41 protein-coding genes (2 of these 41 running past the window's edge) are annotated in these 57671 nt (G+C 71.9%); 16 read left to right on the top strand and 25 right to left on the bottom strand.

The window, feature by feature from the left end; genetic code table 11:
• Together WME76_RS45165 and WME76_RS45160 are read left to right on the top strand one after the other, a co-directional pair.
• Nucleotides 1–10 carry the 3' end of a GNAT family N-acetyltransferase gene (locus WME76_RS45165; RefSeq protein ID WP_437962405.1) on the top strand. It extends 425 nt beyond the left edge of the window, so 10 of the gene's 435 nt are visible here — the last part of the coding sequence; its start codon lies off the left edge, out of view; its stop codon occupies nt 8–10.
• Entirely contained in the window at nt 7–882 is an 876-nt protein-coding gene (locus WME76_RS45160) for an SDR family oxidoreductase (RefSeq protein WP_437962404.1), read from the top strand. The genes WME76_RS45165 and WME76_RS45160 overlap by 4 nt, the downstream gene beginning before the upstream one ends.
• A gap of 183 nt (nt 883–1065) precedes the next feature.
• Here the strand turns inward: WME76_RS45160 and WME76_RS45155 are convergent, their stop codons facing one another.
• The 7 genes from WME76_RS45155 to WME76_RS45125 all read right to left on the bottom strand — a co-directional run bounded on the left by WME76_RS45155 (nt 1066) and on the right by WME76_RS45125 (nt 12303).
• Nucleotides 1066–2370, bottom strand: coding sequence for a trypsin-like serine protease (locus WME76_RS45155; RefSeq protein ID WP_437962403.1), 1305 nt, complete (start codon nt 2368–2370; stop codon nt 1066–1068).
• 86 nt (nt 2371–2456) lie between these two features.
• Nucleotides 2457–3371 (bottom strand): ADYC domain-containing protein, encoded by a 915-nt coding sequence (locus WME76_RS45150; protein ID WP_437963022.1) that lies wholly within the window; start codon nt 3369–3371, stop codon nt 2457–2459.
• A 312-nt stretch (nt 3372–3683) separates the two neighbouring features.
• The gene (locus tag WME76_RS45145) at nt 3684–7583 is read right to left on the bottom strand and encodes an nSTAND1 domain-containing NTPase (RefSeq protein ID WP_437962402.1); all 3900 of its coding nucleotides are present in this window, start codon (nt 7581–7583) and stop codon (nt 3684–3686) included.
• Nucleotides 7580–9343: a sigma 54-interacting transcriptional regulator gene (locus WME76_RS45140; RefSeq protein WP_437962401.1), complete on the bottom strand. Its 1764-nt coding sequence runs from the start codon at nt 9341–9343 to the stop codon at nt 7580–7582. The genes WME76_RS45145 and WME76_RS45140 overlap by 4 nt, the downstream gene beginning before the upstream one ends.
• 623 nt (nt 9344–9966) lie before the next feature.
• Nucleotides 9967–10812 carry a PPK2 family polyphosphate kinase gene (locus WME76_RS45135; protein ID WP_437962400.1) on the bottom strand — a complete coding sequence of 282 codons (846 nt, stop codon included), beginning with the start codon at nt 10810–10812 and terminating at the stop codon, nt 9967–9969.
• Between the two features lie 97 nt (nt 10813–10909).
• Entirely contained in the window at nt 10910–11719 is an 810-nt protein-coding gene (gene otsB, locus WME76_RS45130; protein ID WP_437962399.1) for a trehalose-phosphatase, read from the bottom strand.
• A gap of 176 nt (nt 11720–11895) precedes the next feature.
• On the bottom strand, nt 11896–12303 hold the full coding sequence (locus tag WME76_RS45125) for a hypothetical protein (RefSeq protein WP_437962398.1): 408 nt from the start codon (nt 12301–12303) through the stop codon (nt 11896–11898).
• A gap of 278 nt (nt 12304–12581) precedes the next feature.
• On the opposite strand from WME76_RS45125, the gene WME76_RS45120 reads away from it, so the two are divergent.
• The gene (locus WME76_RS45120) at nt 12582–14075 is read left to right on the top strand and encodes an MFS transporter (RefSeq protein ID WP_437962397.1); all 1494 of its coding nucleotides are present in this window, start codon (nt 12582–12584) and stop codon (nt 14073–14075) included.
• 38 nt (nt 14076–14113) lie between these two features.
• Nucleotides 14114–15184 (top strand): ABC transporter substrate-binding protein, encoded by a 1071-nt coding sequence (locus WME76_RS45115; protein WP_437962396.1) that lies wholly within the window; start codon nt 14114–14116, stop codon nt 15182–15184.
• A gap of 7 nt (nt 15185–15191) precedes the next feature.
• Here WME76_RS45115 and WME76_RS45110 read toward each other — a convergent pair whose 3' ends face one another.
• On the bottom strand, nt 15192–16157 hold the full coding sequence (locus tag WME76_RS45110) for an STAS domain-containing protein (RefSeq protein WP_437962395.1): 966 nt from the start codon (nt 16155–16157) through the stop codon (nt 15192–15194).
• Between the two features lie 558 nt (nt 16158–16715).
• On the opposite strand from WME76_RS45110, the gene WME76_RS45105 reads away from it, so the two are divergent.
• Entirely contained in the window at nt 16716–17318 is a 603-nt protein-coding gene (locus tag WME76_RS45105) for a hypothetical protein (RefSeq protein WP_437962394.1), read from the top strand.
• Between the two features lie 123 nt (nt 17319–17441).
• Here WME76_RS45105 and WME76_RS45100 read toward each other — a convergent pair whose 3' ends face one another.
• Entirely contained in the window at nt 17442–18692 is a 1251-nt protein-coding gene (locus WME76_RS45100; protein ID WP_437962393.1) for an efflux RND transporter periplasmic adaptor subunit, read from the bottom strand.
• Nucleotides 18689–21856 carry an efflux RND transporter permease subunit gene (locus tag WME76_RS45095; RefSeq protein WP_437962392.1) on the bottom strand — a complete coding sequence of 1056 codons (3168 nt, stop codon included), beginning with the start codon at nt 21854–21856 and terminating at the stop codon, nt 18689–18691. Before WME76_RS45095 ends, WME76_RS45100 begins: the two co-directional genes overlap by 4 nt.
• A gap of 125 nt (nt 21857–21981) precedes the next feature.
• Between WME76_RS45095 and WME76_RS45090 the strand changes: the two genes are divergently transcribed.
• Both WME76_RS45090 and WME76_RS45085 read left to right on the top strand, forming a co-directional pair.
• On the top strand, nt 21982–22950 hold the full coding sequence (locus WME76_RS45090) for a LysR substrate-binding domain-containing protein (RefSeq protein WP_437962391.1): 969 nt from the start codon (nt 21982–21984) through the stop codon (nt 22948–22950).
• Between the two features lie 94 nt (nt 22951–23044).
• Nucleotides 23045–24118, top strand: a complete 1074-nt coding sequence (locus WME76_RS45085) for a hypothetical protein (RefSeq protein WP_437962390.1) — start codon at nt 23045–23047, stop codon at nt 24116–24118.
• Here WME76_RS45085 and WME76_RS45080 read toward each other — a convergent pair.
• Together WME76_RS45080 and WME76_RS45075 are read right to left on the bottom strand one after the other, a co-directional pair.
• Complete coding sequence (locus WME76_RS45080; protein ID WP_437962389.1) at nt 24069–26225, bottom strand: substrate-binding domain-containing protein; 2157 nt, start codon at nt 26223–26225, stop codon at nt 24069–24071. The two genes, WME76_RS45085 and WME76_RS45080, sit on opposite strands and share 50 nt — an antisense overlap.
• Before the next feature lie 295 nt (nt 26226–26520).
• Nucleotides 26521–27144: a hypothetical protein gene (locus tag WME76_RS45075; protein ID WP_437962388.1), complete on the bottom strand. Its 624-nt coding sequence runs from the start codon at nt 27142–27144 to the stop codon at nt 26521–26523.
• Nucleotides 27145–27442: 298 nt separating this feature from the next.
• Between WME76_RS45075 and WME76_RS45070 the strand changes: the two genes are divergently transcribed.
• On the top strand, nt 27443–29122 hold the full coding sequence (locus WME76_RS45070) for a hypothetical protein (protein ID WP_437962387.1): 1680 nt from the start codon (nt 27443–27445) through the stop codon (nt 29120–29122).
• A 318-nt stretch (nt 29123–29440) separates the two neighbouring features.
• Here WME76_RS45070 and WME76_RS45065 read toward each other — a convergent pair whose 3' ends face one another.
• Complete coding sequence (locus tag WME76_RS45065) at nt 29441–34387, bottom strand: sigma 54-interacting transcriptional regulator (RefSeq protein ID WP_437962386.1); 4947 nt, start codon at nt 34385–34387, stop codon at nt 29441–29443.
• 129 nt (nt 34388–34516) lie between these two features.
• Here WME76_RS45065 and WME76_RS45060 point away from each other — a divergent pair, with 129 nt between their 5' ends.
• The 5 genes from WME76_RS45060 to speB all read left to right on the top strand — a co-directional run bounded on the left by WME76_RS45060 (nt 34517) and on the right by speB (nt 41586).
• Nucleotides 34517–35209 carry a hypothetical protein gene (locus tag WME76_RS45060; protein ID WP_437963021.1) on the top strand — a complete coding sequence of 231 codons (693 nt, stop codon included), beginning with the start codon at nt 34517–34519 and terminating at the stop codon, nt 35207–35209.
• 101 nt (nt 35210–35310) lie between these two features.
• A complete protein-coding gene (locus WME76_RS45055; protein ID WP_437962385.1) occupies nt 35311–36144 on the top strand; it encodes a hypothetical protein in 834 nt (277 codons plus the stop codon).
• A gap of 206 nt (nt 36145–36350) precedes the next feature.
• Nucleotides 36351–38474, top strand: a complete 2124-nt coding sequence (locus tag WME76_RS45050; protein WP_437962384.1) for a substrate-binding domain-containing protein — start codon at nt 36351–36353, stop codon at nt 38472–38474.
• On the top strand, nt 38471–40591 hold the full coding sequence (locus WME76_RS45045) for a substrate-binding domain-containing protein (RefSeq protein ID WP_437962383.1): 2121 nt from the start codon (nt 38471–38473) through the stop codon (nt 40589–40591). The genes WME76_RS45050 and WME76_RS45045 overlap by 4 nt, the downstream gene beginning before the upstream one ends.
• A 17-nt stretch (nt 40592–40608) precedes the next feature.
• A complete protein-coding gene (gene speB, locus WME76_RS45040) occupies nt 40609–41586 on the top strand; it encodes an agmatinase (RefSeq protein WP_437962382.1) in 978 nt (325 codons plus the stop codon).
• Between the two features lie 241 nt (nt 41587–41827).
• Here speB and WME76_RS45035 read toward each other — a convergent pair whose 3' ends face one another.
• The 5 genes from WME76_RS45035 to nrfH form a co-directional block, all read right to left on the bottom strand.
• Nucleotides 41828–42670 (bottom strand): alpha/beta fold hydrolase, encoded by an 843-nt coding sequence (locus tag WME76_RS45035; protein ID WP_437962381.1) that lies wholly within the window; start codon nt 42668–42670, stop codon nt 41828–41830.
• A gap of 145 nt (nt 42671–42815) precedes the next feature.
• Nucleotides 42816–43784 carry a TIGR03885 family FMN-dependent LLM class oxidoreductase gene (locus WME76_RS45030; RefSeq protein WP_437962380.1) on the bottom strand — a complete coding sequence of 323 codons (969 nt, stop codon included), beginning with the start codon at nt 43782–43784 and terminating at the stop codon, nt 42816–42818.
• Nucleotides 43785–43944: 160 nt separating this feature from the next.
• The gene (locus WME76_RS45025; RefSeq protein ID WP_437962379.1) at nt 43945–45213 is read right to left on the bottom strand and encodes a M28 family peptidase; all 1269 of its coding nucleotides are present in this window, start codon (nt 45211–45213) and stop codon (nt 43945–43947) included.
• A gap of 606 nt (nt 45214–45819) precedes the next feature.
• Nucleotides 45820–47358: an ammonia-forming cytochrome c nitrite reductase subunit c552 gene (locus WME76_RS45020; RefSeq protein WP_437962378.1), complete on the bottom strand. Its 1539-nt coding sequence runs from the start codon at nt 47356–47358 to the stop codon at nt 45820–45822.
• A 30-nt stretch (nt 47359–47388) separates the two neighbouring features.
• Nucleotides 47389–47943 carry a cytochrome c nitrite reductase small subunit gene (nrfH, locus tag WME76_RS45015; RefSeq protein WP_437962377.1) on the bottom strand — a complete coding sequence of 185 codons (555 nt, stop codon included), beginning with the start codon at nt 47941–47943 and terminating at the stop codon, nt 47389–47391.
• Between the two features lie 323 nt (nt 47944–48266).
• Here nrfH and WME76_RS45010 point away from each other — a divergent pair, with 323 nt between their 5' ends.
• The gene (locus WME76_RS45010; RefSeq protein ID WP_437962376.1) at nt 48267–49511 is read left to right on the top strand and encodes an MFS transporter; all 1245 of its coding nucleotides are present in this window, start codon (nt 48267–48269) and stop codon (nt 49509–49511) included.
• A 97-nt stretch (nt 49512–49608) separates the two neighbouring features.
• On the top strand, nt 49609–50145 hold the full coding sequence (locus WME76_RS45005; protein WP_437962375.1) for a hypothetical protein: 537 nt from the start codon (nt 49609–49611) through the stop codon (nt 50143–50145).
• Between the two features lie 12 nt (nt 50146–50157).
• On the opposite strand, the gene WME76_RS45000 is transcribed toward WME76_RS45005, so the two are convergent.
• A complete protein-coding gene (locus tag WME76_RS45000) occupies nt 50158–51333 on the bottom strand; it encodes a peptide-N-glycosidase F-related protein (RefSeq protein WP_437962374.1) in 1176 nt (391 codons plus the stop codon).
• Nucleotides 51334–51413: 80 nt separating this feature from the next.
• Here WME76_RS45000 and WME76_RS44995 point away from each other — a divergent pair, with 80 nt between their 5' ends.
• Nucleotides 51414–51845 carry a VOC family protein gene (locus tag WME76_RS44995; RefSeq protein WP_437962373.1) on the top strand — a complete coding sequence of 144 codons (432 nt, stop codon included), beginning with the start codon at nt 51414–51416 and terminating at the stop codon, nt 51843–51845.
• 217 nt (nt 51846–52062) lie between these two features.
• On the opposite strand, the gene WME76_RS44990 is transcribed toward WME76_RS44995, so the two are convergent.
• The 6 genes from WME76_RS44990 to WME76_RS44965 form a co-directional block, all read right to left on the bottom strand.
• Nucleotides 52063–53166, bottom strand: a complete 1104-nt coding sequence (locus tag WME76_RS44990; RefSeq protein ID WP_437962372.1) for an alpha/beta hydrolase — start codon at nt 53164–53166, stop codon at nt 52063–52065.
• 171 nt (nt 53167–53337) lie between these two features.
• Nucleotides 53338–53988, bottom strand: coding sequence for a YIP1 family protein (locus WME76_RS44985; protein WP_437962371.1), 651 nt, complete (start codon nt 53986–53988; stop codon nt 53338–53340).
• A 2-nt stretch (nt 53989–53990) separates the two neighbouring features.
• On the bottom strand, nt 53991–54356 hold the full coding sequence (locus tag WME76_RS44980; RefSeq protein ID WP_437962370.1) for a DUF2089 domain-containing protein: 366 nt from the start codon (nt 54354–54356) through the stop codon (nt 53991–53993).
• A gap of 242 nt (nt 54357–54598) precedes the next feature.
• A complete protein-coding gene (locus WME76_RS44975; RefSeq protein WP_437962369.1) occupies nt 54599–55645 on the bottom strand; it encodes a polysaccharide lyase in 1047 nt (348 codons plus the stop codon).
• Between the two features lie 268 nt (nt 55646–55913).
• Nucleotides 55914–56801 carry a transposase gene (locus WME76_RS44970; RefSeq protein WP_437962368.1) on the bottom strand — a complete coding sequence of 296 codons (888 nt, stop codon included), beginning with the start codon at nt 56799–56801 and terminating at the stop codon, nt 55914–55916.
• Nucleotides 56802–56885: 84 nt separating this feature from the next.
• Nucleotides 56886–57671, bottom strand: partial view of a HEAT repeat domain-containing protein gene (locus WME76_RS44965; protein WP_437962367.1) — the 3' portion only. Its footprint extends 90 nt past the window's final position; 786 of the gene's 876 nt are visible here — the last part of the coding sequence; its start codon lies off the right edge, out of view; the stop codon is at nt 56886–56888.

Raw genomic sequence — 57671 nt, 5'->3', positions numbered from 1 at the left:
GAATCGATGACCGTGCAGCGGATCCTCCTCGCCGGCGCCACCGGCGCGGTCGGCCTCGAGCTCCTGCGCCTGCTCCGCGCCCGGGGGCACTTCGTGCGCACCCTCTCCCGCGCCGAGGCGAACGCCGCGCGTATCTGCGGCCTCGCCTCCGAGGTCGTCGTCGCCGACGCCGCGGAGCCGGGGGCCGTCGCCGGCGCGCTCGACGGCATCGATGTCCTCGTCTCCTGCCTCGGCGCGAATGTCTCGATGTCGCTGCGCGAGCGCAGGAGCTATCACGACGTCGACGTGGTGGCGAACACGCACCTGCTCGAGGCCGCGAAGCGGGCGGGGACAAGGCGCTTCGTCTACCTCTCGGCGCACCCGGGCCCGGGCTACGCCCACACCCGTTATCTGTCCGCGCACCTCCAGATGGAGGAGCTGATTCGCGCCTCGGGCATCGCGTTCTCGTTCGTGCGCCCCACCGGCATCTACACCGCGCTGAGCGACATGATCACGATGGCCCGCGCCGGCCTCGGCGTGGTGGTCGGCGACGGCCTGGCGAGGACCAACCCGGCGCACCCCGTCGACGTCGCGGAGGCGCTCGCCGAGGTGCTCGCTGGGGGCCCTGACGTGGTGCCCGTGGGCGGGCCCGACGTCATGACCCGCGACGAGGTGATGCGGCTCGCGTTCGACGCCGTGGGCAAGAAGGGGCAGATCGTCCATGTCCCGGCGGGGGTGTTCCGGGCGACGAGCGTGCTGCTCGCGGGGTTCCACCCGCGGCTGTCGGATCTGCTGGAGTTCGTGGCGGCCGTGACGGCGTCCGACTCGGTGGCTCCCGCGCGCGGGACGCGCCCGCTGCGCGCCTGGTTCGCGGAGGTCGCGAGCGCGAGAGGCGGCAAGTAGGCGGCATAGGGCAAGCACCCCGGCGGAGCTTGGTCAGAATCCGACATACCAGCGCGATTCAGGCGGTCGGGATCAGGGACGCTCGGCGTGGTAGACTTCATCGTGCGCCACCGCGCGTGTACCGGACGAACGCGCGATGCGCAGCGGCGGTGGCCCGGAGCCGAGCCCCGGTGAGCGCGACGCTCAGGGCGCGCCGGCGCTCGTGAGCGGGCGGTCTACTTGGGCGTTGGCTGCCGCCGTCCAGATGCCCGGCTGCGGTGTCGTCCGCTCAGCCTCGAACTCAGGCCATTCCCTGGGATCACGCAAGCCCTTTAGCCACGTCAGGGTCTCTTCGGTGAAGATCGCGTAGACGGCGCCGAAGGCGCACCTGGGCTCTGAGACGTCGAGATTGATGCTGCCAGACACGACGCCGTACACCGCGAACCCTGCGTCCGTCCGCCTTACGAGAGGGGCGCCCGAATCGCCCTTGCAAGGTTGAGCGCCGTCGAGGCCGCCGTCGAACCACGCCTGATAGTTCTCGAGCAGCGACATGTTGAAGATACCGTAGCTGTCCGTCGTGTGTGTCACATCCGTGGTAGAGTTATTTCCGTCGGATCCATTTGTCGCCGGGCTGAATTCATTGTCGATCCAGTCTATTCCATCCCTGTTGAATTCCCATGTTACCTCTTCGAAGCGTAAGTCGGTGGCTGTGTCTTCTTTCCAGTATTCAGCGAGGCAGTTGTTGAAGTTCTTCAGTGTCTTGAATGCTTTCTTAAGGAACTGGTCCCGAGTAGCGCGAAGCGCGAGACTGGCGACCTGGCCGTCAGGTTCATTTGGGGTCTTTCCGTTCCTCTGGAAGAAGTGGCCGACGGCGGTGAGGGACTCGCCTTCCGTGATCTCGTCCTCGGTGAGCGTGCGAGCCTCGAGCGGAATAGCGGGCTCGTTGGCGCCCTTCTCGAGGTACAGGATGGCGACATCGCTGCCCACGCCGTTGAACCCACCTTCGCGACTGGACGGGTCGCAGGAAGCTGCCTGCTTGCCAACTTTGAGCCGGTCGGAACGACGACGGAACCAGACCGTGTTATCGGTGTCGATGATTGCTTTCTTGCAATGACATGCGGTGAGTACCTTCTTCGTGCCGATAAGCGAGCCAGTGCAGATCGTCTTGAACTCATTGCCTACTTGCTGCTCGAGGATGCCCACCGCGGACAGCACCTCGTTGTCCTCTCGAACCGGCTTGCCCAGCTCAGGGATCCACTTGTAATCGCACTCTCCAGTCGCAGTAGCGGTGCCCTGGTCTCCCGGGTCCTCGCGCTCCGACCTATCCGAGGAGTCGGAGCTTTCCTTCGCTGATGGTTCAGCCGGCGGTGGTTCAGCGTGGTGGTCTGACGAATCGTCGTGCTCCATCCCGTCGCCCGAGCACCCGGTGGGTCCGCCAACGGCTGCCGCCAACAAGCTGACTGCGGCGAGGGGCGTCTGGTACACCTTGAAATTATGTCGAGAGGCCATGGCCATTCTCCATTCGCTTTGGTGAACTGCGGCCCTTGGGCCCTCGCTGTTCGCTATTCTTCCTCCCGTGCTGCTCGTCCAGCTCGCTATTCCCATGCGCGAGCGGTCCCCTCCGGAACATCACTTCGCCCGCTGAGGCGCAACGCCGACGAGTTGAAGAGGAGTGCTGTGCCAGGACGCACCAGCTTCTGGGCTTCCTCTGCAGAGTTGCACGTCGGAATCCTGTCACGGCATTCTTGTCTCAAGCGATCCGGCCAGCGCGGATGATGCATGCAGACCGCGCCCTTCAAGGTCCAGGCAGCTTCGAAGTACTGTCCTTCCTGCGAGCCGGGTGCCTCTATGTTCTCGCTATCCCAGACGTCGATCCATGTGTTGTCCCGGGTCGCTGAAACGCCATCTCCGCAGTAGTCGGCGATCGTCATTCTTATGCAGGCATCGTACAGCGAGGGGAGGTTCGGGTTCTGGTCGACGTACCCCGGGTGGTAGTTCCACGGGTCCACGCACTTTGCGGCGGCGGTATTGGGGCACGCAAAGCTGAACAGGCCATTCTCGTTCCTGTGAACCCCCTTCTCGTCCCAGCTGCCCGGGACCACGAGGGCTGGTTCGCCTTCGCAGAGCTGGACAAATTCGGGCTCCGCGCCCGGCTCGCTCGGCCGTGGATCCTGGACCTCCACATAATACACCGACGCGCCGGGGAGGCCCGGGTGGATCCTCGCATCGACGATCCTCGCGAAAATTGGGAGATCCATCGTGTCGTCCAGCGTGCAGTTGTCGAAGAATCCGCGGAGCTTGACGTCTGTCCATTGCTCGGCCTGTAGATCCGTATCCCCTCCGCCCTGGAGCGACAGAGCGGCCGCGTCGCGGACGAGAGCGCCTCCCTCGAGCCGCACGCCCTCGATCGGGCGATCCTGCGCGTCGTGAATCGAGCTCAGGGAAAAGTAGACATGGCCAGCGATCCTGGTCCCGTTCAGCTTCCTGCCGAGCAGTTCGGCGAACGGCACGTTCAACGGGATGCATTCCTCCCATCGCGGCGAAATTACCTCGGGAGGCTCCGGCGGCGCGGGCGACGGAATCTCCTCCGCAGTTTCGTCGGGAGGCGAGGAGGAAGGCGTAACGCACCCGGATGCGCAGACCAAGAGCGCGGACAACGCGAGAATTGCCGGCGTACACACCTTCCCCGGACGGGAGCGAACAGCGCCGCCGCCGGTAGAGCGCGAGTTGAGTTGCAGCGCTCGGTAACGAGACATCAAGCCCCCATGGATCATGTTGTGCTCTCCCCTCTGTCGGCGTGCTGGCGAGCACGCATGTCATGGCTACCGCGGCGTGGCGCAGACGCGGACCCCGGCGAACACGTCCCGGCGCGCCCGCACATCAGGCGAGCGGTTCTCCGCCCTGATGTCGCTGCTAGGCGAGAAGAAGCTCCCGCCGCGCACGACAGGTACACCTGCGCCCTCCGCGGACGAAGCCCACTCCCAGGCGTTGCCAGCCAGATCGTGGACTCCGAGCGGACTGCGGGAAGCAGGGCGTATACCAACTTCGTCGGGGCCGAAGCCGAGGAGGTTGCGGCCGTAGGTCGGCTCGTGGTTCGTCACGTCGGCATCCAGGTGCTCGCCCCAGGGGAACGTGCGGCCATCGGCGCCGCGCGCCGCCCGCTCCCATTCCCGCTCGTCACAGACGCGCGCGCCAGGGACACGGCCCGATCGGCCGAGCCAGGCGGAATAGGCGAGCGCATCGTCGAACGAGACGCCAAGCACGGGGACGCGCAGCCAATCCTGGGCGCCCCGACGGTCGCGACCCCGGTACCGGATCGGGTCTCCTGTCCGAGCGACGACTGGGGCCGCCTCCGGCCCGAACGTGAGCTGGAAGTCACCGTCCGCCAGCTCCTCGAGCGCGACGGTCATCCCGGACGCGCTCGCCCTTGGCAGCAGCTCTCGCCGTTCCTCCGGCGGCAGGGCGCGCAGGAACTCGATCCACTCGGCGAACGTGGTCTCGTTCTGCGCGATGAGGTAGGCGCCCGTCTCGACCGGGTGCAGCGGCTGGCTGAGATAATAGTTCCGCGCTTCGCCGACGCTGCCGTACAGGAAGCGTCCCGGCGGCACGTAGACGTAGCCGCGCGGGATGGCCGTCTCGGCCGGCAGGTCGAGGACCACCCGCTGCACGTCGCCGCGGCCGAGCATGAGCGGCAGCCGCACCCGAGCCCGGCCAGGCGCCGAGAAGGTGAAGATCACCGAGCCGGGGGCGATCTGCCGAGCGACGATCGGCGTCACCCCCAGCCGCTCGGCATCGCGCGGCGCGGCGTCGAGCTCGACCCGCTCCATCGAGACCTCGGCGCCCGGCGGCGACGTCTCCACCGAGAGCCGCGCAGACGCGTCCCAGCAGCCGTCTTGCCGGCGCTCGTGGAGCCTGAGCTGCCGCACGAGCTCGTCGCGCTCCGCGGCGCGCCCGTCCTGATCGGCCAGCGCGGCGCGCTCGCAGAGCGCGTCGACGAACATCTCGCGCGCATCCTGCCGATCGCCGTCCTGGAGCACGATGAGCTCGAGGCGCCCCGAGACCTCCGCATAGGCTCGCTCCACCGTGGCGCCCCGCCGGCGCGCCTGATCCCAGGCCGGCTCTGCGAGCTCGCTCTGGCCCGCGTCGAAGCGCGCGAACGCGTCGCGCCTCAACCGATCGAGCTCCGCGCGGGCGGCGCGCGCCTGCTCCAGCGCGAGCCGCGCGTCATCCACGCGCCGCGTGAGATCCCGGTGCGCGGTGAGCCGCATGCATCCGAACGTGAACCCGATGACGATCGGCACGACGAGCGCGGCCGCCCAGCGGCCGACGCGTCGCCGCCGAGCCGCGCGGCGCGACGCCGCCAGAAACGCCGTCTCACGCGCCGCGAGCGAGGCCTCCCCGATCCGGGACGCCGCCGAGAGCAGCCGCTCACCCCAGAGGGCTTCCGCGGCCCGCCCCGCGCGCTCCCATTCGGCGGCGGCCCGCTCGAGCTTCTGCCGCAGCGCGCGCCCCTCGATGTCGCGGCCGATCCACCCGCGCAGCGTGTCCCAGCCGGTGATCAGCGCCTCGTGCGCGATGCCGTAGACCGACCCCGCACCCCCCTCGGCCTGGCGGGCGACGAGCAGCCGCCCGCGCACGAGCGCTGACAGCGCGGCTGCCGCCGCTGGCGACGCGCTGGCGGCGGAGAGCAGCTCCGCCTCGGCGCGCCAGGCCCGCGCCCCCTCCGCCGTGACGAGCGCGAGCAGCATCGCCTGCGCGGCCGCGCGCTGCAGCGGCAGCAAGCGCGCGAGCACCTCGTCCGCGTGCCGCGCGAGCGCTCCGCTCACGCCGCCGATGGCGTCGAGCGCCGAGGCCGGGATCACCCTCCGCGCCGCGTCGCGGGCCTCCCAGAGCTCCTCCAGCGCGAACTGGAGCAGCGGCAGCCCGCCCTCGGCGTGCAGCGCCGCCTGCACCAGGGCCTCGACGACCGCCTCGGACTCGAACGAGACCCCCTTGGCGGCAGCGGGTCCGGTCACGGCCTCGCGCAGCCGCTCGGCGGTGAGCGGGCGCAGCAGGTAGAGCGCCCTCGAGATCGCGTCGCTGAGCCCTGGCAGCGCGGACAGCCGCGTGAGGAAGTCGCTGCGCGCGGCGGCCAGGATGCGCAGGCCGCACGCCCCGTCGGCGAGCGCGCCGAGCGCCTCGGCCGTCGCCTCCGCCTCGCCGAGCGGCGCGTACGTACAGAGCTCCTCCAGCTGATCGACGAACAGCAGCACCTCGCCGTGACGCCGCCGGAGCACCCGCGCGACCGCGCCCGGCTCGGCGCGGATGCGGGCCGCCAGCGTGGCCTCGTCCGTCGTACCGTCGTCGTCGAGCAGCGGCAGGAGCGCGGCGGCGAGGCTGTCGAGCGGATGCCGGCCTGGGGTCACGGTGGCGGTCGCGACACGGGGCCCGAGCGCGCCGTCGGCGACCGCGGGCAGCACGCCCGCGCGACAGAGCGACGACTTGCCCATCCCCGAGTCGCCGGCGACGAGGAGGAACGGCTCGGCGCGGAGCCGGTCGAGGATGGCGAGGACCTCGGCGCCGCGACCGAAAAACAGGCGCCGGTGCGCGGCCTCGAACGCGAGGAGGCCCCGGTACGGGTTGCCCTCGGGGAGGGACGCCGGGCCGGCCTCCGGGGCGGCGATCTGCTCGAGGGCCTCACGGAGCGCGTCGCCGTCGGCGAAGCGCCGGGCTGCGTCCCGGGCGAGGCAGCGATCCACGACCGCGGCGAGCCGGGGATCGACGCCGGGTGCGGCTTGCGCGAGCGGGGGCGCGTCGTTCTCGATCGTCGCCCACATGAGCGCGAGGAGCTCCGGGTTGCTGTGGGGCCGCGAGCCGGTGCAGAGCTCGTAGACAACGACGCCCAGCGCATAGACGTCCGCGCGCGGCGTCGCGGGCTCGCCGCGCCAGATCTCGGGGGCCATGTAGCCCGGCGTCCCTTCGATGCACCGGCGGCGGGTGACGAGGCCCGTGGCCGCGCGCGGCGCCGTCCGCGCTCCGCTACCCGGTGGCGCCGCGTCGGTGGCCGCCAGCGCCTGCGCCAGCGGCACGTCGGCGGTCGACTCCAGGGCCACGTCGCGGACACGCGGGGGTAGAGGCGACGCGCTCTCGTCCGCCGTGGACACGACGCCGTCCGGGTCGGCGTCTTCGCCTCCGGGGCGCCCGACGGTGCCCTCCGCCCCCAGATCCGGCACCTCCGCACGACTCGGATCGTCCTCGGGCGAGAGCTCCGCCAGCCCGAAATCGAGCACCTTCACCGTGCCCTCTTCGGAAACGACCGCGTTGGCAGGCTTGATGTCGCGATGGAGTACGCCCCGGCGGTGCGCGGCCGCAAGCCCGCGCGCGAGGTCGATCGCGATCTCCAGCGCGCGGCGAGACGGCACCGGCTTCGCGATCGCGTTGAGACTCTGCCCGCGTACGTATTCGGAGACCAGGAACGGTCGACGCTGCACCTCGCCGACACGATGAACCGCGACGACGTTGGGATGCGACAGCCGGGCGACGGCCCGCGCCTCCACGAAGAAGCGCTCGCGTGCGTCCACGGAGGGCGACTCCGCTGCGATGAACTTGATCGCCACGAGGCGATTGAGCAGCTGATCCTCGGCGAGATACACTTGGCCCATCGCCCCCTGTCCGAGGCGGCGGATGATCCGGTATTCTTCGAACGCTTCCGGTAGCGACCACTCCCCCGGTTGTCGCTTCATGGCTGGCCCCTCACCTTGCGTGGAACGATGCCGTATTGCTTGAGCTTCGAAGAGAAGGTCCGGATCGGCATGCCGAGGAGGGCCGCGGCGCGCGTCTGCACCCCGCCGGCCGCGTCGAGCGCCTCCTGGATCCGCTGGCTCTCCAGGTCCTTGATCTCCTCGGCGAGGGGCCGGAACTGCGGGAGCGCGGCCGCGGACGGCGCGGCGCTCCCGGAGATCGGCGGCGGGGCCGACGCCCGCCCCGTCATCCGCCCGGGCAGGTCCTGGGGCTCGATACTGTCGGTCGCCGTGGTGGCGCTCGCGTAGTCCATGGCGTTCTTCAGTTCGCGCACGTTCCCTTCAAACGGGTAAGCAAGGAGCGTACGCAGCGCGGCGTCGGAGAGCTGGCGCGCGGGCCGCCCGGCTCGGGCGCACGCCTGCTCGAGGAACAAGCGGGCCAGGATGGGGATCTCGCGCGGGCGATGCCGGAGCGGCGGGAGATGGACGACGCACGTGTTCAGGCGAAAGAGCAGGTCCTTGCGGAACCGGCCAGCAGCGCACTCGGCCTCGAGGTCGCGGTTGGTCGCGGCCACGATGCGGAGATCGACGTCGCGCTCCTTCACATCCCCGACGCGCGTGAACCGACGCGCCTCTAGGGCACGCAGCAGTTTGGCCTGCACCAAGAGCGAGAGCTCGCCCACTTCGTCGAGGAACAGCGTGCCGCCGTTGGCCCGCTCGAGCAGGCCGGGCTTGGGCGCCTTCGCGTCGGAGAACGCCCCTCGTTCGTGGCCGAACAGCTCGCTCTCGACGAGCGACTCGGGGATGGCCGCGCAGTTCAGCGTGACGAACGGCCGCCGCGCCCGCGCGGACCAGTGGTGGAGCGCGGCGGCGGCGTTCTCCTTGCCAGCGCCCGTCTCGCCGAGGACCAGCACGGTCAGATCGCTCTTTGCGAGGTCACCGATGAGCTTGAAGAGGCGGATCATCGCGGGATCCGCGAGGACGACGCGGGAACTCCCGATGATGTGCTCTATCGCGGTATCGGCCACCAGGGCGACCGCGCCGGCCCCGGCGACCGCGGCGGCCGCGCGCGCGCCGCAGAGGAGCGTGTCGGCGTCGCACCCGTCGATCGGATAGGCGGCGAGCCCGCCGCGCACCTCGTTCGTTACCGGCGCGAGCGCCTCGAGGAGATCGAGCGCCGCCGAGCGCGCCGCTTCGCCGCCGAGCTCGGGTAGGATTGCGACGAGCTCCGTGTCGCCATTCCACGCGAAGACGTCCATGAGCCGGAGCGCCGCCGCGGCCTTTTCCTCGACGACTGCGCGACGGGGGATGTTGCTCAGCGATACAGCCAGCACGGCCAGGGGACGCGCATAGTCGCTGGCGCGCTCGAGCTCCTCGCCGAGCCGCTGGCGAAGCCGGCCCCAGTCGACAGCGGAGCGGCTGACCACCTGGGGCTCGCGCCAGAGCGTGAGGAGGGTATCACCCACCGTGACGACCTCGCCGGAGCACAGCACGCGGGAGCCTGCAAGACGGGCGCCATTGACCAGCGTTCCGTTGTGGCTGTTCAGATCGGCGACCTGGACCTCGCCGTTGGCGATGATGATCCGCGCGTGCTGCCGAGAGACGCCGCGCGCGTCGATCCGAATGTCCGCTTCCGGCGAGCGGCCCACGATCAGGCTGCCATCCCGCGGCAGGTCGACCCGGCGCGATGATGCGCTGTCGATGACCAGGAGGTAGCGGGCAGCGCTGTCGCCTCCGACTTGGTCCGAAAGATCGAGGGTCATCGTACTCGAGGGTTTCTCGGATGGCTGGCTCACGGCGGTGCTCCATCATGGCGCGTCGTGAAGCGCAAGATCGTTCAAGGCAGCCACGCCGCACCGGAGAGACGGCCGCCAGCCGAGGATCGGCGAAGCCATTCGCGGGAGCGAACGCCGCGGCCGCATGGCGGCGGCCGCGTGACGCGGGTGGCGCTCGAGGAACGTGCCGCGCGCGCGAGCGCTCCCTTCGAGGTCCTCGGGCGGCAGCCTGGTAACGCCTGTCGAGCTGGCAGTTTCTGCCGACCCGGCCAAACCGGCCGGCAAACTCTGCCAGGGTCCTGTCCCGCCAAGCTACGTAGTACGGGCGGCCCCTCGCTTCATGAAGTGGAGACCGTGATGCCGAATTCTAGAAAGGACGGATTCGATGGGCTCTATCGGCTTGATGACGCGTGCATCGGCAGTATGCGGGGACGGCCGCTACGTGGCTATACGCCGCCCATCCATGTAACGAGGGGAGTCTCCGATCCGCAGCTTGCGGGAGGTCGTCAGAGCGGCCCGGTGCTCTGTCAAGTGGAAGGCGGTCTCGCCCGCGCGGGCCCAACGTCGGCCGCGCGCTGCCCGACGCCGCGCCTCTCCGCCTCACCAACCGCTCACCCCTTCTGCCGGACTCCCTTCGACTTTCGATACTGCTCGAGCTCCTCGCGCCCCGCCCTCCCGCTCCGATCCAGCGTCTCCAGCCACTCGTCGCGGTGCTCCCTCATCGCCTCGGCCACCGTCTCCGCGACAACGATGTTGCGGTACCACTTGGCGTCGGCCGGGACGATGACCCAGGGCGCGTGCTTGGAGGCGCAGCGCTGGAAGACGTCCTCGTACGCCTCCGTGTACTCGTCCCAGTGCTCCCGCTCCTTCCAGTCGTTCACGTTGAGCTTCCAGGCCGTCGACGGGTTCTCCTCGCGCTCCAGGAGGCGCTTCTCCTGCTCCTTCTTGCTGATGTGCAGGAAGAACTTGATCACGATGGTCCCGTGCTCGGCCAGGAGCTCCTCGAAATCGTTGATGTGGTCGTAGCGCTCGCCCCAGCGCGATTTCGGCTCCAGATCGTGCACGCGCACGACGAGCACGTCCTCGTAGTGGGAGCGGTTGAAGATCGAGAACTCCCCTGCGCGCGGCGCCTGCCGGTGGATCCGCCACAGGAAGTCGTGCTCCCGCTCCTCCTTCGTCGGAACGCCGAACGAGCTCACCGAGACGCCGCGCGGGTTGAGCGCGCCGACCACGTTCTTGATCGCGCCGTCCTTGCCGGCCGCGTCGCGGCCCTGGAGGACGATGAGCACGCTGTGCGTCCGCGCCCCCCACATGAGCTCCTGCAGCTCGAGCAGCTCCTTGCCGAGATCGTGGAGCCGCTCGGTCGACTCCTGCTTGCTCGCGTCGCGGGGCGGGTCGGTCGAGACGTCGTCCAGGCGAAACTTCGAATCGGGCTTCGTGAGTCGCGTGATGGCCATGCGCGTCAGCGTACACCATCGCTCCGCGCCCTTCGCCAGCGCGCGTCACGGGCGCGCCGGCAGAGCGCGCTCGCGGGCGAGCCCGCTCAGCGCCCGCTCACGCCGAGCGCAGCGCCGCCGCGCTGACGAGCCCGCCGCGCCGCGCCGCGACCTCCCGGAGCAGCGCACTCCACGCCTCGGGCTCATCGAGCGTCAGATCGGGCTGGACCCGCGGTACCGGCCGCTCCGACGAGGCGATGTACACGCCCACGCCCCCGTTCGCCCGGGCAGCCGCGATCGCCGGCTCGTCCGTGGTGTCGTCGCCCGCGTAGACCATCAGCGTCCCCGGCGGCAGCCGCGCCAGCATGAACGCGAGGGCGCCGCCCTTGTCGTGCGCGGCGTCCCGCGCCTCGTGGATGCTGCGCCCCTCCATGACCACGAGCCCCCTCCGCCGCGCCGCGTCCGCCCACACCTCGAGCGCGGCGAACGCCGCCGGCCGGTCCTCGGCCGCGACGAGCCGCCAGTGCAGCGCGATCGAGCAGCGCTTGCGCTGGACCCAGAACGCCGGCACCCGCCGCGCGATCTCGTCCGCGTCGCGCTCCAGCGCGTCGAGCAGCTCGACCGGCGCCTCCGCCTGGTACACCAGCGCCCCGCCCGGCGCCGCGATCTCGGCCCCGTGCTCGCCCACGAGCCAGACCGCATCGAGGGCCGCCGTGCGCGCCGCCACGTCGTGGATCGTCCTGCCCGTGACGATCGCCACGGCCGTCGCCGGCGCGCGCGAGAGCGCCTGGAGCGCCTGGAGCGCGACCGGCGCCGCGGCCGCCCCGCCCGAGACCGCGGCGATCTCGGCGATCGTCCCGTCGAAGTCGGTCGCGAGAAGCAACGACGGCGCGGCCGCCGCGCGCTCGATGAACTGGCTAACGTCCATGCTGTTCCGGATCTTACCGCGAGCCGCTTGAGGAAAGCGATTTCAAGCCGCCAGCGCTCCGGAATATTTGTGATCTGGGCTACGTCTTCAGGGCCGGCCTTCTCGGCCCTTCACGACGTCATGAAGCTCTGCGCTGGCGCTCGTGTCCTGCAAGGCGCGCCGCGCGGAGACGCGCGTCAGAAGCGGATGATGACCTCGTGAATGCGGCGCCCTTCGGTCTTGCCCTCGACGGCGCCCGACCCGTCGTCCGCAGGCGCGGCGCCGTCCGCGGGGGCGGCCTCGTCCGCGGGCGCCTTCTCGGCGGCCGGCTCGTCCTTCTTGCACTCGTACTTCACGCGCCACTCGGTCTTCTGCGTCGTGCTGGTGCTCTCCTCTTTCCGCCGCTTCGGGCCGAAGAAGTCCTTCTCGCGGCGCTCGCTGGTCTCCGACGTGGACTCCTCGCCCACCACGGTCTCGCCCTCTTCGACGATCTCGAAGCTCTCGGGGCCGCCGCAGGTCGTGGCCATCGTGGTGTTGGCCTTCTGCATGGCCACCTCGCGGTCACCGAGGATCGCGAGCTCACCGCCGACCTTGGTCCTCCTCACGACGCGCACGTCGCCGTACGGCTTCAAGCCACACCCGGCGGTCGCAGAGAGCGCGAATGACGCAATCAACACATGAATCGCGGGGAATTTCATGCCGTGGACCACTACCACCCTGGAAACGACGGGAGCAACAACAAAGCGAGCACAACCCCCCGTGCAAAGCGTGCTGCTCGCGCCGCCATGCCACGTTGCGAGGCGGCCAGTGGCCCCGGGTCCCACGCCATGGACACCGGCGCGCGCGGCAGTCTCGACCGGGCGCGATGCGGTGTGCAAGTTTCTTGCGCGAGCGTACCGGCTCGGCGCGCCGGGAGGGCCGCTTCCGCGCGCGACGCCCGCGCGGCGCGGTGGAGCCGGCGCGGCGCAGCGGTGGGGGCCTGCTCGTGCCGGAGCAGCCGATCATCACCGGCTGTTGCCAGGGCAGCAGCGCGCCCCCGGAGGCGCCGCCCTCGCGCGAAGGACGACGCGGCATGGGTGTTGCTGCGCGTGGGGCGCTGCGGCCCGCGCGCGAGGCGCCGGCGCGACAGGCCCGATCCGAGCCGGCTCCCGAGGTCCAACTGCGCTCCTTCATCGACAAGAACCGCTTTCTTCTGGTGTTCGCGGCGCTCTCCTCGGTCATGGGCATCAGCGTCGGCGTGGCCAAGGTGACCACGACGCTGTACGCGATGGACCTCGGGGCGAACGAGGCGCTCCTCGGGCTGATCGCCGGATCGCAGAGCATCGGGGTGCTGCTCATGAGCATCCCCATCGGGCTCCTCGTCGATCACTTCGGGCCCTCGCGGCTGTTCGTGCTGGGGAGCCTCGTGGCCGGGGCGCTCTACATCGCCTTGCCGGCCGTCCCTTCGCCGGTGTTCCTGCTGATCTTCACGACGGCGATCAGCTTCTTCATGCCGATGCGCTTCGTGTCGCTGAGCACCGTGTTCATGCAGCAGCTCGAGACGGTGGGCGAGGGCAAGGCCGGCTGGTACCGCGCGACCCACATGATCGGCATGTTCCTCCTCGGCCCCATGCTCGCGGCCGGCCTCACCAAGGCGATGGGCTTCCCGGGCACCTACCAGCTCATCGGGCTCTCGTTCCTGGTCACCGTGCTGATGTCGCCGCTCGTCTTCGGCCGGTACGCGGCGCGGTCCATGCCCGGGCGCGCGCTCCGCCTCTCGGGCGTCCGGTCCGATCTCGCCCTGCTCGCGCGGGACATGGAGCTCCGCGGCGTGTGCCTGATCGAGTTTGCGGCCCAGTCGGTCAACTCGTTCTTCATGTTCTTCATCATCCCCATCGGCGTCACCGTCGCTCACCTGACCGCGGCCGACGCCTCCGGGCTGCTCGCGTGGCAGGGCGTGACCTATATCTTCGCGCTGTTCTCGCTGGGCGGCCTCGTGGGTCGGGTCGGGCACGAGCGCGTCTATCTCGCGAGCCTCGTCCTCGTCCCGAGCGCGCTCCTCTTGCTCGGCCTGTCGCGCGATCTCGCCCCGCTCCGCGCTGGCGGCCTGATCCTCGGGCTCGGCCTCGGCCTCTTGCAGATCGCGAACCTCACCCGCATCGCCCGGATCGGCGCGCGGGTGGGGCGGGGGAAGGTGGCCGGCCTGCACGCGCTGGTGGGGCCGTCAGGAGGGCTGTTCGGCAGCACCGTCGGCGGCCTCGTGGGCCGGACCCTGGGGCTCCAGGCCATGTTCCTTCTCCTGTCCGTGCTCTTCGGCGCCCTCCTCGCCATGGCGCGGAGGACGTCGGGCGCGGTGGCGGTGCCCTCGACATCGACCGAGCCCGCGGCCGCCGAATAGCGACCCAGCAGAAGACGCGAGGAGCAGAGGTCCGAGTCATGCGCGATCCCCACACGACATCTCGATTCACCGTCGCCCGCCGCTCGATCGTGGCGGCGCTCTGCGCGGCGCTCTCGCTCGCGGCCTGCTCGAAGGCCGAGCCGGGCGGCGGCCAGGGCAACGGCGACGGGGCCGCGGGCGGCTACGAGGTGCTGGAGCTGCGGCATCAGGGGTTCGCCGGCACGGTCTCGGTGCTCGAGCTGGCGGAGGATCTGGGCTACCTCGCCCCGATCAAGCTGAATTACGTGGGCAACACGATCAGCGGGCCTCAGGACATCCAGACGGTGGTCACCGGCGACACCGATGTCGGGCACGCGTTCAACGGCGCGGTGATCAAGCTGATCGCCGCCGGGGCACCGCTCCGGGCGGTGGTGGGCAGCTACGGGGTCGACGCGAAGCGGTGGAGCGGCTTCTACGTGACCGAGGACAGCCCGATCAAGACCGCTCGGGACCTGCTCGGCAAGAAGGTCGCCATGAACACGCTCGGCGCGCACCACGAGCTCATGCTGAAGGAGTACCTGTCGCGCCAGGGGCTGACGAGCGCCGAGATCGCGCAGGTCACGCTGGTGGTGCTGCCGCCCGTGAGCGCGGAGCAGGCGCTCCGGCAGAAGCAGGTCGACGTCGCGGTCCTCGGCGACGTCCTGCGCGACAAGGCGCTCGAGCGCGGCGGCATCCGGGCGCTGTTCTCGGACTTCGAGCTGTTCGGCGAGTTCACCGCCGGCAGCTACGTGCTGACGACGCGCTTCCTAAAGGAGAACCCGAACAGCGCCCGCAAGCTCGTGGAGGCCGCGGCGCGCGCCATCGAGTGGGCGCGCGCCGCCCCGCGCGACGAGGCGGTGGACCGCCTGCGGAGCCTCATCGAGCGGCGGCAGCGCAACGAGGACGCGTCGGTGGTGAAGTACTGGACCAGCATGGGCGTCGCCGGCAAAGGAGGGCTCCTGTCGGCGAAGGAATACCAGATCTGGATCGACTGGCTGGTGAAAGACGGCGAGATCAAGGAGGGGCAGATCAAGCCGGAGGACCTGTATACCAACCAGCTCAACCCGTTCGCGGCGACGCCGGTCCAGTGACGGCGCGTCAGCGCCCGCGCGCGTCGCGCGGCGGACCGCCGGGACGCGCCCTGCCGCTCATGGCGGCGGAGATGCCCGATTGCAACGTGCTGTAGGTGGCGATGCCGCCCAGATCCACGCCGAGCTCCACCAGGACCTGCGCCATCGTCGGCTGGATGCCGGTGATCAGCACGCGGGCCCCGAGGAGCCGCAGCGCCTGCGCGGCCCGCGCCAGCGCGTTCGCGGCCTGCGTGTCGATCGTCTCCACGCCGGTGACGTCGAGGATCACCATCGAGGCGCCCACCTTCGCGACCCCCTGGAGCAGCCCCTCCAGGATCTGCTCGGAGCGCCGGCTGTCGATCGGCCCGATCAGCGGCATCGCGAGCACGTCGTTCGCCAGCGGCAGGAGGGGCGTGCCCAGGGCGCGGATCGTCTCCTGCTGCGCCGCGATCAGCTCGGCGCTCTGCCGCAGCTCGTCGGCCTTCGCCTCCGCCGCCTGCCGCGCCTGCACCTGCTCGGTGATGTCGACGCCATAGTGGCACACGCCGATGATGGCCCCCGTCCCATCGCGGACGGGCGCGTACACGGCGTTGAACCAGCGCTGCTCCTCGCCGCCTTTCTCGGCGTTGAACACCTTCACGGGCAGCTCGTTGCCGATGAACGGCTTGCCGGTGCGGTAGACCTCGCCGAGCAGACCGATGAACCCTTGCTCCACCGCCTCGGGGAGCGCCTCGCCGAGCGGCTTGCCCAGGAGCTGACGCCCCGGGAAGAAAGCGCAGTAGTTCTCGTTCACGAGGGTGAACACGAAGTCGTCGCCCCGCCACATGCAGATGGGTGTGCGTGCATGCATGAGCATGTCGTGGAGGCTCTGGTAGGTCGACCTCATGTCCGCCAGCTCGGCCTGCGCCTTCGCGAGCACCCTCTCCAGCGCTTCTATCCGCTGCTCCGCGCTCTCGGGCGTGGAGGCACCTGCAGGAGCTGTCTCTTCCATCATGCATTCACCCATGGCGCTGACGCGAACTCTGATGCTGTGAGGCGCCGGTGCTCCCTCGCTCGTCGTGAAAACGTGGGTGCCTGTCACGCCAGCGGTGGTGCTGCTGTGAGGGGATCGTAGGCGAGCGCTCGCCTGCTGTAAATTGGCGCCATCGGCGCGGCGTGCGCCGTGCGCCGGACGCTGCAGAGCCCGCCGGTTCCGCTGCGATGGCGCTCGTGCTCGCCATTCACCGCAGCGGCGCGGATGGGGTCATTCCGCGGGGAGGTGGTGCTCCTCACCGGGCCGGCTGCGCCGTTCGGCGCGTGTCCTGCACGGGTGATGACGCCACGCGACCACACCGCGCGACACCTGAGCCCTGCGATGCGCGCGGCAAGGCGCCGTCGGTTTTCCGCTCGACGCCGTAGCGATGAGCTTGCTAGGCTGCTCCGGTTGGCCGGCGAGCGTCCAGGACGTTCGCGAGCGCGGGATCCCTCGCGGGCTGGATCGCGCGCGTGACGCCTCGGGCGCCGCGCCGACGAACGAACCGCCATCTCCCCAGGTCACCGAGAGGAGCTTGAAATGAGAGCCACCACGTGCCTTTCGACCGTCCTCGCGAGCTGCATGGCCGCGCTGCTCTGGACAGGCAACGCGGCCGCAAACGACCGCGCGCCGGGCGCGGGCGACAACGCGGCGCGCAAGGTCGCCTGCCACGAAGACACAGAGAGCGTGTTCGTGTTCACGCCCATCGGAGAGGACCAGGTCCTGAGCTACCAGCGGGTGCTGATCGACGCTCCGATCGGCGAGGTCTGGCCGGTGCTCCGCGACATCGAGTGGTTCGTCGAGGCCGTCCTCCCCGACGTGGCGCCGACGTTCACGTGGCTGGACGGCGGAGGCCCGGAGACGATCCCGTCGCGATTCCAGTTCTCCGCGGCGGGCAACACGCTCGTCGAGGAGATCATCTATCGCTCCGAGACGGAGAAGCAGATCCTCGTGCGCCTCGTGGAGCCTGTGCTCGGCATGCAGGAGTATTACGCGTTCGGGGACCTGACCCGGGCCTGCGGCAACAAGACCGTGCTGGAGTACACCCGGTATCTCGAGCTGGAGCCCGGCACCGACATCGAGTTCTTCAGGGCGCTGTTCACCCAGGAGTTCATCGACATTCCGGCGTACTTCGCCGAGTAGCGGGCACGAGAGCCCGGCTCAAGAGACCGCCAGGGCGCCAGGAGAACCGACGATCGTCTCCTTCCGCCCTGGCATTCACGCTCTCCTTGCCACGCCGCCCGCGCGCCGGGCGGCGGCGGCCCATCACGGAATGACCTCGACGGCCATCCCGTCGGCGAGCTCGGCGCTCGCGAGCTTCACGATGCGCTCGCTCCCGTCGAGCCCTGTCGCGATATGGAGGGTCGCGCCTGTGTCGCGCTCGATCACGATGGGCACGAAGCGGATCTTGCCCCCGGGGTCCACGACGGCCACGCGGAGCCCCTTCGCGTCGTTGTAGAGCGACGTCGCCGGGATCTCGAGCGCGCGGTGCGGCGTGGGCAGCGTCAGCGCGACCTCCGCGTACATGCCCGCGAGGAGCTTGCCGTCGGGGTTCGGCACCCGCACCTCGGTGTTCATCGTCCGGGTCGCCGCGTCGAGCGCGCCGGCGGTTCGCGCGACCGTGCCCTGGAACGGGTGCCCCGCGAACTCGCGCACCGTGACCTTCGCGGGCGCGTCGACGCGCACGCTGGGCGCGACGTCCTGCGGGACGCCGACGAAGACGCGCACCGGGTCGGTCGCCGAGATCTTGAAGAGCGGCGTCGCGTTGCCCGCCGTGACCAGGGCGCCGCGATCGACCGTGCGCGAGGTGACCGTCCCGGCGAACGGCGCGGCGATCTTCGCGAACTTCTTCAGGTCGAGGAGGCGCTGGATGTTCGCCTGCTGCGCGGCGATCGCCGCCTGCGCCACGGTGACGCTCGCCTCGGCGACGTGCGCCTGCCCCTGCCGCTGCTCGAGCTCCTCCTGCGGCGCCACGCCCGCGGGCACGAGCTGCTCGTAGCGCTTCACGCTCGACATCGACAGGTCGCGGTTGGCCCGGGCCTGCACGAGGCCCGCGTTCGCCTGCGCGAGCTGCGCGCGCGCCTGCGCGAGCTCCTGATCGAGCTCGGGCGTGTCGATCTCGGCGAGGACCTGCCCCTCCTCGACCCTGTCGCCGATGTCGACGAGCCACTTGCGCACGTAGCCGCTCACGCGCGGGTAGACGACCGTCTCCTCGAGCGGCTGGACGCTCCCCGGAAGGACGAGCGCCCTGTCGCTCGACACCGGCTGCGCCGCGATCACCGCCACGCGCGGGGCGGCGCCCTCGCCGGCGCGCACGCCCTCCTCGAGCGCGGCGCGGGCGCTCCGGCGGGGCAGGTAGGACGAGGCGAACGCCGCGCCGAGCACGACGAGCACGCCCACGCCGAGGGCGACGCCGCGCGTCCGCGTCATCACGGCGGGCGGGGGGAGCTGGAACCCGAGATCGTCGGCCGGAGGGCCCGGGGGCGGAGCGGGGGCAGGGGGATCGGGGGGGCTCATAGGTCCTCTGCGAGCGGGTCTCTGGCCGGCGCCTTGTTCCGGAGGATGCTGTACATCACGGGCACGAAGAAGAGCGTGGTCATCGTCGCGACGATGAGCCCGCCGACGACCGCGCGGCCCAGCGGGGCGTTCTGCTCGCCGCCCTCGCCCAGGCCGATCGACATGGGCAGCATGCCGAAGATCATCGCGAGCGCGGTCATGAGCACCGGCCGGAGGCGCGTCATGCCCGCGGCGAGCGCCGCGGCGCCCGCGTCGCGGCCGAGCTTGCGCTGGTCGTTCGCGAACGTCACGACGAGGATGCTGTTCGCGGTCGCGACGCCGACGCACATGATCGAGCCCATGAGCGCGGGCACGCTCAGCGTGGTGTGCGTGAGGAAGAGCATCCACGCGATGCCCGCGATCGCGCCCGGGAGCGCCATCAGGATGATGAGCGGGTCGAGCCACGACTGGAAGTTCACGACCATCAGCAGGTAGACGAGCACGACCGCGAAGATCAGCCCGTAGCCGAGCCCCCGGAACGAGGACTCCATGCTCTCGGCCTGCCCCTTGATGGTGACCTTCGTCCCGCGCGGCAGCTCGGGCCGGAGCTCGTCGACGACGCGCGCGACGGCGTCCGCGACCGACCCGAGGTCGGTGCCGTCGACGTTGGCCTGGACGTCGAAGGTCCGCGCGACGTTGTAGTGGGTGATGTTGGCCGGGCCGGTGCTGCGCGACAGCGAGGCGACGTTGGACAGGAGCTGGGGGCGGCCGTCGCCGGTCGAGAGCGGCGTGGCGTTCAGGTCGTCGATCGACCCGATCGCGTGCTGGGGGGTCTGCACGGCGACGAGGTACTGCACGCCGCGCTTGTCGAGCCAGTAGGTCGGCGATGTCTGCCCGCTCGACGAGAGCGACACGAGGACGTCGCTCGCCACGTCGCGCTGGGTGAGCCCCATCTGGTCGGCCATGGTGCGGTCGACGTTGATGCGGAGCTGCGGCCTCGCCGGCACCTGCGCGAGGTGGACGTCCACCGCGCCCGGGATCTTCTCCATGCGATCGGCGATCCGCTGCGCCACGGCGAGGGTGTCGTCCTCCTTGCCGATCGGGCCCACGACCTGGACGTTGATCGGCGCGGCGAGGCCGAAGTTCAGCACCTGCGTCGAGATGTCGGGGGCGAGGAAGAAGAACGTCGTGTCGGGGTACGTCGCGTTGAGCTTCGCGCGGAGCCGCCGGACGTAGTCGGCCGTCGGCCGGTGGTGCTCCTCGAGCGCGATGAAGATCTGCCCGTCGGCCGACGAGATCTGCGCGCCCTCGCTCAGCGACAGGTTGATGCCGCTCGCCGGGATCCCGATGGTGTCGAGCATCGTGCGGATCTCGTCCGGCGGGATCACCTCCCGGATGGTCTGCTCGATCCGGGCGAAGCGCCGCTCGCTCTCCTCGAGGCGGGTGCCCGGCGCGCCGCGCACGTGGAGCTTGATGAGCCCCGCGTCGACGCTCGGGAAGAAGTCGCGGCCGAGCAGCGGGACGAGCGCGACAGAGGCGGCGACGAACGCGAGGAACACGCCGACGAACCCGGCGCGGTGCGCGAGCGCCCACGCGAGCCACCCGCCGTAGGCCGCCCGCAGCCGGTCGAAGGCGCGGTTGAACGCGGCGAAGACGCGCCCGAACAGGCTCTTCGCGCCTTCATGGCCGTGCGCGTGCTCCGCCGCCTCGCGCTCGAGCAGCAGGCGCACGAGGGTCGGGACGAGCGTCCGCGACAGGAAGTACGACATCAGCATGGCGAAGACGACCGCCAGGGCCATCGGCACGAAGAGCGACCTCGCGGCGCCGGTGATGAACGCCACCGGCACGAACACGATGCAGATGCAGAGCGTGGCGACGAGCGCCGGGACGGCGATCTCCTGCGCCCCGTCGATGATGGCGCGGATGAACGGCTTCCGCTGCCCGAGGTTGCGGTGGATGTTCTCGATCGCCACCGTGGCGTCGTCGACGAGGATGCCGACCGCGAGCGCCATCCCGCCGAGCGTCATCACGTTGAGCGTGTAGCCGAGCGCGTTCAGGGCGATGATCGAGACGAGGATCGAGAGCGGGATGCTGATGACGACGATGAGCGTGCTGCGCCAGCTCCCGAGGAACAGCAGGATCATCAGCGCGGTGAGCCCCGCGGCGATGAGCGCCTCGTGCACGACGCCGTCGACCGCCGCGCGCACGAAGATCGACTGATCGAAGAGCAGCGAGACCTTGAGCTCCTTCGGGAGCTTCTCCAGCGTGGCCGGCAGCGTCGCGTGGATGCGCGAGGTGACGTCGAGCGTGCTCGCGTTCCCGTTCTTGAGGACGCTGAGGAGCACGCTGCGCTTGCCCTCGACGTGCACCATGTTCGTCTGCGGCGCGTTCCCGTCGCGGACGCTCGCGACGTCGCGGAGGTACACCGTCGTCCCGTTGACGGTCCTGAGCGGCAGCTTGCCGAGCTCCTCGAACGCCTCGGGGCTGCTGTTCATGATGACGGGGTACTCGTTCTCCCCCATCTTCGCCGTGCCGGAGGGCAGGATGACGTTCTGCATCCCGAGGGCGGCGTTCACGTCGCGCGGCGATAGCCCCCAGGCGAAGAGGCGCTGCGGGTCGATGTCGACCATGATCTGGCGCTGCTTCCCGCCGTACGGGTACGGGATCTGCGTGCCGCGGATCGTGGCGATGTCCGCGCGGATGAAGTTGACCGCGTAATCGAAGAGCTGCTGCTCGCTCAGCGACTCGCTCTCGAGCGCGGCCTGCAGGATGGGCACGTTGGAGGCGCTGTAGCGAATGATGAGCGGCGGGCTGATGCCGGGCGGCATCATGCGGATCGCGGACTGCGAGACCGCCGTGACCTGCGCCGTGGCGGCCTCGATGCTGGCGCCGGGCTGGAGGAAGATCTTGATGATCGAGATGCCCGTGAGCGACTGGCTCTCGATGTGGTCGATGTCGTTGACTGTGGTCGTGAGGAAGCGCTCGTAGTTATTGACGATGCGCTTCTCCATCTCCTCGGGGGGGAGGCCGCCGTAGTTGAAGATGACGGACAGGACCGGGATGTCGATGTCGGGGAAGATGTCCGTCGGCATCCGGGTGATCGTGAACACGCCCAGGATGACGATCAGCATCGACATCACGATGAACGTGTACGTGCGTTGAAGCGCGATTCGGACGAGCCACATGGGCCACTTCCCGTCCCCCTCCGGAGCGCCCCGGCCGGGGGCGACGCCCGGGGCAGGCTCCGCTTTTAGGGTGCCCCAGACGTTCGTCCAATCTATTATTTCGTATCACACGATACCTTCAAGGTATGGATCTGCGCCACCTCCGGTACTTCACGGCCGTCGCCGAGGAGCGGCATTTCGGCCGCGCGGCGCGGCGCCTGGGCATCGCGCAGCCCCCGCTGAGCCGGCAGATCCAGGATCTCGAGTCCGAGCTCGGGTTCTCGCTCTTCGACCGCTCGCGGCGGCGGGTCGAGCTGACGCCCGCCGGCGGGGTCTTCCTCGCCCACGTGCGGCGGGTCTTCGACGCGCTCGAGCTCGCGGTGCACGAGGCCCGGCGCGCGAGCGTCGGCGAGACAGGGCGGCTCGTTGTCGGGTACCTGTCGTCGCTCGCCTACAGCGGCATCACCGAGCTGGTCCGCGGCTTTCGCACGGAGTTCCCGTCGGTGGAGCTCGCGCTGCGCGAGATGCCGCCGCAGGAGCAGATCGAGGCGCTGAAGGACGGGCGCATCGACGTCGGCTTCGTGAGGGCGCCGCTCGACGACGCCCGGCTCGCCTCCGAGCGCGTGCGGCGCGAGCCGCTCGTGGTCGCCCTGCCGGCCGATCACCCGCTCGCCGGGCGCAAGCGCATCCCGCTCGAGCTCCTGTCGCGCGAGCCGTTCGTCGTGTTCCCGCGCCAGCGCGGGTCGGCCTTCTTCGACCTCGTGATGGGGCTCTGCCGCGACGCGGGCTTCTCGCCGCGCATCGTGCAGGAGGCGCTGCACCTCGACATCCTGAGCCTTGTGGCGGCGGGCTTCGGCGTCTCCATCCTGCCGGAATCCATCAAGAACATCCGGCGCTCGGGGCTCGCGCTGCGGCCGATCGTGGGCGCGCCGTCGACCGACCTCCTCATCGCCTGGCGCGCCGACGACGCCTCGCCCACGCTCGGGCAGTTCCTTGCGTTCGTGCGGCGGGTCGGCGTCGACAGGCCGCGGGCCGCGCGCCGCGCGCCGCGCGAGGGCGCGCCGGGCCGCGGCGCCCGCGGGGCCGCCGCGGCGGGGCCGGGCACAGAGGAGTAGCGGCGCCGCGCGCGACCGGAGGTCGAATTTCAAATGGCGCCCCCGCCCGGGCGCCACGTACTCGCAGCATCGGGACCTCCTCCGAAGGGTGGATATGCTGCGAGCTCTCCGCGCCGTCGTCTCCGCAGGTGTGCTGTCTCTGACGCTCGCGGCGTGCGCGCGCGGCGCGACGCTCGGTCCCGTCGCGGGCGCGAGCGCGGGGGAGGGCGGGAGCGGCGGCGCGGGCGGCGCGCCGGCGTGGGACGTGGGCGAGCCGGGCGACGTGTCCGAGGGGGAAGTGGGCGAGCCGGGCGGCCGGGATGGCGCAGGGGGCGGCCTCGGCAAGGGCGTGTGGAGCCCGCCGCCGGTCAGCAGCGGGCCCGGTCCGTGCTCCGAACTGACGGCGCATCACATCTACGTGGTCACGGGGGACGCCGAGCTCTTCTCGTTCCACCCGGCCTCGAGCGAGCTCCGGCCCATCGGCGAGCTCGACTGCCCCATCACCCACGAGGACGGCACGTTGGCGCGGAACGTGTGGCCCCTCTCGATGGCGGTCGACCGGAGCGGCTTCGCCTGGATCCTGGACGTCAACGGGTACGTCGTGCGCCTCGACATCGCGACAGGCCGCTGCGAACAGACGTCCTTCCGGAAGGAGCCCGTCGACATGTTCCGCGCTTTCGGCATGGCGTTCGCGTCCGACGGCGTCCCTGGCCGGGAGACGCTCTATGTGCGCGAGGCGCTGCTCAACGGGAAAACCGAGGAGGGGGCTGTCCGGACGCTCGGCGTCTTCGACACGCAGCGCCACACGGTCACCGTCCTCGGCGGCGGGGCGGGCGGCGACGCGGACCTGACCGGCACGGGGGATGGCCGGCTCTTCGGGTTCGAGCGGGGAGCGCCGGGGGATACGGCGTTCCTCAGCGAATACACGAAGGCGACCGGCGCCACGCGCTCGCAGACGCCGCTGCCCGGCCTGGCCATCCAGGAGGGCGCGAGCTGGGCGTTCGCGACCTGGGGAGGCGACTTCTGGCTCTTCCTCTCCAGCCCCGACGCGGTCGGCTCGGGCAGGTCGAGCGTCCACCGGTGGAGCCCGAGCTCCGGCGCCCCGCCCGTCCTCGTGAGGGACGACCTGCCGCCCCGGATCATCGGCGCGGGCGTGTCGACGTGCGCTCCGACCGAGGTGCCTCGGTAGGGAGCGCGCGGCGCTGGCGCAGCGCCGAGAGCGCCCTGCCGAGCGTCGCGTGGAGGGTCATGCCCTCGAGGTCGACGCCGAGCTGCGTGAAGCCCTGCGCGACCTGCGGCCGCATCCCCACCACGATGACCTCGGCGCCGAGCAGGACGGCGGCGCGGGCCGTCTTCATCAGCGACTCTGCGACCTGCACGTCGGCGAAGGGCACGCCGGTGATATCCATCAGCAGGACGTCGGCTTCCTGGCGGCTGATCTCCGTGAGCACCACCTCGAGCACCTGGCGCGCGCGCTCCGGGTCGATGACGCCGACGAGCGGCACGAGCAGCACCCCGCCGTCGAGGGGGATGACCGGGCACCCGAGCCGGCGCACGGCGTCGGCCAGGGCGCGCTCGCGCTCGTAGGCGGCCCGCGTCTGCCGCTCCTGCTCGACGAGCGACTCGATGAGCGACGCGCGCTCGAACGCCGCGGTGAGCATCGCCACCCACACGGCCATGTCCCGGTGATCGAGCCCGAGCGGGCTGCTCACCGGAGCGCAGACCGCCATCACGCCGCGATCCTTGTCGTCGCTGCGGAGCGGGATGAGCCGGATCACATGGTCGCCGTCGTACTGGACCGCGGCAGGCAGCCAGTCGCCGCGCGGGAACTCCGCTGCTGCGACGCGCGTGCCCGGCGCCGGCGAGGCGGCCTTGTCGCCGGGGCAGGAGCTCTCGACGACCCGCAGCACGGGGCCGGCGTCCGCCGGCGCCTCCCACACGGCGAGGCACCCCCAGCTCATCTTCACCGCGGAGAGCCAGCTCAGCTTGCTCCCGCCGCCGCCCGCGTGCTCCAGCAGCGTCTCCCGGATGACGAGGTTGATGTCGAGCAGGCCGTTCAGGTAGTCGGCGCGCGCCGTCTCGACCGCCACCCGGCTCCGCATCATGGCGCGCCGCGCCTCCCGGACGTACGCCGCGACGCGCTCCGCGGCGGCGGCGTCGCCCGCGCCGTCGAGCATCGTCTGGCCTGCTCGCTCCAGCCGGTCGACCATCGCGAGGAGCAGGTCGATGTCGGGCATCTGCTCGACGGCCTCTCGCCACGCCCGCTCCAGCGCCGCCGCAGCGGGGCCGGGCCGGCCCTGGACGGCGGCCTGGAGCCCGAGGACCACCTCCGTGACCGCGGGCCAGGCATCGGCTTCCGAGGGCGGCGCCGCGCTCCGGTCGAGCGTCGTCGAGAAGCTCGCGAGGGCGACCAGATCCCGGGCCAGCGCGTCGGCCTCGCCGGCGGCGCCTCCGGGCAGCGCCGGCTCGGCCTGCGCCAGCGCGGGCGAGCAGCCGCAGGAGCGGCGCACGACAAGGGTCGTCGGCCCGATGTGCCCCGCGCTCGGGACGTCCCGGCCGGCGAGCCGATCGATGAGGAGCTGGGCGGCGGTGCTGCCGAGCCAGTCGAACTGCTGGCGGACGGTGGTGAGCGGCGGGGAGGCGTACCTGGCCGCCTCGACGTCGTCGAAGCCGACGAGGGCCATGTCCTCGGGGACGCGGACGCCCGCCTCGGCGAGGGCGTCGAGGGCGCCGAGCGCCCCCTGGTCGGTGGCCATGAACAGCGCGGTGCAGGGCAATCCCGCCTCGAAGAGGCGCTGTATGGCGAACCGCCCGCTCGCCCGCTCGTTGCTCGGGAGCTCGATGACGAGGGCGGGGTCGAACGGTATCCCGCCCTCGTCCAGCGCGTCGCGGTAGGCCTGGAAGCGCTGCCGGATGTCGTCATGGGCCATGTGACCCGCGAAGAGGATCCGCCGGTGACCGTGCGCGATCAGGTGACGGACGGCCGCCAGGGCGCCGCCGTGGTTGTCGGGCAAGACGTGGGGGCAGCGCGCGTCTCTGGCGCAGGTGCTGAGGGTCACGACCGGCCGGCCGTCGTCGAGGAAGCGCTCGATATCCGTGGGATCGATCAGGGCGATCCACCCGTCGATCTGGTCCCGCGCGAGCTTCAGCTCGTGGACGTCGCGCGGGGACGACTTGATGGCGATCACCCGGTATCCGGAGCGCGCGGCGGCCGACTGGATACCGCCGAGCAGCTCGCAGAAATACGTGCCCCAGATGTCGGGGCACATGATGCCGATGGCTCTGTCGAGCGACATGGTGGCAGGACCCTCGGTGATCCTCGGCGTCGTGGTCACGCCGCGCCGTGGTTACAAACCCATAATTGTAGCATGGTATACGCGCGCGGTCACTTCACCCGGCCCGGCGGCGCGCGCGCATGGTCTCCTCGGGTCATCAGAGCAATGCATATCTCCGGACGGCGGCGGAGCCCACTCTTCTGCGCCCTTCGGCTTTGACGTCAGCCACTCCGGTGGTTCTGGCGTCCTGGTGCGCTCCGCAGCGCCTTGGCCAGGCGCGTTGCGCCGCGCGCGTCGCGCGGCGCAACGCCGACGCTCACGCGCCGTGAGGCGGGCGCTGCTCGGCGTCGCTCGCGAAGGGGAGCGCCTGCTGCTCGACGATCACCCGACCCCTGCGCTTCGGCCGGCGCGGCGGTGCCCCGGCCTCGGCCGGGTCGCTCCCGGGCCGCTCGCTCGCCCGCTCGGCGCAGCGCGGGCAGACGGCCGGCGGCGGCTCGTCCGGCTGCGGCGACGCGGCGGCGGGTGGGGGCGGTGCGTGGGGCTCCGGCGCCTCCTCGGGCTGCGGGGGATCGACCGGATCCGGCTCGGCCCTCTCCAGCTCGGCGCGGCCACGCGCGTGCTCGGCGGTCACCAGGGCGCGGAGGGCGCGGGCCGCGGCCCGGTGCTCGGCGGCGGCCCGGCGCAGGCGCGCGACAAGCTCGAGCGCCGCACGCGAGGGCGCCTGGAAGCGGGCGCGCTCGCGGTGCGCGCAGCCGTCGTGCCCGCCGCCGCCGCTGCTGCTGCCGCAGTCGATGCAGATCCGATCGAGCGAGAGCGGCCCTCCCGCGGCGGAGAACGCCTCGTCCGCCGCGATGTCGTCGGGCGGGATCGCGTCGACCGGGTCCTCGGACGGCGGCAGCTCTTCGACGACGACGGCGGCGGCGGCCTTGCGGGAGCGCATGCCTGTCGGCTAGCAGATGAATGAACGAATGTACAGTATGAGCCGGCGCACGCTCGCGCGGCGGCGTGGGGGGACGGCCGGCGGTGTGCGCGCGGGCGTGGGGGGACAGCCGGCGGCGTGCGCGCGGGCGTGGGGGGACGGCCGGCGGCGTGCGCGCGGGCGTGGGGGGACGGCCGGCGGCGTGCGCGCGGGCGTGGGGGGACGGCCGGCGGCGTGCGCGCGGGCGTGGGGGGACGGCCGGCGGCGTGCGCGCCAGGGGTCGGGGAGGAGCGCAGGGCCGATGTGATAGCCTGCCGCCATGATCGTTCCGCCCGCGCCCGGGAGCGCGCTGAGCCGGCCGGCGCGAGGCGCCCGGCGCGCGCGCGCGGCCTGCCTCGTGGGGGCGGCCGCGGCCTGCTTCGCGCTTGGCTGTCAGAGCATCCTCGGCATTCATGACGTCTCGCGCGACGGCGCCGGGGGCGCGGGCGGCGCCGGCGGCGAGGACGTCCGTGCGGCCGGCGGAGGAGGGGCCGGCGGCGGGCCTGCGCACGGCAGCGGCGGGGGGATGCCCCAGCCGGGCTTCTCCATCGCGCTCGACCGGCCGGCGGTGCGCGTTGCGCGCGGCAACTCGGCGGAGCTCACGGTCACCGTCGACCGCTCGGGCGGCTTCGCGGGCGACGTCGCGCTCTCGCTGGCGGATCTGCCGAGCGGGGTCACCGCCAGCCCGGTCGTGGTCCCGGGCGGCGAGACCACCGGCGTCATCACGGTGGCGGCCGACCCGCTCGCGACCGTCGGCGGCGCCGCGCCCTCGCTCCGGGCCAGCGCCGCTGGCCTGGAGGACCGCGCAGCGCCGGTCTCCCTCCTCGTCGCCGACCCGCCGGGGGCGCTCGATCAGTCGTTCGACGGCGACGGCATCGCCACGAGCGGGACGGCCCACGAGGCGCGCGCCGTCGTCGTGCAGCAGGACGACAAGATCCTCGTCGCCGGGGTCGACGGCGAGACGTGGGGGCTCGCGCGCTTCCTGCCGAGCGGCGCGCTCGATCCCGACTTCGGCACGGGGGGCCTCGTCGTCGGCCAAGAGGGCTCGGTCTCGTCGCTGGCCTTGCAGCCGGACGGGCGAATCCTCGCGGTGGGGACGCGAGGCGGCCAGCTTGCGATCGTCCGGTTCAACGTGAGCGGCGGAATCGATCAGGCCTTCGGCGCGAGCGGGGTCGCGAGGCTCGGTCCGGCATCGATCAGCAGCTCGGAGGGCTTCGACGTCTGCGTCCAGACCTCCGGGGCGATCATCGCTGTCGGCGTCGGCTCCGGCAACCGAGGTGTCGTCGCGAGGTTCTCTTCCGCCGGCGACCTCGATGAGGGGTTCGGCCGCTTCGGCATCATCTCGATGGATGAGCGCCCGTTACACGCCCTCGCTCTCGACGAGGGCGATCACATCATGGTCGGAGGGAGTGAGATGACCGCTGACCCGGCCTTCCTCGCGGCGCGGCTCGACCGCGACGGGAACTTCGATCCGGGCTTCGGGACCGGCGGCGTCGCCTACCTCGACGCCACGCCGTACGCCGATACCGATCTCGCCCTCGGCGGGGACGGCAAGCCCGTCCTCGCGGGCTACGCGCTCGACGGCGTCAACATGTACGCGTTCGCGCGCTTCAACGCCGATGGCTCCGCGGACGCCACGTTCGGCGAGGGCGGCATGGTGAGGGCCGGCGCGGGCGAGGCCCAGTACACGCGAGCCTTTGGCGTCGCCATCCAGGCAGACGGCAAGATCCTGGGCGCGGCCTGGGGGGGGACGCCGGCCTCGGGCCTGAGGGCCAAGATCCTCCGGCTCCTGCCGGATGGCACGATGGATCCCGGGTTTGGCACCTCGGGCGCGGTCGTGCTCGATGACCACCCCGAAGCCAACTACCTCCGCGCCGTCGCCGTCCAGCGCGACGGCCGCATCGTGGCCGTGGGCAAGCGGTCGGGCCTCGGCCTCATGGTGGTGCGCGTCTGGGACTAGAGCACCGATCACGTTGATCGACCCGAAATGAACCGCCAAGACGCCAAGGACGCCAAGAAGAGAACAAGATCTTGGCGTCTTGGCGGTTCGAATCTCTGCTCTTTCGAGCGGTTTCAACCCGTTTGTCGTTTCAGGCGCCCGGATCCAGAGGCGCTCGAAGCTCGCGCCAGGGACCCGGAGAGCGATTGAAAAGGCGCATGGCGCATGGCGCATGGGCGCAGAGGCGCAATCCATCGATCTGACTTGCGCCTTTGCGCCTTTGCGCCTTTGCGTTGAAATCTCTCTCCGGACACCGGCAGGCCCTGTGCCCCGCGACGCTCACCCGGTCCGGCCCGCGCGCCCCTCGCCTCCTTCGCGGCGCAGCAGCCCGTAGCGCGCGAGCTTGCGGTACAGCGTCGTCCTCGGGATCCCGAGGCTCCGCGACACCTCGCACACGTTCCAGCGGGCGAGATCGAGCGCGGCGCGGATCCGCTCCTCCTCGGCGTCCCGGTACTCGGCGCGCGACCGGCCCCGCGGCGCCGGGGCCGCCGACGGGAGCTGGATGTCGGCCGGGCCGATCTCCGGGCCCGGCGCGAGCACGCACGCGCGCGCGAGCACGTTCTCGAGCTGCCGCACGTTGCCCGGCCAGCCGTACGACGTGAGCCGCCGGAGCGCGCCCCGGGACAGCCGGAAGGCCGGGCGGCCGTGGCGCGCCGCGAGCTTCTCGACGATCGCCTGCGCGATCGCCGGGATGTCGTCCGGGCGATCGCGCAGCGGCGGCAGGCGGATCTCGATGACGCTGACCCGGTAATAGAGATCCTCGCGGAAGCGCCCCCGCGCGACCTCCTCCCGCAGGTCGCGGTTCGTCGCGCAGACGATCCGCACGTCGGGCACCGGGATGCTCCGGTCCGACCCCACCGGCCGGATCGAGCGCTCCTGGAGCGCGCGCAGCAGCTTCGCCTGCAGGGCGACAGGCATCTCGCCGAGCTCGTCGAGGAAGAGCGTCCCGCCCCGCGCGGCCAGGAACAGGCCGCCGTGGTCCCGGACGGCGCCGGTGAACGCGCCCTTCACGTGGCCGAAGAGCTCGGACTCGAGCAGCGCCTCGGGCAGCGCGGCGCAGTTGACCGCCACGAACGGCCCCTCCCGCCGGGGCCCGCCCGCGTGGAGGGCGCGCGCGACGAGCTCCTTGCCGGTGCCGCTCTCGCCCGTCACCGTGACCGTGACGTCGCTCTCCGCGACGCGCTCGCAGAGCGCGAGCACCGCGCGCATCGGGGCGCTCCTCCCCGCGATCTCCGGGAAATCGCGGCGGGCGTCGGCGCGGCTCCGCTCGAGCTCGTGCGAGAGCCGCTCGATCTCGTCCGCCTGCGAGCGCATGAGCTCCGCGACCCGGCGCTGCTCCTCCTCTAGGGCGCGCGTGCGGTCCCTGAGCTCGGCCATCAGCCGGCCGTTGTGCAGCGCGACGGCGATCTGGTCCGCGAAGGCGCCGAGCAGATCCGCGTCTCCTTCCGCGAACTTGCCGCGCTGGAACCGGTTGTCGAGGTAGACGGCGCCGAGCACCGCGCCGTGCGCGCGGATCGGCACGCACACGATCGACCGGAGCCGCAGGCTGTGCACGGACGCGTTCCCGTGGAACCGCTCGTCGGCCAGCGCGTCGACCGTGAGCACCGCCTCCCCGCGCTCGACCACCCGCTTCGCGATGCCGTGGCTGAACTTGAGCTGGCTCTTGCCCACGCGCTCGCGATCGAGGTTCCGCGCGACAGCGACCTCGAGCTTGACCTTCGCCCGCCCGTCCGGCGGCGAGGACGCCGGCGCCGGCGAGGCGAGGATCACGAAGCCCCGCTCGGCGCCGGTCAGCTCGATCGCCGCGTCCATGGCGAGGCGGAGCACCTCCTCCGCGTCGAGCGTCGAGCTCAGGCGCCGGTTGATCTCGAGGAGCCTCAGCACGAGCTCCATGCGGGCGCTGCCCGCGGTCGGCACCCGCGCGGGCCCGCCGCGGAGCGCGGCCCGCCGGGGGTGCCGCCAGAAGACCTCGGCGAGCTCCGCGGGGAGCGTGCTCCCGATGCGCTCCCAGCACTCGAGCGCGGCCGTGCGGTGCCGCTCGGCCAGCGCCGCCGCCGACCGGAGGCGGAGCACCTCGGCGGACACCTCCTCGTGCCGCGCGTGGAGCTCGAGCTGCGAGACCCGCGCCACGAGGCCCGCGCCCCGCTGGACCTCCGCGAGCGCCGCGTCCGCGTCGCCGAGGGCCAGCGCGAGCTCCGCGCCGGCGGTCGCGTGGCGCAGCGCGAGGTCCGCCGCGTCGGCCTCCCGGAGCAGCGCCGCGGCCTCGGCCAGCCGCGCGCCCGCCGCGGCGCCGTCCCGCGCGGCGAGGGCGATCTCCGCGGCGTGGAGCGCCGCCTCGCACGCCTCGCGCTTCGATCCGCGCGCCGCGTGGCCCGCGCGGGCCTGCTCGATCAGCCGCGCCGCCTCGCCGAGCGCGCCGCGCGCGGCGGCGATCTCCGCGGCGAGCCCGAGCGCCGCGGCGGCGATCTCCTCGGGGACGGGCGCGCGCAGGTCGGGGACGGGCGAGAGCAGGCGGGCGACGCCGAGCTCGGCCCGCTCGAGCAGGCCGATGTCGGCGTGGAGCTTGGCGAGGTTGAAGCGCAGGGTCGCCTCGGTCCGCTCCTTGGCGAAGGCGATGGCCGCCCGCAGCCCGCGCTCGTAGCAGCGCAGCGCCGCGCCCCAGTCGCCGAGCTGGTGCCGCGCCGTGCCCAGGTTGAGCGCGGCCGTGGCGAGCAGGTCGCCGAGGCCCTCCGCCTCGGCCAGGTCGAGCGCCTCCTGGAACCCGCGCGCCGCGAGGGCCGTGTCGCCGGCGCGGTAGGCGTGGAGCGCGTGGTAGCTCAGCGCGCGGGCGCGGGCGCGGGGCGAGCCCGACGCCGGCCGCAGCGCGACGGCGCGCGCCAGGCTGCGGAGCGCCCCGGCCTGGTCGCTCAGGTACCCGAGCGCGAGGCCCAGCGTCTCGGCGAGCTCCGCGGCGGCCTCGCCGGCCGGCGGCGCGGCCGCGGCCTCCGCGAGCGCGAGCGCGCCCTCGGCCTCGCGCCGCGCGTCGTCGTAGCGGCCGAGGCGCAGGAGGCAGCGCGCGGACAGGCTCGCGAGCCGCGCGTCGACGGCCCCGCGCTCCGGCAGCTCGAGCGCGCGCGCGCGCTCGAGCTGCCGGAGCGCCCGCCCGACCTTGCCGAGCTTCTCGTAGCAGCGCGCCGCCCGGTACGAGAGCTCCGCGCCGGCGTCGGGCGGCGGCCCGCTCCGCCTCGCCCGCGCGAGCAGCGACAGCGCGCGCCGCGGGTCGCCGGCGGCCTCGACCGCCGACGCGGCGGCCACGAGCGTCCGCGCCGCCGGCATGGCCGCGCAGGCGGCGTCCGCGGCGCGCACCCAGGAGCGCGGCGCCCACTCGAACATCGGCTCGGACGCGAGCAGCGCCCGCCGCGCCGCCTCGTGGTCGCCCGCCAGGGCGAGCGCCCGCGCCCGGTCCGCGGCGCGCTGGCTGCGGAGCGCCGGGGCGGCCGCCCCCTCGCCGGCGCCGCCGAGGTGCGCTGCCTGCGCCCGCGCGACCCCGCGCACCACCTCCGCGTCGAGGAGGGGCAAGAGCGCCCTCGCCTGCCCGGGCTGGCCCAGGCGGAAGCCGTCGCCGTCGAGGCGCGCGAGCCCCGCGGCCTCGAGCGCGTCGAGCGCCGCGCGCCCCACGCCGAGGGCCGCGGCGGCGTCGGGCCCGAGCCGGTCCGCGACGGCGAGCGCCGCGAGGGCGCGCGCCTCGTCGCGCGGGAGCGCGGCCACGCGGCGGCGCCAGAGCTCCGGCGTGCCCGTCGTGTGCACGAACCCGTCGAGCTCCGCCTCGCTCAGCCGGCGCTGCGCGAGCGCGGCGCAGAGCTCCTTGAGCGCCCGCGGGCGGCCGCCGCTCGCGCGCAGGAGGTCGGCCACGCGCGCCGCCGTGGCCAGCGGCGCCGTCCAGACCCGCACCGCGGCCTCGTCCAGCGGGCCCAGCGGGAGCTCGACCGCCGCGCCCGGGCGCACGTCGAGCCGGTCGAGCGGATCGGCGGAGGCGATGAGCCAGAGGAGGGCGTCGGTCGGCTCGGTGGCCCGCACGAGCGCCTCGAGCAGCGCCCTGTCGTGCGCGCCGAGCCGGTCGGCGTCGTCGATCGCGAGCACGCGCGGGCGGCGTGAGGGCGCCGGAGGGGGCGGCGCGCGCGGAGGGGGCGGCGCGTCGACCGACCCGGCCCGCGCGAGCTCGGCGCGGGCGCCGAGCAGCGCGTCGACGCCGGCCGGGAGCGAGGCGCGCCCGAGCGCGCGCAGCAGGAGCGCGCGCAGCGGGTCCTCGCCGCGCGGCGCGCCCTCGACCACCTCCGCGCAGAGCTGGGCGCGCCACTTGAGCTCGCGGAACAGCCGCGACTTGCCGGCGCCCTCCTCGCCCGTGACCACCACGGCGCGCGGCCCGCGCTCGCCCCGGAGCAGCGCCTCGAGCGCCGCGCCGAACGCCTCGACCTCGCGCTCCCGCCCCACGATCTCGCCCGGCTCGCTGACGACCGCGGGCGCGCGCCGCGGCAGCCCGCCGGCGGAGAGGGTCTCGAGGACCTCCTCGACGCCGGAGGGCCGGCTGGCCGGATCCGCCGCGGTGAGCCGCTCCGCGAGCCGGCGCGCGGCGGCGGGGGGCGCCCCGGAGAGGAGCGGGAACAGGTCCTCGAGCGTGCGCCCCACCGCGAAGAGGTCGGAGCGCGCGCTCGGCGGGGCGCCCTGGAGGAGCTCGGGCGCGAGGAACCGCGCCGTGCCCGCGAGGTCCCCCGCCGCCGCGCGCATCCGGCGCGCCGCGCTGAGGTCGATGAGCACGCCGGCGCCGTCGTCCCGCACGAGCACGTTGTCGGGCTTGAAGTCGCCGTGGACGATGCCCGCGCCGTGGAGCCAGCCGAGCGCGTCGAGCGCGTCGAGCAGGACGGGCAGGGCCGCGCGGAAGGCGCGCCCCCGGGCGTGCTCCGCGAGCGTCCGGCCCCGGATGAGCTCCGCCGTGGTGTACGTGAGCGGCGCGCCGCCGCACGTCGTCCGGGCGAAGTCGTACGCGCGCGGCAGGCGCGGGTGAGCGCACCCCGAGAGCAGCGAGAACTCGCGCCGGAACGCCTCGACCGCGCGCGCGACGTCGAAGCAGTCGAAGCGCAGCGCCTTCAGCGCGACGTCGCGCTCGAAGAGGCGATCGCGCGCCTCGAAGACGGAGCCGAGCCCGCCGCGCCCGAGCGCGCGCACGACGTCGTAGCGGCCGTCGATCACGGCCCCTGGCGCAATGCCGGGCTGTACCATCGGTGCAGAGTGGAACAGAACGGTACAAACAAATCGACCGGAGCCTCCGGAAATCCGCGCTGTCGCGCTGGCACGGCTGTTGAACAGCCTGGCGGCGTGATGCGCTGGCTCGCGGTTCTTCTGGTGGCGTGCGTGGCCGGGTGCGGGGTGAACCCGATCCCGGAGCCGCCCGCCGCGCCCGAGCTCGGCGACGTGATCGCCGACATCTGCAGGGTGTGCGACGCGTGGACCGTCGATCTCGCCGGCGGGCCCGGCAGCGCGAGCAACGCCGACGAGGTCTGGGCGGTGAGCCTCGACAAGGCCGCGCCGCCCGCGATCGCCGAGGTCGGCGCCGACGGGAGCTTCGCCCTCAGGCTGGAGGCATCCCTGGGCGACGAGGTGCGCGTCCAGGCGCGGCGCGGCGAGCAGCGCTCCGCGCCGGCGGATCTCGTCGTCGCGCAGGGCGTCCTCAAGCGCGCGCCGCGCCCGCTCTCCGACTGCTTCGACGTCGCGCCGGAGCTCGAGCTGCCCGACACGGCGGTCGGCGAGGTGTCGATCGGCGTCGTCCGCCTCGAGCACGACTGCGCGGAGCCGCTCGCGATCGACGCGATCGCGCTCCGCGCGCCGTCCGCCGATCTCGCCGTGCAGGGAGGGGCGGCGCCCGTGGTCCTCGCGCCCGGGGAGCCGCTCGACGTCAGCGTGGAGTTCCGGCCGAGCGCGTCCGGCCTGCGCGAGGAGGTGCTGCTCATCGAGGCCTCCTCTCCCGCGACCACCCGGCGCGCGATAACGCTCTTCGGGCGTGGGGTGCCCTGAGCCGACGAACAGCTTACAGGCCCCTTCCTGAAGGCCCCTTACGGGCCTCCAGCGGGAGGCGCGTTCCCACGAACCAGCCCTCTTGCGACAAGAACATGGAGATGAACATGCGATCACATACCTTGTGGTTCCTTTCGGTGTCCGCGATCCTCGGACCGCTCGGGTGCGACCCCCAGGTGAGCGGTGGGGACTGCCCGGATCCACGCGATCCGGAGGTCCGCTATGTCTCTCACGATCCGGAGGAGTGCGCCCTCATCGACTTCGACTGCTCCCCACCGCAGACGCTGTTCTCCGACGAGTGCGGCTGCGGCTGTATCGGCCCCGAGGCGCCGGCCTGCCCGGACCCGAGCGATCCGGACGTGCGCTATGTCTCCCACGACATCGAGGAGTGCCACCTCATCGATTTCATCTGCGCGGAGAGCCAGACGCAGTTCGTCAACGAGTGCGGCTGCGGCTGCATCGGCCCCGTGGGGCCGGCCTGCCCCGACCCGGCCGACCCGGAGGTCCATTACGTGTCGCACGATCCGCGGGAGTGCGAGCTCCTCGATTTCGCGTGCTCCCCGCCGCAGACGCTGTTCGGCGGCGAGTGCGGCTGCGGCTGCATCGGCCCCGAGGCGCCGGCCTGCCCGGACCCGAGCGATCCGGACGTGCGCTATGTCTCCCACGATATCGAGGAGTGCCACCTCATCGACTTCATCTGCGCGGAGAGCCAGACGCAGTTCGTCAACGAGTGCGGCTGCGGCTGCGTCGGCCCCGAGAAGCTGGCGTGTCCGGATCCGAGCGATCCGAGCGTGCATTACGTGTCCGACGATCCGGGCCGGTGCGCCGTCATGCTGTTCAGCTGCGACGAGGGGCAGACGGCCTTCACCAACGAGTGTGGCTGCGGCTGCCTCGATGCAGAGCTCCCCCCGGGGCACGCGCGTCAAGGCTCCTGACCGCGACGCGGACGGCCGCCCGAGGCGCGCGTCGGCCGCGCTCGCACGCCCGTACAGGGGGAATCACATGCGCGCACCCGAGGCGCGCCGCGCCGGAGCGCGCGATCGCCGAGAGAGCCCGCCCGCTCCCATCAAAGTTCTCTGCTCGCTCCGTCGAGGCCGGTGATAGGCTCGCCCGAGGGGGCGCGCGTGAGGACACGACCGGGATGAGGACGAGGCACGTCGAACAGCGCACCTCGCATGTGATCGGCGTCGCGTCGCTCTTCTGTGACAACTCCTTCAACGCCGCGGTGTTCGCCGGCATGCACCGCGCCGCGCGGGCGCGCGGGTATCAGCTGCTCGTGTACTACGGGCCGCCCCGGACCGCCGCCGAGCGCGGGGCAGGGCTCCACCTGGTCGCCGGCTGGATCGCGATGTACTCCACCGACGGCCTGGAGGCGCTGACCTCCGGCGGGACGCCGGCCGTGCTCTTCTGCGCGCCCGCGATCGACCCGCGCTGCCCCGTCGTGCGCGCGGAGAACCACGACTCGATCCGCCGGCTCGTGGATCACCTCGTCGGCCTCGGCCACCGCCGGATCGCGTACATCGGCAAGCTGACGTCGGGCGACTTCGTCGAGCGGGCCGCGGCGTTCGATGAGGCGATGAGCGCGCACGGGCTCGCGGCCGATCTCAACCTGCTCTCCAGCTTCCATGAATGCACGATCGTGTACGCCGAGCGGCGCCTCGGGGAGCTGCTCGATCGCGACGGCAAGTTCTGCGACGCGCTCGTGGCGGGCAACGACGAGATGGCGATCGGCGCCATCCGCGCGATCCAGGCGCGCGGCTACCGCGTGCCCGAGGACATCGCGGTCGTGGGGTTCGACGACATCAGCCTCGCGCAGCACTGCGATCCGCCGCTCACCACGGTGCGGCAGAGCCCCGAGCTGCTCGGGCGCATGGCCGTCGATGTCCTCGCCGATCTGCTCGACGGCCTCCCGCCTCCGCACCCCGTGATCCGCGTCCCCGCCGAGCTCGTGGTGCGGCGCTCGTGCGGCAGCGCCGCGTGGGACGCCGGGCTGCTCGCGCCGGAGGAGCTCGACGCGCCGGGCGGCGACTGGCAGCGCGACCTGTCCCGGCGGCTCGACGCCGTGCTCGGGGGGGCAGCGCTCTCGCCGGACGACGGGCCCCTCGTCTGGCCCGAGGCCGAGGTGATCGCGCGGGGGCTCGGCGCGGCGCTCGCCGGGGCGGAGCTGCCGGAGGTGACCGAGCTCGAGCGCGCCTTCGACAGCGCGGTCGAGCACAGCGACCGGATCGAGGTCCTCCTCGCCGTGGTGGGCCACATCGAGGAGTCCGCCGCCGAACGGCTCGCCGGCGCGCCGGCGCCGGACGCCGAGCGCCGGGTGGAGACGTTCCTCCACCGCGCGCGGCTCGCGCAGCAGCGGGCGCTCGCGGCGTCCGAGCGGCGCGGCGCGAGGAGCCTCGAGCGGCTGGTCCGCGCCAACATGGCCATGGCCGGGCTCCTCGCCTCGAAGGAGACGTGGACCGACGATCGCCTGGGCTGGCTGCGGCACACCGCGGTGCGCGTCGGTTGCCTGGCGCTCTGGGCGGACGGTCAGGGCCCGGGCGGGCCCGAGCTCATCATCGACAGCGTGCATACAAGCGATCCCGACGCGGCCGCGCTCGCGGGGCGCCGGTACCGGACCGGCCTCTTCCCGCCGCCCGAGCTGTTCGAGGCCGCCTCGCCGGAAGAGGCGGGCGGCCATATCGTGGTGATCCCGATCGCGAGCGCGCAGCGCGACTGGGGGACGCTGGCGCTGGGAGGGCTGTACACCGAGAGCTTCGCGGACAACCTCCAGCCGATGGCCATGTGGATTTCGCTCATGGCCGCGGCGTTCGAGCACCACGCCATGGAGGCCGTGCTGCACGCGGAGCGCGACATGCTGGCCGCCGCGTACGACCGCGAGCGCGCGCTGTCGAGCACGGTGCGGGAGCTCGGCTGTCCGGTGATACCGCTGCTCCCGGGGGTGCTGCTGATCTCGCTGATCGGCGCGATCGACGGGGCGAGGGCGCGGCAGATCATGGAAGCGGTGCTGTCGGGCGTGGCGCGGGAGGGCGCCCGGTGGGTGCTGCTCGACGTGACGGGCGTGCCGCTTGTCGACGCGGAGACGGCGGCGGCGCTGGTGCAGACGGCGCAGGCGACCCGGCTGCTCGGGGCGCGCGTGAGCCTGGTCGGCATGGGGCCCAGGATGGCGCAGAGCATGGTCGAGCTCGGGATCGAGCTGCGAGGGATATCCATCTTCCAGTCGCTCGCCGCCGCGATAAGCCACCTCACGAGGAGACGACCGGGATGACGGCGACGCCTGTCGACCAGCGCACGTCGAAGGTGATCGGGGTCGCCTCGGTGTTCCTCGACAACTCCTTCAATGCGATGGCGTTCGCCGGCATGCACCGCGCCGCGCGCGAGCGCGGCTACCAGCTCCTCCTGAGCTACGGGTCGCCTCGGTCCATCGTCGAGCGCGGGGCGGCGCTCCGCCGGGTCGCGGGCTGGATCGCGATGTACACCATCGACGGCCTGGAGGAGCTGATCTCCGACGGGACGCCGGCCGTGATCTTCTGCGCGCCCGCGATGGGCGCGCGCTGCCCGGTCGTGCGCGCGGAGAACCACGACTCGACCCTCCGCCTCATCGATCACCTCATCGGCCTCGGCCGCCGCCGGATCGCTTATATCGGCAAGGCGACGTCGGACGATTTCATCGAGCGGGGCGCGGCGTTCGACGAGGCGCTGAGCGCGCGCGGGCTCGAGGCCGATCTCAACCTGCTCTCCAGCTTCCACGAGTGCACGATCGTGTACACCGAGCGGCGCCTCAAGGAGCTGCTCGAGCGCTACGGCAAGCTCTGCGACGCGATCGTGGCCGGCAACGACGAGATGGCGATCGGCGCCATCCACGCGATCCGGGCGTGCGGCTACCGCGTGCCCGAGGACATCGCGGTGGTGGGGTTCGACGACATCAGCGCCGCCCAGCACTGCGATCCGCCGCTCACCACGATGCGGCAGGGCCCCGAGCTGCTCGGGCGCGTGGCCGTCGAGCGGATCATCGAGCTCATCGAGGGCCGCGCCCCGGAGCAGCTCGTGACCCGCGTCCCCGCCGAGCTGGTGGTGCGGCGGTCGTGCGGCAGCCCTGCGTGGGAGGCCCTGCTGCCCGCGCAGGGGGCCGGCGCGGACCCGGGCGAGTGGCAGCGCGACCTGCTCGGGCGGATGAACGCCGTGCTCGAGGGGCCGACGCACCTGCAGCCCGGCGAGCGGCCCCCCGTCTGGCCCGAGGCCGAGGTGATCGCGCGGGGACTCGGCGCGGCGCTCGCCGGGGCGGAGATGCCGGAGGTCATCGAGCTCGAGCGCGCCTTCGCCGCCGCCGTCGCGTACAGCGACCGGATCGAGGTCCTCCTCGCCGTGGTGGGCCAGGTCGAGGAGGCCGCCGCGCGGCAGCTCGCCGGCGCGCGGGCGCCGGACGTCGCGCGCCGGGTGAAGACGTTCCTCCACCGCGCGCGGCTCGCGCAGCAGCGGGCGCTCGCGGCGTCCGAGCGGCGCGGCGTGAGGAGCCTCGAGCGGCTGGTCCGCGCCAACATGGACATCAGCAGGCTCCTCTCACCCGGGCAGGCGTGGTTCGACGAGCGCCTCCTGTGGCTGCGGCACACCGCCGTGCGCGTCGGTTGCCTCGCGCTCTGGGCGAACGATCGGGATCCCCACGAGCCCGAGCTCATCATCGACAGCGTGCATACAAGCGATCCCGGCGTGGCCGCGCTCGTGGGGAGCCGGTACCGGGCTCGCCTCTTTCCGCCGCCCGAGCTGCTCGCGGCCGCCTCGCCGGACGAGCCGAGCGGCTATCTCGTGATGGTCCCGCTCATGAACGGGCGGCGCGACTGGGGGGCGCTGGTGCTCGGCGGGCTGCACGTCGAGAGCTTCGCGGACAACCTCCAGCCGGTGGCCATGTGGGTGTCGCTCCTTGTCGCGGCGTTCGAGCGCCACGACATGGAGGCCGCGCTGCACGCGGAGCGCGACATGCTGGCCGCCGCGTACGACCGCGAGCGCGCGCTGTCGAGCACGGTGCGGGAGCTCGGCTGTCCGGTGATACCGCTGCTCCCGGGGGTGCTGCTGATCTCGCTGATCGGCGCGATCGACGGGGCGAGGGCGCGGCAGATCATGGAAGCGGTGCTGTCGGGCGTGGCGCGGGAGGGCGCCCGGTGGGTGCTGCTCGACGTGACGGGCGTGCCGCTTGTCGACGCGGAGACGGCGGCGGCGCTGGTGCAGACGGCGCAGGCGACCCGGCTGCTCGGGGCGCGGGTGAGCCTTGTCGGGGTGGGGCCCAGGATGGCGCAGAGCATGGTCGAGCTCGGGATCGAGCTGCGAGGGATACCCATCTTCCAGTCGCTCGCCGCCGCGATACACCAGCTCACGCGGCGTGCGGGCTGACAGGCGAGCGAGGCAACATGGCGATTCTCACCCGCGGCGACAATGCGTTCACGGCCCAGTCCCTCACCGGCGCCTCGTTCGAGCCGATGTACGCGGGCGCCCTCTCGTTCCTGCGCCGGAAGTACTCGCGCGATCTGACGGGCGTCGACGTCGCGGTCACGGGGCTGCCGCTCGACACGGCGACGTGCCACCGCCCCGGCGCGCGCTTCGGCCCCCGCGCCGTGCGCGAGGCGTCTGCCCTGCTCGCGTGGGATCGCCCGTACGGCTGCGAGCTCGACCCGCTCGAGCGGCTGGCGGTCGTCGATTACGGCGACTGCGCGTGGGACTACGCCCGGCCCATGGACGTCCCCGCCGCGATCGAGGCGCACATCGCCGGGATCCTCCGCGGCGGGGCCGCGCCGCTGTCGATCGGCGGCGACCATTTCATCACGTTGCCCGTGCTGCGGGCGCTGCACAGGCAGCACGGCACGCTCTCGCTGATCCACTTCGACGCCCACTCGGACACGTGGGGCGCCGACGACGACGCGGGGAGGATCGATCACGGCACGATGTTCTTCCACGCCGCCCGGGAGGGCCTCGTCGATCCGGCCCGTTCGGTGCAGATCGGGATTCGCACGCACAACCCGGACACGCGCGGCTTCCAGATCCTCGACGCCCCCTGGATTCACCGGAACGGCGCCGCGGCCTTGATCCAGCGCGTCCGGGAGGTCGTCGCGGGGCGCAAGGTGTACGTGACGTTCGACGTGGACTGCCTCGATCCCAGCTTCGCGCCGGGCACGGGCACCCCCGTCTGCGGCGGGATCAGCACCGCGACGGCGATCGAGATCCTGCGCGGGCTCGGGGGCGTCGACGTGGTCGGCATGGATGTCGTCGAGGTCGCGCCGGCCTACGACCATGCGGGCATCACGGCGCTGGCCGCCGCGACCATCGCCTACGAGCACCTCATCCTGTACGCGCGCCGGCCGGGGGCATCGCCCTGCCTTCAGGGCGGCTGAGCTACCATGGTTGCAAGCGCCGATCTCATGAATGAAAGACGTCGGGCGTTTGCCTCAGGGAAAACCCAGGGAAAGCCTGAAGGATGACCCTGGCCCGCATCCTGCTAAGTCTGTAGACCAGAGCGCCCGTGACGGCTTCCCCCCCCGCCGTCGAATGGGCGCTCTTTTTTTGTCCTGTCACGGCCGCGGGCGGCCCCGCCCCGCGCGGACAGGACGCGCCCGCGGCTCCGTCGTCCGTCGCTCAGGGCGCGCTCAGGAACTCCCGGATCGCCGCGAGCGCCTCGTCGCGCGCGTCGGCGAGCACCGCGTGTCCGGCGCGGGGGAAGCTCCGTGCCTGGACGAGCTCCCGGGGCAACGCGGCCACGAGATCGCGCGCGTCTGCCGTCGTCGCGAACGGGTCGAGATCGCCGGACAGCACGAGGGTGGGGCACCGGACGCGCGCGAGGTCCGCGCGCAGGTCGTAGGTCTGCATCTCACCCGCGACGAAATAGGCGCCCACGTCGAGGTGGAGCACCGCGCGGGCGAACGAGCCTTCGTCCGGCGGCGACTGGCGGTAGAGCGGGAGGCAGACACGGATGTAGTCGCTGAAATTGGGTGTCGGATCCGCGTAGAACCGGCGCGCGACGTCGGCCGCCTCGGCGCCCCCGAGCCGCTCGAAGACGGCCAGCATGCGATCGAGGCGGAGCTTCGCCGTCGTGCTCGTCAGGATGAGCTTCCCCGGGTGATCCGGGTATCGCGCCGCGTACGCCTGCGCCACCATGCCTCCGAACGAGTTTCCGAGCACCACGGGCCGCTGGATCTCGAGCGCCTCGCAGAACGCCCGCACGTCGTCCGCCCACGTCTCGAGGTTCCACCGCTCGGGCCCGCTGCGATCGCTGCGCCCGCAGCCGCGGTGATCCAGATAGACCACCTGCGCCACGTCGGCGAGCGCGGCGCCGAACGGCACGAACTCGGTATGATCGCTGCCCGGCCCGCCGTGCAGCAGGATCAAGGTGGGTCGCTCCCGCATCGCGGGCCCCTCGGGGACGAGCTTCGCCCCTTCCACATCGAAGAACAGCCGCACGTCGCCTGTCTGTACTCTCATCGTGATCGAGTGAAATCACAGACCGCGGCGCCGCGCCAGACCTCCCATGGCCGGCAGAAAGCACCATGTGTGGCAGATCGCCGCGCGCCGCTCCGGCGGCGGTGGCGGCATCCACCGCTGTTGTCGGGCTCGCCTCGCCGCCATGTCACCTGGCGAGCGCCGGCAGGACGCGCTCGCCGAAGACCTCGATGAAGGCTCGCTGGTTCAGGGTCACGTTGTGAACGTGGATCGTGTCGAAGCCGAGCTCGGCGTCCTCGCGCAGCCAGGCCGCGTGCCGCTCGACGTCCGCCGAGACGCGCACCTGCGCGGCCACGTCCTCGGGCCGCACGAAGGACGCGGCCGCGTCGAAGTGCTCGGGCATCACCAGGCTCGCGAGGAGCCGCGGCGGCAGCACGTTCGTCCGCCATTGCGCGTGCGCATCACGGAGCGCGGCGCCCTCGTCGGCGTCGTAGGCGATCTTCGCCTGGAGCACCATCGGCTTGCCCTCGCCGCCGCCTTCCCTGAAGCGGCGCACCACCTCGCAGAGCTGCTCCCGGCCCTGCGACACCGTGATCAGCCCGTCGGCCCAGCGCCCGACCCGCTCCGCGGTGGCCGGCGAGATGGCCGCGCCGAGCAGGAGCGGCGGCTTTGCCGGGCGCGTGTAGAGCTTCGCGCCCTCCACCACGACGCGGCCCCGGTGCGTCACGGTCTCGCCGCGCCACAGCGCCCGGATCACCTCGGCGCACTCCTCCAGCCGCGCGGTCCGCTCGGCGTGATCGGGCCATTTCTCCCCCGTGATGTGCTCGTTCAGCGCTTCCCCGCTCCCGATCGAGAGCCAGAAGCGCCCCGGGTACATCTCGGCCAGCGTGGCGGCCGCCTGGGCGATCACCGCCGGGTGGTAGCGGTATCCGGGCGCGCAGACCGTTCCGAACGACAGCGACGTGGCCTGGAGCGCCGAGCCCAGCCACGACCAGGTGAAGCCGCTCTCGCCCTGCTGCTCGCTCCAGGGGTGGAAGTGGTCCGAGCACATCGCCGCCGTGAACCCGGCCTGTTCGGCGTGGCGCACGTGCCGGAGCAAGGCCGAGGGGGCGAGCTGTTCGTGAGACGCGTGGTAGCCGATCGAGAGCTTCCGCATGGGTCCGTCAGGCTCCTCGTGGCGCGCCGGGCTCCGGCCGACTACCTCGGCGTGTCAGCGTGCCAGCGCGTCAGCGCGCCCGCGCGACGGAGCAATCGCCGCGCCAGGGAGGGCCTTGCGGAGCGCAGCCGCCGCTCGTCTGCCGAGCGGCGGCCTCTCGTCACCTGGTCAGGATGCTGGCCGCGGCGAGCCCGACGGCCTGGGTCAGGCGGCGCATGTAGTCCCAGTTCAGGCGATCTACGGTGTCGCAGCGCGCGTGGTAGCAGGGGTTGCCGTCGCCGCCGAAGAAGTCCTGCGACACGGCGACTGCCGGCGCCCCGTAGCGCCAGAACGCCGCGTGATCGCTGCGGTTCGTGCAGGCCTCGACCCGCACGAGGTCGAGCTCCGCGCGTGTCGCCGCGGCCTCCACCGAGGCGCCGAGATCGGCCGAGGTGTTCTCGTCGCAGTGGATGATGTGATAGCGCCCGTCGTTGTTCGAGTCGTAGGCTGTCATCTCGAGGTCGAGGACGCCGACGACCCGCGCGAGCTCCCCGCTGCCGTCGAGCTTGCGGGCATAGGCGTTCGAGCCGAGGAGCCCGTCCTCTTCCTGGTCGAAGGCGACGATGCGGAGCCCGATGTTCAGGGGCGTGTCCTTGAGCGCGCGGGCGATGGCGAGCGACGACACGATGCCGGAGGCGTCGTCGTCGGCCCCGGCGTTGCTCACCGAGTCGTAGTGGGCCGAGAGGATGAGGATGCGTGACGGGTCGGCGCCGGCCCTGTCGGCGGTCACGTTGACGCCCTGGCTCCATCCGCTGCGATAGGTGTGTTCCTGGACGTTGAACCCCAGCGCCTGGTACTGCTGTCGCAGCCAGGTGCGGGTCAGCGAGCGCCCGTTCTCGGACCCGCGCTCGCGGATGACGACCGACCGCCCCCCGAGGTTGACGGGGGTGGCGCCCGAGAGCTCCTTGAGCCGCGCCTCGAGGAAGGCGGCGTCGATGGTGATGTCCGGCGTCTCTCCCTCGAACGCCGTGCGCTGCCCTTCCGGACCCGCGGCGCGCTTCGCTCGCAGCGCGCTCGAGACGACCGTCTCGTGCTCTGCGATCGGCTCCGCGTAAGGGAGGTCCGAACCGAGCCAGTCGTGCGGTTCTCGGCCTGTCGGCACGGCGACGACGGCGAACCCGCCGAGGCGCGCTCTCTCTCCCGGGAGCGCCGCGTCGGGCAGCGGTCCCTCGACGAGGTGCAGCGAGGCGTCGTGCTCTTCCTTCAGCGCGATGCTCTGCCGGGCGCCGTCGACGGCGGCGCGGGTCACGACCACCTGGCCTTGCGGCGTGGCGAGGCGGTTCAGGAACGTGGTGACGGTGCCCTTGCCCACCAGCGAGACATGAATCTCCTGAGCTGCCGGCGCCGTCGGATCTCCGTCGGCGCACGAGGCCGAGAGCAGCGCAAACATCGCAGTTCCCGCGGCCGTGGCCCAGGAGCGATTACCGCGTATCGCCATGTTGTATTCCCCTTTTGGCGCCACCCTACGGATCTCACCTCGAGGATCCAAGAACTATCTCGCGATGAGGCCGGCGCCTCTCACGCCATCGGATGGATGGAAGAACACAGAGTTGAATGTTGTCGCTGCCAGTCATGGCCCAGCTCGTCGGGCCGGAGATGGCCTGGGAAGAGACCGCTCGTCCTGTTCGCGTGGACGGCGCGATCAACTGGCCGTAGCGCCGAGTGGTTCGAGAGAACAGAGATATTGAACCACAGAGGGCACAGAGGGCACAGGGGGAGAAATATTTGAATCTCTCTCTCTATCTCTCCTCTGTGCCCTCTGTGTCTCTCTGCGGTTTATCTCTCTTCTCTTCAGCCGAACGAAGGTCTAGCTAGTGCCGCGGGGTAGAAGTCCTGCCAGGGATCTGCCTCGCGAGAGCAGAGATTTAACGCAAAGGCGCAAAGGCGCAAAGGGTATGTATTCTTCTTGTTTTTTTTTGTTTTGCGCCTTGGCGTCTTTGCGCCTTTGCGTTGAAATCTCCATCCGGATCCATGGCCCTCCTCCTGGAGGGCGGACCTAGTGAGCGCCCGAGGTGGGTGCTGCGGTCGCACTCGGCGCCGCCGATCCCGCCGGCACCACGGATCCCACCGGCACCGCCGACCCTGTGGCCGTAGCGGGCGCCGCAGGCGCCGCGATGGCGGCTCCGGGAGGCGCCCCGTCGCGGAGCGCGAGCTGCCCGCTGCGGCAGGTGTCGATCGCGGACGCGAGGATGCGCATCGCCTCCTGCGGGGCGTGGAAGCCGGACGAGTTCTCGGCCTCGGCGAAGTCCAGGAAGAACTGGCACTTCCGCTGCGCCGCCCGCGCGCCGGCGAGCGCCTCGTCCGACATGCCCGCCTCCTTCGCCCGCTTGATGTCCCCGATCAGCGCCGTCACCGCGTCGAGCGCCCGGTTGCGCGTCTCGAAATGGCGCTCCTGGATCGTCTCCACGCGCTGACGGAGCTCGTCCTCGGGCCACCTGTGGCACGTCTGGCACGCGCGGTTGATGTTGAGCAGCGGGCTCTGGATGTGGTGATCGCTCACCTTCGCCGCGCCCACCCGCTGGTACGGCATGTGGCAGTCCGCGCACGCGACCCCGGAGCGGGCGTGGACGCCCTGATTCCACATCTCGAACTCCGGGTGCTGCGCCTTCAGCGCCTTTGCCCCCGACTCCGCGTGGGTCCAGTCCGCGTGGCCGTTCTCCTCGTAGTAGGCGTAGATCTCGTCGACCTTGATCCCCTTCGCCCACGGGTACACGAGCCGCTTCTCCGGCCCCTTGAAGTAATACTCCACGTGGCACTGGCCGCAGACGTACGAGCGCATCTCCTGGCGCGTGGCCATCGTGTTGACGTCGTAGTTCTCCTGGCCCTGCGACGCCTTGAGCGCGCGGATCCCCTCGAGGAACCCGGGCCGCGTCACGCGGAGCTGCATCGACTGCGGATCGTGGCAGTCGATGCACGAGACCGGGTGCGTCACGAGCTTGCGCGCCTCCGGGAACGGCATCTGGTTCATCGCCTCCCAGCCGCGGATGAGGTCGCCGCCGCCGAGCTTCTTGTACGGCACGTACACGGAAGCGTGGCAGTGGATGCACGTCCCCGGCTGCTTCGTCGCGATCTGCCGCTCGGTGTACACCTGATCCTCGAGCATGTACGCGTGCCCGCGCTCCTCGCGGAAGTCGCGCGAGAACGCGTAGCCGGCCCACATCGTCTTCAGCCGCCCGTCCTCCTCGAGCTTCGACTGCGCCACCACGCTGCGCGGATCGGCGTCGGTGGGCGTGCGCGGCACGGCCTCGCTCCCGCCGAAGCGCGTGCGCTTCTGGTCCACCGTGCGCCGGTAGCTGTCGTACTGGATGGGGAAGTTCTTCCCCCAGACCGCCGGGTCCTCTATCGTGTCGTCGAGCTCGACGACGCGATAGAACGGGTTCTTCGCCTCCTGCTTGTGCTCGAAGATGTTGACGAGCAGCGCGGCGATCCCGCCGGTGGCCACCGCCGCGCCGATCGCGATCAGCGGCAGGTAGCGCCGGAGCGCCGGCCGCCGCGGGCTCTTGGTCGTGGATCCTTCGTCCATGGGCTCCGTCATCCTATTCATCCCTCGAGCGGCGGGCGCGCCTCAGTGCAGGTGCCCCACCGATTGATGGCAGCGCACGCACGAGAGCGCGCCGCGGTGCTCGCTGTCGCTCGCGTGCTCGCTGTCGATCGCGTGAACGATGTCCTCGTGACACCCGCGACAGGCCTCCTCCGTGACGCGGAGGTTGCTCGGCTTTATCCGGATCGGGTCCGGGAAGCGCCCCGACGTGAAGGCGAACGAGTGCCAGAAGCCGTTGGTCGCCTTCGTGACATATTTCCCCACGACCGTGTGTGGCGCATGACAGTCGTTGCATCCCGCCACAGCGCGGTGGCTGGAGCGCTGCCACCCGTCGAACTGCTCGTTCATGATATGGCAGTTGGCGCACGCCGACGGGTCGTTCTGCAGGTACGACGCGCCCTTCGCGTACACGAAGGTGTAGCCGCCCAGCCCCACGGCGGCGCCGATCGCGACGCACAGCACGAGGGGCAGAGTCCATGTCCACCGCCACCCGGCGCGCGCGCGCTCGGGGGCGGCGGGCTCGATCGGCTTGCTTCGCGGTACTTCCCCTTCTGCCTCGCGGTCCGGCTGACGGGTCATCGGTCGCCGCGCGCCCTGCAAGTCAGGTGCCACGACGCGCGGGGCAGGCGCGATGGGCGACGGCGCGGCGATGCGACGCGGGCGGGTCGACTCGGCTCGAGGCGCGCGCTCGAGGCGCGCGCAGCGCGTGCGCGGAGGCGCAGTTTCCGCGCATGCGCTGCGCGCGTCCGGGGGGCGGCTGTTCCCGCCGCGGCCCGGCTGCGCTAGTGAGCCTCCAGGAGACGCCCTCGTGAACGCCCCGCGCGATCTGCGCGCCAGCTCGACCTCGACGCTGCCCGTCATCGCGTCGACGAGCGCCCGTTCGGGCGGAGGGAACAGGAGACATGACGACAGCGGCCCCGGCCCCGAAGACGCCGTTCACGCCGTACCAGCGGCGGCTGTTCTGGTTCCTCAGCGTGGCCTCGTTCTTCGAGGGCTACGACTACCTGGCGCTCACGCAGATCCTGCCGAACTTCGGCGCGGAGATGGGCCTCGCCGCCCGCCACGAGGGGTTGCTCGTCGGCTTCATCAACGCGGGGACGATGATCGCCTACCTGCTCGTGCGCAAGGCGGACGAGTGGGGTCGCCGGCGGGTGCTCACGGTCACCATCGCGGGGTACACGCTCCTCTCGGTGCTCACGGGGTTCGCGCCGAACGTCTATGTCTTTGCGGTCTTGCAGTTCCTCGCGCGCATCTTCCTCCTCGGGGAGTGGGCGGTCAGCATGGTGGTCGCGGCCGAGGAGTACCCGAGCGACCGGCGCGGGATGGTGATTGGCGTCATCCAGGCGTTCTCGAGCCTGGGCTCGATCGTGTGCGCCGGGGTCGTGCCGCTGCTCCTGTCGACCTCGTACGGCTGGCGCAGCGTGTATTTCGTCGGCGGGATTCCGCTCTTGATCATGGCGGTGGCCCGTCGAGGCCTGCGTGAGACGGCGCGGTTCGAGCAGGCGGCGGCCGAGCGCCAGGGGGAGGGCGCGCAGTCGTTCACGCGCATCTGGCGTTCCCCGTACCGCGCGCGGATGCTGCAGCTCGCGCTGATCTGGGGGCTGACGTACGTTTGCACGCAGAACGCGGTGACGTTCTGGAAGACGTTCGCGCTGCGGGAGCGCGGCTTCACCGACGCCGAGGTGGGCGCGAGCATCACGTTCGCGGCGGTGGTCTCGATGCCGCTCATCTTCGTCTCGGGCAAGCTGCTCGACGTGGTGGGCCGCCGCAGGGGCGCGGTGATCATCTATGTGCTGGCGGCGGCCGGGGTGCTCGGCGCCTATTCGCTGGGCACGCGCGCCGGGCTCACGCTCGCGCTGGTCTTCGCCATCTTCGGCGCGAGCGGGGTGCTGCCCGTGCTGAACGCGTACATGACCGAGCTCTTCCCGACGAACCTCCGGGGCGACGCGATCGCCTGGTCCAACAACCTGCTCGGCCGGATCGGCTACATCCTCTCTCCGATCGCCGTCGGCCTCGCCGCGGAGGAGATCGGCTGGGGACCTGCGGTGTCCATGACATCGATCTTCCCGCTGCTCGCGCTGGCGCTCATCCTGTGGCTCCTGCCGGAGACGCGCGGCAAGGAGCTCGAGGAGACGGCGCGGGTGTAGGAGCGGTGGCCAGACGTCTGGCCGCGGATGGCCAGACGTCTGGCTGTGGATTGTCGGACGGCTCCGCGCGGCGTCGAGGCGTGGTAGAAGGCAGCGTATGAGCAGGCTCTCCGAGCGCGCGTTCTCCGAGATGGTCGAGGCGGGGTGTCCCTCGTGCGGGGGGCGAGAGCTGCACCTGCGCTCGTATGTCGACGCGCTCGTTCCGCTCATGGAGGGCGAGCCCGTCGGACCGGTCAAGTGGGTCTACAAGGGCGAGATGTTCGTCGACGGGCTGTACGAGATCGCGTGCGGCGCGTGCAAGCACCTCCTCTTCAAGGACGATCGCTGCCCGCGGTGCCACGACGAGGGCGGCCTCGCGCGCGGGCTCACGACGACCAACGCGTATCCCGTGCCGGAGCAATGCCCGCGGTGCGAGCACATCGAGGTGCGCTTCATCGCGTTCGTGCCGGCGCGCGTGAAGTACGAGGGAAAGCGCGCGGACAGGGCGCAAACGAGCGTCGAGCTGCACGACCCCGGGTTCCACGGCTACCGCGTCGACTGCAAGGACTGCGGCAAGATCGCCGAGCGCGCGGACGCGTGCCCGATCTGCGAGCGCCCGGCGCCCATCCGGGCGCGCTTCAGCCAATCCACGTGAGCCGAGGCACCGCTACTCGCCGAACGCGAAATACGTCGCCGAGATCCTCCACACGCCGCCCTCCGCGACCGTCGAGATCCTCCACGCCAGCGTGTGCTCCCCCGGCGCCCGCAGCGCCTCCGCGTCCCAGAGGAACGGCGGCGACTCGCTCCCAGGGCACCAGTTCGCCCTCGACGCCTCCACGCTCTCGATCGCGCCGCACGGGTTCTCCAGGCAGTAGTCGAACCCGCCATCCGCCGGCCCCTGGTGCATGCGCGTGCAGAGCGCCTCGCAGTCCGTCCGCCAGGGCGAGATCTTCTCGAGAGGACCCCCGTCCACCAGGATCGTGTGGTATCTGCGACAGAACTCCTCTGCCGGTCCGATGCACCCGGAGCCGGACTCGCCGCCCCCGTGGCCTGTCACGCGGTATTCGACGCGCGAGCTCACCGTCCCCTCGGGCACCTGCACGGCGAGCGGCCCCGGCCCGTCCGCGGTCGTCTGCGAGCCGTTGAACAGCGGGATCACCGCCAGCACCTTCCGCGGCGGAGGACCGGGCACCGCCTCGATCACGGCGCTCACGGTCCAACCGCCGTTCGAGCCGCTCACCTGACCTGTCGCGTCGGACCATGTCGGGATCACCGCCCTCAGCCGGTGCTTGCCGGCGGCGAGCCCGTTCGCCACGTCCGTGATGTCCACCTCCAGGTGGAGCGGCCCCCCGAACGGCGTGATCGCGCGCACGAGCTCGATCCCGGGCGGCCCGACCTCGGGATCCTCCGGGTCGTCCAGCGAGAACTCGAAGTTCCTGTCGAACGCGTCGCAGTCCGCGGGCCAGCTCTCGCCTTCCGGAGGCGGGTTGTCCTGCCAGCTCTCGAAGGGATAACACGTGGTCTCCAGGTCCACGACGAGCCTCACCTTCGCGAACGGCCCGTCCCGGAGGTCGAGCTCCGCGTTCGCCTGCTGGAAGTTCGGCTGGCTCGCGTCGCTCGTGATCCGGTCCTTCGCGAACGCCTCGATCACGTAAGGCGGCGCGGGCGGCGTCGACACCTCCCCGTCGTCAGGGGCGCCGGCGCCGCCCGATCCGCCGGCCCCGCCGGCCCCCGGCTGCGTTCCTCCGGGCGGCTGTGCCGCGTCCTTCCCGCAGCCCCCCGCGATCGCCGCGGCGAGGAGCGCGCCGGCGAGGGCGCGTCGCGCATCATGTGAACCCGACATGAGATCCTCCGGGTCATGCCTGGTGGAGAGTCTTCCACCGTGGCCCGCGTGGGGCCTGCCGCGGTAGCATACGCCTCGCCATGACATTCCACGTCGATCATGTCGTCCTCTGGGTCGAGGATCCCCACCGGGCGCTTGAATTTTACACCCAGGTGATCGGGCTCTCCAGCGTCCGCGCCGAGGAGTTCCGGGCGGGGAAGGCCTCGTTTCCGAGCGTCCGCCTGTCGGAGGTCTCGATCCTCGACCTCATGCCGATCACCTCCGCCGAGGCCATCCGGAAGTACACCGGCGAGGTGAAGCCTTCCGCCGCCGGGAGGCCCATCAACCACGTCTGCTTCGCGATGAAGCGCGACGATTTCCAGGCCCTGACCGCCAGGCTCACCGCCGCCGACGTGGCGATGCACACGACGAGCAGCCCGTCGTTTGGCGCGCGAGGCTCTACCCTGCGCTGGTTCTACTTCCAGGATCCGGACGGAAACACGCTCGAAGCGCGGTGCTACGAAGAACTGTAGACAGGGATCCGGACAGAGATTTCAACGCCAAGGCGCAAAGACGCCAAGGCGCAAAACTACAAATAATTCATGCATTTTGGCGCCTTTGCGCCTTGGCGCCTTTGCGTTGAAATCTCTCTTCGTTCTCGAGGCAGATCCCTGGCAGGATTTCTGCCTCGCGGAACTGGACGTCTCCCATTGCCGTCGTGTTTCCTCCGTTGCCGGTCGCGTGGCCGCGTCACTCCGCCGGAATGAACGCCTCGAGCGCCTCGAGCAGGCGCGGCACGACAGGCAGGCTCGGATCGCTGTACGCGGCGTTCTGCGATGCAGCCGAGAGCGTCGCGGCCTTGAGCGTGTGGCTCATCCCCTCGACGACGACGAGCTCCGCGTCCGGCCGCGCCCTGGCGAGCAGCTCGGCGTCCTCCACCTTGACCTGGATGTCGGTCGTCCCCTGGACGATGAGGACCGGCGCCGCCAGGGCCTGGATCTCCGCCGCAGGGTCGTACTTCATCCACGAGATGACATACGGCTGCACGCTGGGTCGAAACACGCTCATGAGCGACGCCGGCACGTCCTCCACGGGCTGCCCGAGCTCGAGCTGGTCGAGGATCCCGTTCGCCGCCTCGAGCAGCGCCTCGTCCTGCTGGAGGGCGCCCGCGAGCTGCTCGCGCAGGACATCGCCGATGGGGCGCCCCGCGCCGGCGATCGAGACATAGCCGTCGACGTCGGTCCGCGCGGCCACGAGCATGCCGAGCAGCGAGCCCTCGCTGTGCCCCACCACCGTGACGGTCGCGAACCGCCCGTCCGCGCGGAGCTCCTCCACCCACAGGGCGGCGTCGTCGGCGCCCATCTCGAAGCGCATCTCCTGCTCCGCGCGGGGCGCCGCGGAGACGCTCCCGCCGATACCCGCCTTGTCGTAGCGGACCGACGCGATGCCCCTGTCCCGGAGGCCCTCCGCCAGGAGCTTGTACGAGTCCGCGAGCAGCCCCGCGGCGGCCTGGTTGCCGTCCCGGTCCGTCGGTCCCGACCCGGGGATGATCACGACCGCAGGGAACGGCCCGCACCCGGCCGGCACCTCGAGCGTGCCCGCCAGCGCGCCGCGCGCGTTCTCCACCGTGACATCGACGCTGGCCGCCTCCGGACAGGCCGGCGCGTCCGGAGACCCTCCATCGTCCGGGGACGGCCCTGCGTCGCCCGGGAGCGGGCCGCCTCCGCCGGGAGGCGGCGCGCCCTCACCGGTCCCGCAGCCCGCGCCGAGGAGCGACCACGCGAGCGCGGCCGCGCAGGGAAGAGCAAAGCCGGCGCGGCGCGCCGGGCCCACGACAAGGGATCGCAATGACATGACGAGTCCTCCGAACGAGCAAGGGGGTTGTCCAGCGCGACGCGAGCGCACCGCTGCGCCCCCGCCGCCGGGGTTGTCCAGCGCGACGCGAGCGCACCGCTGCGCCCCGCCGCCAGGCGAGCACGGGTGAGCGCGCGCCGCGCGAGCCGCGCGGCGCGCCGGGGAGCCGGATCAGCCGAGGTGCGCGAGCGCGACCTTCGAGACGATCTCCGAGGCGATCACGAGGCCGATGAACCCCGCGATCAGCGCGGCGCCGCGCAGGCCGGAGGCGTTCTTGAAGGCCTGATAGAGCAGCGTCAAGAACCACACGAGGCACAGCGTCGCCGCCACGGCGAAGGCGGCCAGCTCGGGCGTGAGCCTGGGCGCCGCGCCGGCCGGCGCCTCGGGGGCGAGCAGGCCGAGCGCGAGCCCCGCGAGCGTGAGCGGCGCGCGCGCGAGCCCGGTCACGCCGATGAAATCGACGAGCCGCACGCGGCGCCGCAGGAGGCGCGCGTACGACCAGAAGAGCAGGGCGGGCACGAGCCACGCGACGACCTGCTCGAGGAGCGAGGTCCTGATCGAGACGACGCCGGGCGACGCGTGCAGATCGAGGAAGCCGTCGAATCGGACGCCGAGCCGCGTGATGGCGAGGCTCAGCGCGGCGACGGCGAGCCCCGCCGCGACGGCGACCCCGCCGCCGAAGCGCTCGAACGGGTTCAGCGCGAGACGCCACCCGCTCCGGGAGGGCCGCGGGGACATGGTGGCCAGCAGCCGCTCGCCTTCCGCAGGCTGGATGACGTTGTCGCGCACGAGCGCGCGCACTCTCTCGTCGGGCGTGGTCATCCTCATAGTCCCACCTTTCGCAGCGCCTCCTCCGCCTCCTTCGCGGAGAGCCGCCCATTCTCGAGCGCGTCCAGGATCTCGTGCCGGCGCTTCTGCACCCCCTGCTCCAGCGCATCGAGCCGGCCGATGACCTCATCGAGCCGGTTGCGCACGGTCGGGTAACTGACCTGAAGGAGCTGCGCCATCGCCTTCAAGCTCCCCGACGAGCGCACGAACGCTGTCACGAACGCGAGATCGTCCGGCGAGAGCTGGAGCAGCGCCGGGATCTCGAACTGACCATCCAGGTTGGTCCCGCAGGTCTGGCAGCCGAGCCGCGTCGCGCGCAGCTCGCCGTCGCAGCTCGGGCATCGAACGACAAATCTTGCCACGGGATACGTCTAGTATCGATCCGGGCTCAATTTTGTCAACGCGGTGCTAACAAAAATTGATTCGTGAATTCATTTTGTTGAACCGCGGGCTGGGCCCCTCCGGCCGCGAGGAGGCCGGCGTGAGCCGGGCGAAGCGCCAGGGCCCCACGCCGCGCGTGGGTGGCGCGGCGGCGCGGGGGTCGCCGCACCGCCGGATCGGCGCTTCCTGCGCGGCCGGCTCGGCGCCGCCCCCGCGCCCCGGCTCAGCGCTGCCTGCGCCGCCGCGCGAACGCGAGCGCGGCGACGAGGCCGGCGAGCGCCACGCCCCCGGGCGCCGCCGGCGACCCGGCCACGCGGAAGCTGCAGCCGCCCTCGTCGCCCTGGTCGTCCGTCTCGTCGGTCCCGCCCGAGCCGGTGGAGCCGGCGCCGGAAGCGGCGGACGTCGACGCGCCCGAGCCGCTCGTCGCGGCGTCGCCGCCGCCCGTGCCGGTGCCCGAGCCGGTGCCGGTGCCCGCGCCGCCGCTGCCGCTGGCGCTGCTGCTCGTCGCTGAGCCCGCGCCCCCGGTGTTCTCGCCGCCGCCCGCACCCCCGGCGCCCGCGCCCCCGGCGCCGCCCTCCCCGGAGGAGGGCAGCGCGGGACGCACGTCCTCGAGCGTGTCGCCTTCGACCGCGTCGTCGAGGACGATGATGGGGCTGTCCGTGAACTCGGCCGGGTTGCGCAGCAGGCCGATCTGCGTGAAATGCGCGTTGCCGTCGGCGAGGGTCTGCGCCTGGCCGGCGGTGACCACCTGCTCGCCGTCGAACCACACGTCCACGGAGCCCTGGCTCGGGTTCGTCGACCACCGGACGTGCAGCGCGATGCGGTGCCACACCCCGGGCGTCACCGCGCCGTTCGCCTGCCACTGCACCTTGTTCGCCGGCTTGCGGGTGGCAAAGCTGATGTTCTGCCCCGTGACCTCGAACGACATCATCTGATTGTAGGTCGCGTCGGACTCCCAGTACCCGATCTGCGTCGGCGGGTCGGCCGCGAGCGCCTCGGGCAGATAGAAGCTCCAGGCGAAGTACGTCTCCTTGCCCTCGGCCGTGCGCCCCGCGGCCGGCTTGTGGTTCAGCTCGACGCGCTTGATGCCGTTGGGCCACCTGGCGTCGTTGGTGAGCTGGATCTGCCCGGCGCGCGTGCCCTGCAGGACAGGCGACGTCACCACGGAGATGCGCTCGCCGTTCAGGCTCGTGCTCCACTGCGACAGGTCGCCGGTCTCGAAGTCCCCGGTCCACACCGGCGCCGCGGCAGCGCCGGTCGTGACGGTCATCGCCAGCGCGGCGGCGGGCAAGGCGGAGAAGGCGGAGAGGAAGCGCGGCCGCCGCCCGAGCAGCGCTCGGCAGCGGGCAAGCAGGGGTCGATGTGCGGTAAGATGTGCTGTAGAAGTCATCGGCGGATTCCACGCTTGTCCCGGCCGGGCGTCAACCGTGAACCGCGCGGCGCGCAGAGCGCCCCGGAGGCGCGCTGGGCCACGCTGGGCCGCTGCGTGGGCGTGTCCGCGGCGTGTCCGCGACGCCGCGGGCGCGCGCCACGACACCTCAGCTCGCGAGGCGCAGCTTCTCTCCGGCCACCGCGCGCACGTACGGGTGCTCGCTGTCGAGAGATCGCCGCCAGATCCCCTCGGCCTCGCCGGGCTCGAGCGCGCAGAGCGTCTCGATCGAGGCGGCGCGGACGCGGCCTGACGGGTGCTCGGCGGCGAGCCGCTCGAGGGTGGACCTTGTCGTGTCGTCGCCGAGGTAGCGCGGGAGCTCGAACAGGAAGGAGCGCGACGTGCCGGTCTGAACCGTGCCCCGGATGACGCCTTGCTCCGGGTCGAAGATGTATTGATCCAGGAGCGCGTTCTTCCGGCTCTCGATCATCAGGTTGAGCGAGATCGAGAACGCGGCCGGCGGGAGCTGCGCGTGGACGTCGCGGCAGGCGCGGTAGAACATCACCTTGCCGGGATCGAGCGTGGCTTTCCCGCGGGACACGAGCTCCACCCGCTCGCCGGGCATGCCGAGGACCGAGCTGCGGTCGTACTCGTAGAGATCCGTCGAGTACCCGGGGCCGTGATAGCCCACCGTGAGGAAGTCGAAGTTGTGATCGTGGGGCAGCCCGTAGACGAAGAGCTGCTCCTGCCACGCGCGGACCTGCGGTCTCTCATCGCAGGGGAGCCAGATGTTGGCGCGCACGTGGAAGCCGCGGCCCGTGCCGAGCAGCATCGTCTGCGCCGTGTAGCTGTTGAACGATTGGAAGCTGCTCAGCGACGCCAGGTCCTCGTTCAGCTTGCGAACGAAGAACGACCTGTTGTTGGCCAGCGCGCGGAGCGCCGGGGCAGATGCCATGACGCTGGCGCGATCGTCGAGATCGACGTTGCGCTCGATGTGCTCGATGTACTGCGCCAGCTCGAAGATATCGTCGTTGTCGGTTGCGAGGGTGATGCTCATGATTCCTCCGTGATCCTCCAGGCCCCGGCTGTCCCTCGCCGGGGCACATGCGCTCGGGCGCGTCAGGGCGAGCCGCGGCCGGGTTCAGGCCTCGATCCTCATGGATTCGAGCCTGGCGAGCGCGCGCTTCGCCCCGTTGCGCACGTGCGGGTGGTCGTCGTCCTGCGCCTCGGTGAGGCGGGCGACGCCCCTGTCGAAATCGAGCCGGAGCAGGCTCCGGAGGGCGCTCCACCGGACGAAGTGGGCGGGGTGCGCGCAGAGCCGGTCGAGCGCGGGGATCGCCTCCGTGGCGCCGAGCTCGCTGAGCGCGGCGGCGACGAACTCGAGGCGCGACTCGTCGCGGTTGCAGGCGTGCGCGCGCACGGCCTGGAGGGTGCTCGCGTCGTAGACCCACCGCAGGCGCTGGACCGCGCCGGACATGAAGAAGAGCGCGAGCGTCCCCTCGGGGGGACCGTCGAACTGCACGACGTGCTCACCCGAGATGAACCCGGCGACCTCCCCCGGACCGAGGGAGAGCGCGCCCTCCGCGCGGAGGCGCCGCGTCCGATCGAAGACCTCGTTGTCGTACCCGGGCGCCTCGCCGTAGATGTCGACCCCCAGCCGGCCGGGGCCGACGACGCCCGCGTAGACGTGCTCCGAGAGGCTCTGGAGCTCCTCCCCCGGCGTCGCAGGGCGCACGCGCTTGAGCAGCAGGCAGAAGTCGCGCACATCCACGATGCTCATGGCCTCGGAGGTGCTCGGCGGGGCGTAGAGCGGGTCCTCCGCGGCGCGCTCGATCTCGGCGCGGACGAGGTCCCTCACGGCGCCCGACCGGACGAGCTCCTCGAAGATCGGACCGCAGGCCAGGAACGCGCCAGGACCGCCGGAAGA

This window comes from Sorangium sp. So ce119, from assembly GCF_051524405.1.
Lineage (GTDB): Bacteria > Myxococcota_A > Polyangia > Polyangiales > Polyangiaceae > Sorangium > Sorangium cellulosum_G.
The sequence above is the reverse complement of the archived record's forward strand: the minus strand, read 5'-3'. Positions and strand labels throughout refer to the sequence as shown.

Bases quoted from the DNA above. Each gene is read 5' to 3' on its own strand.
- WME76_RS45075 (WP_437962388.1), bottom strand. From the start codon at position 27,144: ATGCGCTCCCGCAAGGCCGCCGCCGCCGTCGTCGTCGAAGAGCTGCCG.
- WME76_RS45025 (WP_437962379.1), bottom strand. From the start codon at position 45,213: ATGTTTGCGCTGCTCTCGGCCTCGTGCGCCGACGGAGATCCGACGGCG.
- WME76_RS44975 (WP_437962369.1), bottom strand. From the start codon at position 55,645: ATGACCGTCACGACCGGCGCTGCCGCGGCGCCGGTGTGGACCGGGGAC.
- WME76_RS45055 (WP_437962385.1), top strand. From the start codon at position 35,311: ATGAACATGCGATCACATACCTTGTGGTTCCTTTCGGTGTCCGCGATC.
- WME76_RS45155 (WP_437962403.1), bottom strand. From the start codon at position 2,370: ATGGCCTCTCGACATAATTTCAAGGTGTACCAGACGCCCCTCGCCGCA.
- WME76_RS45045 (WP_437962383.1), top strand. From the start codon at position 38,471: ATGACGGCGACGCCTGTCGACCAGCGCACGTCGAAGGTGATCGGGGTC.
- WME76_RS45000 (WP_437962374.1), bottom strand. From the start codon at position 51,333: ATGTCGGGTTCACATGATGCGCGACGCGCCCTCGCCGGCGCGCTCCTC.
- WME76_RS45160 (WP_437962404.1), top strand. From the start codon at position 7: ATGACCGTGCAGCGGATCCTCCTCGCCGGCGCCACCGGCGCGGTCGGC.
- WME76_RS45070 (WP_437962387.1), top strand. From the start codon at position 27,443: ATGATCGTTCCGCCCGCGCCCGGGAGCGCGCTGAGCCGGCCGGCGCGA.
- WME76_RS45105 (WP_437962394.1), top strand. From the start codon at position 16,716: ATGAGAGCCACCACGTGCCTTTCGACCGTCCTCGCGAGCTGCATGGCC.
- WME76_RS45030 (WP_437962380.1), bottom strand. From the start codon at position 43,784: ATGCGGAAGCTCTCGATCGGCTACCACGCGTCTCACGAACAGCTCGCC.
- WME76_RS45035 (WP_437962381.1), bottom strand. From the start codon at position 42,670: ATGAGAGTACAGACAGGCGACGTGCGGCTGTTCTTCGATGTGGAAGGG.
- WME76_RS45140 (WP_437962401.1), bottom strand. From the start codon at position 9,343: ATGACCCTCGATCTTTCGGACCAAGTCGGAGGCGACAGCGCTGCCCGC.
- WME76_RS45060 (WP_437963021.1), top strand. From the start codon at position 34,517: ATGCGCTGGCTCGCGGTTCTTCTGGTGGCGTGCGTGGCCGGGTGCGGG.
- WME76_RS45020 (WP_437962378.1), bottom strand. From the start codon at position 47,358: ATGACGGAGCCCATGGACGAAGGATCCACGACCAAGAGCCCGCGGCGG.
- otsB (WP_437962399.1), bottom strand. From the start codon at position 11,719: ATGGACGTTAGCCAGTTCATCGAGCGCGCGGCGGCCGCGCCGTCGTTG.
- WME76_RS45050 (WP_437962384.1), top strand. From the start codon at position 36,351: ATGAGGACGAGGCACGTCGAACAGCGCACCTCGCATGTGATCGGCGTC.
- WME76_RS45005 (WP_437962375.1), top strand. From the start codon at position 49,609: ATGAGCAGGCTCTCCGAGCGCGCGTTCTCCGAGATGGTCGAGGCGGGG.
- WME76_RS44970 (WP_437962368.1), bottom strand. From the start codon at position 56,801: ATGAGCATCACCCTCGCAACCGACAACGACGATATCTTCGAGCTGGCG.
- WME76_RS45095 (WP_437962392.1), bottom strand. From the start codon at position 21,856: ATGTGGCTCGTCCGAATCGCGCTTCAACGCACGTACACGTTCATCGTG.
- WME76_RS44985 (WP_437962371.1), bottom strand. From the start codon at position 53,988: ATGACCACGCCCGACGAGAGAGTGCGCGCGCTCGTGCGCGACAACGTC.
- WME76_RS45090 (WP_437962391.1), top strand. From the start codon at position 21,982: ATGGATCTGCGCCACCTCCGGTACTTCACGGCCGTCGCCGAGGAGCGG.
- WME76_RS45115 (WP_437962396.1), top strand. From the start codon at position 14,114: ATGCGCGATCCCCACACGACATCTCGATTCACCGTCGCCCGCCGCTCG.
- speB (WP_437962382.1), top strand. From the start codon at position 40,609: ATGGCGATTCTCACCCGCGGCGACAATGCGTTCACGGCCCAGTCCCTC.
- WME76_RS45110 (WP_437962395.1), bottom strand. From the start codon at position 16,157: ATGATGGAAGAGACAGCTCCTGCAGGTGCCTCCACGCCCGAGAGCGCG.
- nrfH (WP_437962377.1), bottom strand. From the start codon at position 47,943: ATGACCCGTCAGCCGGACCGCGAGGCAGAAGGGGAAGTACCGCGAAGC.
- WME76_RS44995 (WP_437962373.1), top strand. From the start codon at position 51,414: ATGACATTCCACGTCGATCATGTCGTCCTCTGGGTCGAGGATCCCCAC.
- WME76_RS45085 (WP_437962390.1), top strand. From the start codon at position 23,045: ATGCTGCGAGCTCTCCGCGCCGTCGTCTCCGCAGGTGTGCTGTCTCTG.
- WME76_RS45080 (WP_437962389.1), bottom strand. From the start codon at position 26,225: ATGTCGCTCGACAGAGCCATCGGCATCATGTGCCCCGACATCTGGGGC.
- WME76_RS45135 (WP_437962400.1), bottom strand. From the start codon at position 10,812: ATGGCCATCACGCGACTCACGAAGCCCGATTCGAAGTTTCGCCTGGAC.
- WME76_RS44990 (WP_437962372.1), bottom strand. From the start codon at position 53,166: ATGTCATTGCGATCCCTTGTCGTGGGCCCGGCGCGCCGCGCCGGCTTT.
- WME76_RS45010 (WP_437962376.1), top strand. From the start codon at position 48,267: ATGACGACAGCGGCCCCGGCCCCGAAGACGCCGTTCACGCCGTACCAG.
- WME76_RS45145 (WP_437962402.1), bottom strand. From the start codon at position 7,583: ATGAAGCGACAACCGGGGGAGTGGTCGCTACCGGAAGCGTTCGAAGAA.
- WME76_RS45100 (WP_437962393.1), bottom strand. From the start codon at position 18,692: ATGAGCCCCCCCGATCCCCCTGCCCCCGCTCCGCCCCCGGGCCCTCCG.